Genomic DNA, 57,671 nt, shown 5'->3' with positions numbered 1-57,671 from the left:
TGGGAGGACGGGCGGTTCCCGGCCCGGCCCGCCGACTGGGCCGTCGACCTGGTCCGGGACGTGCCCGGCCGGGACCGTATCGGAACCCGGATCGCGTTGCTGGCGGCGTTCGCGCCCAGCGCGATCAGCGTGGGGGACGTCGCCCTCTGGCGGCTGTCGCACCCCGCCGACGCCGACCTCGTCCGGCTGGTCGCGTACGGGGCGATCACGGCCACCGACCATGTCGCCCAGGCCCTGGCCTCGGCGCACCTCTAGGAGATCACCATGCGTAAGGCATTCGTCGTCAGCGCCGCCCTGCTGCTCATCGCGTTCGCCGTCCAGTTCGTCTTCGCCGCCGTCGGCGCGTTCACGAAACCCGGGGGCGACGGCGCGTACGCCCTGCACAGTGTCAACGGCATGGCCGTCATCCCCGTCCTCACCCTGCTCACCGCCCTGTTCGCCGCGCTGGCGAAGGCGCCGGGCCGACTCGTCGGACTGGCGATCCTGCCGGTCGGCCTCGTCGTCGTGCAGGCGCTTCTCGCCATGCTCGCCAACGCCTCCACCGACGCCGCCGGAGTCAGCACCGCGTTCGGCCTGACCCTCGGCGGGTTGCACGCGCTCAACGGCATCGTCGCGGTGCACGTCGTGGTCGGCGTCCTTCGGGCAGCGCGGAGGCTGGGTGGTCCGGCGCCGGTGGGCGACATCCGCGCGGCCGTCCGGGAGGGGGAGCCGGCATGACCACCGGCTCGCTGCTCGTGGCGGACCTCGTGCTCGCGGTCCTCACCGCCGCCGGATGGTTGGGTGGCGGCGCCGCGGCGGCCGCCCGGCGCCGTCCGCTCGCACTCGGGCTGGCCGCCGTCGCGCTGCTCGCCACGCTCGGCCGCGCGCTCACGGTGATCGCGCTCGCCCGCGCCGGCTGGTGGTTCGCCGCGGAGAAGGTCCTCATCGCCGCGCCCCTGTCGCTCGCCGCGGTGGTCGTCGCCGGGCCGCGGCTGCTGCGGGCCGCGGGCGACCTCCGGTCCGTCGCGGTCCCGCTCCTCTTCGCCGGGTACGCCGTGAGCGGCGCCCTGCTCGTGACGATCCTGCACGGGTATCCGGCGTCGGCCTCGGTGGGGCTGCTCGCGGTCGCCGGGGTCGGCACGGCGGCGGCGGTCTCGTGGCGCTTCCTCGACGCGCGCCCGTCCCGGACGGTGTCCCGGGCGGCCACCGTGGTGACGGTCGCGGCCCTGCTGGCCGGAACCGGGCTGGCCGTCGCCCCGGACGCCGCGCCCGCCGTACCGCATGATCATGGCTATTCGCAGATCCGGACCACCGACGAACCCACTCGGCGGTTCACCCTGACGGCCGGGACGGCCAGGGTGAACGTGGGCGGCCGCGACGTCGCGGCGTGGGCGTTCAACGCGCAGGTACCCGGGCCGGAGTTGACCGCCACCGTCGGCGACGTCGTGGAGGTGACGCTGCACAACCGGGACATCGGGCGGGGCGTCACCCTGCACTGGCACGGGTACGACGTGCCGAACAGCCAGGACGGGGTGCCCGGGGTGACGCAGGCAGCGGTGCTGCCCGGCCAGGAGTTCGTCTACCGGTTCCGTGCCGATCAGGCCGGGACGTACTGGTACCACACCCACGCGGTGTCCGACGTCGGTGTGCGGATGGGCCTCTACGGCGTCCTGGTGGTGCGCCCGGGGCCGACGACCGGCCTCGACGTCACCGTGCCGGTGCACACCCTGGCGGGTCGTCCGCTGCCCCCGGCGCGAGTGGAACGGGTCGAGGCCGGCGTGCCGGTGCGGCTGCGCCTGATCAACACCGACAACACGACGCACCGGTACGCCCTGGCCGGGGCCGCCTTCCGGGTCGCCGCGATCGACGGCTCTGATCTGCGGGGTCCGACGCCGCTCGCGGACACCGCCATGCTGATCCCGGCCGGGGGCCGCTACGACCTGGTGTTCACCGCGCCGGCCACCCCGGTGGCGCTGTTCGTCGACGGACGGGTGGTCTACTCCACCGGGGAGGTGTCGACGGCGACCGGCGGGTGGCCCGTCCTGGACCCGCTCACCTACGGCGTGCCGGCTCCGATGCCGTGGGCCCGGTTCGACCGGAAGTTCACCCTCGTCCTCGGCCGTGGTCTCGACCTGCACGGACTGCTCCCGCGATACGCCCACACCGTGAACGGCGCGGCCGATCCGGACATCCCGCCGCAGGTCGTCCGCCGCGGCGACGTCGTCCGCTTCACGATCGTCAACCGGTCGCAGACCGTGCACCCGTGGCATCTGCACGGCCACCACGTTCTCGTGCTGTCCCGCACCCGGAAGGCGGCGATCGGAAGTCCGTTGTGGCTGGACTCGTTCGACGTCCGGCCGGGTGAGGTGTGGGAGGTGGCGTTCCGAGCCGACAACCCGGGGATCTGGGCCAACCACTGCCACAACCTGGGGCACGCCGACGCCGGGATGACGCTGCACCTGATGTACTCGTGATCTCCCGCGCCGTTCCCGGTTTCGGCCCGACCCTGGCGGGAACCCCGTCGCCGCCCGTGCAGCGGAGGCAGGCGACGAAGAGGTGGCTATGACCCTGGCCAACCCGGCTCCCGACTATTTCGAGCCCGAAGACGGCATGTTCCTGGCGACGCTGCTCATCGTCCGCGACATCGATCGGTCGCGGGAATACTACGAGCGGGTGTTCGGGGCGACGTGCGTCCATGACGCGAACCCGTTGATCATGAGGTTCTTCAACAGCTACATCATCATCAACGTCGAGGGCGGCCCGACGGACGACAAGCCGACGGTCCAGGCCAAGGCCCCGGTCGACTCCAACACCCTGAGCTGCGCGATGAATGTCCGGGTCCGGGACATCCACGCGCTCTACACCGAGTGGAAGGCCCGCGGCGCGGATTTCCTCACCGAGCCGAAGGACCACGGCACGGAGATCCGTTGTTACCTCCGCGACCCCGACGGCTATCTGGTGGAGATCGGGCAGGGCCTCTAGCCGCGGAGTCCCATCGCGGGCCGCCGGATCGGGCAGGCGCAGCACCCGGCCCCGTCGCGTGGCGGCGGGGCCGGGTGTCGGTGCGCGGAGTCGGTCGTGATCAGCTGGTTCCGCAGCTGACCGTCGGCCAGTTCCAGTTGCCGTTGGCCATGATCGTTATGCCGAAGTTGTTGCCGTTGCCGTTCGGCCTGGCGGTGACGGTTCCGCTGGTGCCGCTGACGGAGGCGTTCCAGCTGTTCTGAATGCTCTGGCCGCCGCCGAGTCCGAGTCTGACGACCCAGTTGCTGGTGCCGCTGACCGCGACGTTCAGATTGAAGCGGTCGCCCCACTGCTGACCGGCGGAGAGCGTCGCGTTGCAGGTGCCGGTCCCCGGGTTACCGGTGGTGGGCCCGGAGGTGGGTCCGGAGGTCGGGTTGCCGCCGCCGCCCTCCTGGACGGTGACGTCGGAGCTGCCGCTGCTCTGGTAGCCCTCGGTGGCCATGATCTGGTAGCTGTGATTGGTGCCGAGGTTCAGGCCGGCGCGGGCCCAGGCGTCGAAGTGGTTGGCGGTGGTGATGGTGCCACTCGAGCGCTTGTTCTGACGGACGCTCCAGTACTGGTAGAACGTCTGGTTGCCGTCGATCGACGGGGCGTTGACCCGCTGGCTGCGCAGGATGTCGTAGGTGCCGCCGTCAGTGGTCACCGTGCCCAGCCGCTGGGCGCCGCTGCTCGGGTTGTAGCTGCCGAAGTTCTCCACCACGTAGTACTCGATGAGCGGGTTGCGCGTCCATCCGTACAGGGCGAGGTAGGTGTTGTTGTTCCCCGGGTTGTAGTTGGCCGAGTAGCTGACCGTCCGCCGCGAGCCGGTGGCCCAGCCCTTGCCGCCGACCCAGTTGTTGGTGCTGCGGTCCCAACTGCTGGAGTACCGGCCGTCGGCGCGCAGCGTCATGCTGGCGTTGCCGCCGTCCTTCCAGAAGGAGAAGTAGTAGCCGTTGTGCGTGCCGGTCAGGCTCGAGGTGAGCGTCCGGTCGGCCTCGGCGTACGCGTTGGTCGCCGTCACCGTGCCGGCGACGGCCAGGACGGCGGCGCAGGCGGCGCCCAGGAGCAACCGGATTCGGCCGCGCCTCCCTGGCCTGGTGGGGGTGTGGCTGGTGTCGGTCATGTGGGTGGTTCCTCCTCGTAACGGCCACGGCGTCGTGCCGCGTGGTGGTGGTTGGCCGGTCGTCCTGCACGACGACCGGAGGAGTGGGCCGTGGTGGCTGGTGCTGACGGTGATTGAGCGTCGTCGATGGGGACCGTATTAACCCGGTCGTCGACTTGTCAACAATTTCCGGAAACGCCGTGGCAACATCGCTCTCGGCTCCCCCTGCGGGAGGGACGCGTGTCGAGCCAGGTCAGTAGTCAATCAGAGTTCGGTATCGTCATACGACTGTCGGCGCCGACGGACCTCACTTCGGCCGGAAGCCGCCGAAATTTCCGAAGACTTTCCGGACCTTGACCACCAGGTGCGGGAAGTGGGTCCGGGAGGGGGCACCGCCACTCCGGCGTGCCGGATGGGTTAAAACTTGATCCGTTCCAAAATAGTGAGCTAGTGTTCCTCGGGTGATGCCCGACTTCGAGGCGCAACTGCGAGCCGCCTCGCTGCGCGTGACCCGGCCCCGGCTGGCGGTGCTCGCGGCCCTGCGCGACCACCCCCACGTCGGCACCGACGCGGTGATCGCGCTGGTGCGGGCGGAGCATCCCACCGTGTCCCACCAGGCCGTGTACGACGTGCTGCGGGTGCTCACCGACGCCGGTCTGGTACGCCGGATCCAGCCTGCCGGCGCCACCGCCCGCTACGAGTCCCGGGTGGCGGACAATCACCACCATGTCGTGTGCCGCTCCTGCGGCGCCATCGCCGACGTCGAGTGCGCCGTCGGCCACGCCCCCTGTCTGACCGCCTCCAATGACCACGGGTTCGTGGTCGACGAGGCGGAGGTCGTCTACTGGGGCACCTGCCCCGGTTGCGCGGCCGCTCGCACCTCCCAGTGATCCGCCAGTTCGGAAGGAAGTACATGAGCGACACCCAGGACAACGGCCCCATCAGCGCGCAGGGCGTGGACGAGAAGGCCGCGGCCGGCTGCCCGGTCGCGCACGACTCGGTGACCGCGCACGGCAGCGAGAGCGAGAACCCGGCGATCGACTCGCCGACCCCGAAGACCGGTGGTCGTCCGCGCACCAACCGGGACTGGTGGCCCAACCAGCTCGACCTCTCGGTGTTGCACGCCCACTCGTCGAAGGGCAACCCGCTGGGTGCGGACTTCAGCTACGCCAAGGAGTTCGCCAAGCTCGACGTCGAGGCCCTCAAGCGCGACATCGTCGAGGTCCTCACCACCTCGCAGGACTGGTGGCCGGCCGACTTCGGCCACTACGGCGGCCTGATGATCCGGATGAGCTGGCACGCCTCCGGCACGTACCGCATCGAGGACGGTCGGGGCGGCGCCGGCGACGGTGGGCAGCGGTTCGCGCCGCTCAACAGCTGGCCGGACAACGCCAACCTGGACAAGGCCCGCCGGCTGCTCTGGCCGGTCAAGCAGAAGTACGGCCAGAAGATCTCCTGGGCCGACCTGCTGGTGCTCGCCGGCAACGTGGCCCTGGAGTCGATGGGCTTCAAGACCTTCGGCTTCGGCTTCGGTCGCGAGGACGTGTGGGAGCCCGAGGAGATCTTCTGGGGCCCCGAGGACACCTGGCTCGGCGACGAGCGGTACGCCTCCGAGAAGGAGATGGCGGTCGGCGTCGGTTCGACGGAGATGGGTCTCATCTACGTCAACCCGGAGGGCCCCCGCGGCAACGCGGACCCGGCGGCGGCGGCGCACTTCATCCGCGAGACCTTCCGCCGGATGGCGATGAACGACGAGGAGACCGTCGCCCTCATCGCCGGCGGTCACACCTTCGGCAAGACCCACGGCGCCGGCGTCGCCGACGGCCACGTCGGCGCGGAGCCCGAGGGCGCCCCGCTGGAGGCGCAGGGCCTCGGCTGGCTGAGCACCCACGGCAGCGGCAAGGGCCGTGACACGATCACCAGCGGCCTCGAGGTGACCTGGACCGACCAGCCGACGCGGTGGAGCAACCGGTTCTTCGAGATCCTCTTCGGCTACGAGTGGGAGCTCACCACGAGCCCTGGTGGCGCGAAGCAGTGGGTCGCCAAGGATGCCGAGGCGATCGTCCCGGACGCCTTCGACCCGTCGAAGAAGCACCGGCCGACGATGCTCACGACCGACCTGTCGCTGCGCGTCGACCCGGCGTACGAGAAGATCTCGCGCCGCTTCCTGGAGAACCCCGACCAGTTCGCGCTGGCCTTCGCCAAGGCGTGGTACAAGCTGCTGCACCGCGACATGGGCCCGATCGAGCGCTTCCTCGGGCCGTGGGTGGCCGAGCCGCAGCTCTGGCAGGACCCGGTGCCGGCCGTTGACCACGAGCTGGTGGGCGACGCCGACATCGCCGCCCTCAAGGCCAAGGTTCTGGATTCTGGTCTCACCATCGACCAGCTGGTCTCCACCGCCTGGGCCTCTGCCGCGAGCTTCCGGTACACCGACAAGCGCGGTGGCGCCAACGGCGCGCGGATCCGCCTCGAGCCGCAGCGCAACTGGGAGGTCAACCAGCCCGAGCAGCTCGCGTCGGTACTGAGCACCCTGGAGGGCATCCAGCAGGAGTTCAACGCCGCCGGTGGGGCGAGGATCTCGCTCGCCGACCTGATCGTGCTGGCCGGCTCGGCAGCGGTCGAGAAGGCGGCGCGCGACGCGGGTGTCGAGGTGACCGTGCCGTTCCGGCCGGGCCGCACCGACGCCACCCAGGAGCAGACCGACGTCGAGTCCTTCCGGGTCATGGAGCCGCGCGCCGACGGGTTCCGCAACTACCTGCGCCCGGGTGAGAAGACCCAGCCGGAGGTGCTGCTCGTCGACCGTGCCTACATGCTGAACCTGACCGCGCCCGAGATGACCGTCCTCGTCGGCGGTCTGCGGTCGCTCGGCGCCAACACCGGCGGCAGCCAGCACGGCGTCCTCACCGACCGGCCCGGTGTGCTCACCAACGACTTCTTCGCCAACCTGCTCTCCCCGGGCACCCGGTGGAGCGCGTCGAAGTCCGACGAGCACGTGTACGAGATCCGGGACCTGGCCACCGACGAGGTGAAGTGGACCGCCACCGCGGTCGACCTCATCTTCGGCTCCAACTCCCAGCTGCGGGCCCTCGCCGAGGTCTACGCCAGCCAGGACGCGCGCGACAAGTTCGTGCAGGACTTCGTCGCGGCCTGGACGAAGGTCATGGAGCTCGACCGGTTCGATCTCGCCTGATCCTGCGCTCACCGACGAGCCCCGGCCGATCCGTCAGCGATCGACCGGGGCTCGCCCGCGTCCTGCCGCCGCCGAAGACGCAAGGCCCGTCAGCCCAGCCCGGACAGGTACTCTCTGCGTCGCTGCGGCTCGAACTTCTCGATCGCGTACCGCAGCATGACGCGCGGCATGACCCGGTGATGCCGGGCCAGGAACTCCTCCTCGGCCGCCCGGTCGCGGTTGCCCACCTCGCGCAGCATCCAGCCCACCGCCTTGCGGACCAGGTCGTGCGGGTCGTGCAGGAGCCGTTCACCCAGGCGGAACGTCCAGTCGAAGTCACCGATCCTGATGAAGGCGAAGGTCGCCATGATGGCGATGCGCCGGTCCCACACCAGGTCCGACGCGGCCAGGCGATCCAGGACGCTCCGGTCCTTGTCGATCAGCCACGGCCCGAGGATGTACGGGGCGGACGAGTCCACCAGGTCCCAGTTGTTGATGTGGTCGGTGTTGTCCAGCAGGAGGCGGACGACGCGGCCCCGTTCCTCCTCGTCGCCCCGGGCGAACTTGCGGACCAGGACGAACAGTGCCGTCAACCTCTCCTCGTGCACGTCGCTGGTCAGCAGCTCCGCCGTGCTGGTCAGGGAGAGTTCGCGCCAGTACCGGGCGGCCACCCGCCGCTGTTCGGGTACGGAAACCCCGATCGCCCGGTCATCCTCGCCGTAGCCGCCCGGGCCCAGTTGGAGGAACCGGCTCGATCCGGCCGCCCGGGCCGGGTCGGCGAGGCTCGCGAGTTCGCGTCGGACGTCGGCGGGCGTGGCCATGTCCGTGCAACCTACCGGCCGCATCCGACGGTTCCGCCGTTCTCGGCGGATTCGGTCGGCGGCGCGCGGTTCGAGGGACGGTAGGTGGCCGACGAGTTTGGGATGCTGTGCCCGTCTATCTGCCGACAGCACCTGACGTGAAGGAGCACCGCGATGGCGAAGGTCATCTCCACGCTGTTCATCTCGGCCGACGGCGTGGCCGAGATCGACCCCGACTGGCACTTCCCGTACTTCGACGACAACATGGGCCGCGCCGTCACCGAGGACTACGACACGTCCGACGTGCTGCTCATCGGCCGGGTGACCTACGACAGCTTCGCCGGAGCCTGGCCCGACCGGGAGGCGGCGGGTGGCGAGGACGCCGGGTTCGCCAAGCAGCTCGGGGACGTGCGCAAGGTGGTCGTCTCCCGCCAGCCGCTGGAATTCTCCTGGCGCAACTCGGAGGTCATCGACGGCGATCTCCCGGCGGCCGTCGCCGCGCTCAAGGCCGACGCCGGGATCAAGGGCATCCTCATTCCCGGGTCGATCTCCGTGGTGCAGCAGCTCCTCGCCGCCGGGCTGGTCGACGAGCTGCGTCTGCTGGTGCACCCGGTGGCGGCGCGCAAGGGCCGCAGGCTGTTCGACGACGGCGACACGCCGTACCACCTGCGGGTGATGGCGACCGAGGTGTTCCCGACGGGCGTGCTCCGCGTGATCTACGCGCCGACCGACGCGCCCGGCGCGGTCGGCTACGACGACGTCAAGGACCAGGTGCCCGCGGGAAACTAGGCGACTCGGCCGCCCATCTCGCCGGCCGCCCGACGCCTGGTCCGAGCCGGCCCCGTCGCTTGCCGCGACGGGGCCGGCTCGATCTCGTACGGGCTCGGACAGCTCGGCCCGGGTGGACGTCGGGGATCGCCCGCGGTCAGGCGATCGTGCAGGTCGCGCCGTTGAGAGTGAACGAACTCGGTCGGGCGGTGTTGCCGGTGTGGGTGGCCTGGAAGCCGATGGTGACCGATCCGCTCGGCGGGATGCTGGCGTTGTAGGCGACATTCCGGGCCGTCACCTGGCCGGACGCGGGGGAGTAGGTCGCGTTCCAGCCCGAGGTGACGCTCTGCCCGCCGGGCAGGGTGAAGACGAGCGACCAGCCGTTGACGGCGCTGGCGCCGGTGTTGGTGATGGTGAGGTTCTCGGTCAGGCCGGTGTTCCAGGCGTTGATGGCCACGCTCACGCGGCACGCGCCGGAACTCGGCGGCGGCGTGGTGGGGTTCGGCGGCGGCGTGGTCGGGTTGGGCGGCGGCGTGGTCGGGTTCGGCGGGGCGGTCAGGCCGAAGAAGGCGACGGCGGCAGCGGCCATGCCGCCGGCGGGCAGGCTGTGCCCGGCGCCCTGGATGCTGTACGCCTCGACCTGGACGGTCCCGCTCGCGTCGGCGTACCGACGCCGGTTCCAGTTGGTCTGCGGCGTGTCGGTCGAGGTGGGTGTCTGGCTGAGCCCGAACACGTTGGTCCACTGCTCGATGGTCTCCTGCAGCAGCGAGTACGGCACGAGGGTGTCGCTGGTGCCGTGCCACAACTGCACGCGCGGGCGGGGGCCGGAGTAGCCGGGGTAGGCCTGCCGGACCGCGTCACCCCACTGTTGCGGCGTGCGGTTCATGTTCCCGCCGGTGCACTGGCTGCTCCCGGGCGGATAGTCCGCCGCGTTGGCGAAGCAGTTGTAGGGGACCCCCATGAACGCCGCGCCGGCCTTGAACACGTCGGGGTACAACGCCAGCATGTGGTTGGTCATCATGCCGCCGGACGAGCTGCCGGTGGCGTACACCCGGTCGGGGTCGCCGCCGTACTGCTGCTGTGCGTAGCGGATCATCGAGATGATCGACACGGGGTCGCTGCCGCCGCCGCGGCGCTTGGCGGCATCCGACCAGGTGTCGAAGCAGTTGCCGAAACCGGCCTGCTGGGTGGCCGTCGGGTAGATCACGATGAACCCGTACCGGTCGGCCTGGGCGGCGAATTCGCTGCCGGAGTAGAAGCCGGGGCCCGACCCTCCGCAGCCGTGCATGGCGACCACGATCGCGGGTCTGGTCGGGCGGGTGTCGGGCACGTAGACGTGCATGCGCATCCGGCCCGGATTGTCGCCGAAGCTGGTCACCTCGGTGAGCGACGCGGCGTACGCGGGCTGGAGCGCGGGTGCCACCAGGCCGGCCGCCGCCAGCGACGTGACCAGGGCGAGCAGCAGTTTCCTTCGGATTTTCACGGGGACGACTCCTTCGATCACCTGTGCGGGTTGCGTGTGGTCGCGGGGCGGTCACGGGTGCGCCCGACTGCCCGTGGTGATCGCGCCTCGCCCACTACGTGTGCTTGCCCGGTGCCCGGCTCCGTGCGGCGTCGCGTAGCAGATAGTGTTCCTCGCGGTCGCCGAAGTGTCAATCGACGTACCTCAATTGCATGCGTGGTCGTGCCCGCCGCGACGGGCCCGGCGGCACGGGCCCTCCGTCTACAGTCGGTGCACCGTCCCTGAGCCGAGCCGGGAGCGCCTGTGGCAAGCCCCTTCACCATCGAGGAGATCTATCCCGACGACGGGGACGACCCGCCGCGGCTGCCCCGGCGGCAGGCCGGCAGCTCGCCGCAGGATCTCGCGGTGACCCTGCTGGCCGACTACACCCTGCGGTACCGCGCGCGGATCCCGTCCGCCGCCCTCGTCGCGCTGCTCGCCGAGGCCGGGGTGAGCACGGCCGGAGCCCGCGCCGCGATCAGCCGCCTGGCCCGTCGGGGTGTGCTGGAGGGCAGCAGGGAGGGACGGCGCAGCTCCTACCGGATCAGCCGCGCCGCCGCCGCGAACCTGTCCAGCGGAGGCAGGTGGATCCTGGCCGCCACCACCGAGGTCACGGCGTGGGACGGATGCTGGACCCTCGTCGCCTTCTCCCTGCCGCAGGATCACAGCACCCAGCGGCGGGCCCTGCGTGGCCAGCTCCGCTGGCTCGGGTTCGCGCCGTTGTACGACGGGCTGTGGATCTCGCCGTACGAACTGGGCGCGCAGGGCAGGGCGAAGCTCGCCCGGTTCACCCTCGGCGCCGTCACGGTGTTTCGCGGGCGACAGGCGGCGCTCGACGTGATCGGCCAGCGCGCTCCCATCGACGCCTGGGACATCGAGGCGATCGCTCGGCACTACGAGGAGTTCCTGCGACGGTGGACGCCCCTGGTGCCCATGCTGCGATCCGGAGCCGTCGACGGCGCGGCGGCGGTGCGGGCGCGTACCGAGGTCATGGACACCTTCCGCCGGTTTCCCACCCTCGACCCCCGGTTGCCGCTGGACCTGCTGCCGGCGGGATGGCTCCGACGGCCGGCCCGGGAGCTGTTCGAAGCCGTCTACGACGGCCTCGCCGAACCCGCCGCGCGCCACGTCCGGTCGGTCGTCGCGCGGTTCGTCGACGGCACGCAGCCCGGCATCCAGGCGCACACCACCGCCGACCTCCTCGCCGGAGTACTCCGTGCGGACCCGGCTCCGGACCCGGGCGGTGCATCGGCGACGGTCGAGAGCTGCGCGACCTGAACGGGAACTGACGGGGTCTCCCCACCGGCGACGAGGTGTGTACCTTGTGGAGAACGCGCAGCGCTGGGGAGGCCGGATGACGTCACGCGGTGCAGACCTTTCGGCGGCCGACCGGATCGACACCTCCGTCGCGCACCCTGCCCGTCGGTACAACTACCTGTTGGGTGGCAAGGACAACTTCGCCGCCGACCGGGAGTCCGGCGACGCGCTCGCGGCCGCGATGCCCACCATCCGGCTCGCCGCCGTGGAGAACCGGATGTTCCTGCAACGCACGGTGCGCTTCCTGGCGCAGCACGGCGTCCGGCAGTTCCTGGACATCGGGACCGGCATCCCGACCGCCGACAACACCCACGAGGTCGCCCAGGCCATCGAACCGTCGGCACGGGTGGTCTACGTCGACAACGACCCGATCGTCCTGGCCCACGCCCGCGCGCTGTTGTCCAGCACGCCCGAGGGGCGGACGGCCTACCTCGACGCCGACCTGCGGGAACCGGACAAGATCCTCGCCCATCCCGACCTGCGCACGACACTGGACCTGACCGAACCCGTCGCGCTGATGTTGGTGGCCATCCTGCACTTCATCCGCGACGACGAGGACCCCAAGGGCATCCTCGATCGGCTCATCGCGGCGCTGCCGTCCGGCAGCTACGTGGTCGCCTCGCACGTGACCTGGGAATACCTGCCGCCCGCCGCCATCGCTCAGCTCGAAGCCAACAACCGCGACGGCCGGTTCCAGGCCCGGACGACCGAGCAGTTCGCGGCCCTTCTCGACGGGCTGGAGCTCGTCGAGCCCGGCGTCGTGTCCGTGGCGCGGTGGCACGCCGACGACGCGCCGCAGCCGCGTCCGTCCGTGCAGGACGTGTCGTTCAACGGCGCCGTCGCCCGGGTCCGGTGACGACGACCGCCACCGAAGCCGGTGCCGCGGTCGCTCAGCGGGTCTTCTTCGTCGGCCGTTTGCGGGGCGGCGTCAACAGGTCGGCGATCGCCGCGATCGCCGACGGCACGATGCGGTAATACGCCCAGACGCCGCGCTTCTCGCGCTCGATCAGACCGGCCTCGGTGAGAATCCGCAGGTGATGGCTCACGGTCGGCTGAGAGAGGTTGAGCGGCGCGGTGAGGTCGGTGACCGAGGCCTCGCCCTCCGGGGCGGCCTGGATCAGGCTGAGCAGTCGCAGGCGGGCCGGATCGGCGAACGCCTTCAGCACCCCCGCGAGCCGCTCGGCATCCGCGCGTTTGATCGGCTCACCGGCAAGCGGCGAGATGGCAGGCATGGCAGTATCGGCAGTTCCCACGACAGCCATCGTTCCACCAACCTGGGGAACAAAGCGGCGGAACCGGACAAATCCCCGAGCCGATGCTGTGCTCATCACAACACCATCGACGCGTGTCGTGGCCGGGTGGGCCAGCTGTCAGGGCAGGCTGATCGTGTACTCGGCGGTCTGGACCTTCCCGTCGACCTGGAAGTCGAAGAAGGCCCGGTACCGGCCGGAGCTGGGGACGGTCAGCCAGAACGCGACCGCGCCGTCGACGAGCTCCTGCTCCGGGTGGACGTGCACGTACCCGAGGTCACCCTCGCGAACGACGACCAGGTGCCCGTACGCGCCGAGGTACCGCTGCGGCTGGACCGGCCCGGCGGCGTCGGTGCGCGTGAGCTGGAATCGCACCGGCGCCGTCACCCCGGCGGTGGGCGTCCCGGTCATCGACACCGTGAACGGTCCGGCCGTCGCCTGCGCCTGGGCCGGTGGCAACGCGGCCGGGGCGTACGCGCCCGGCACGTGGTGGTCGACGCCCAGCACGAGGGGCACCTGTCGACCGTCGGGGGCGCTGACGGAGAAGTCGGCGAAGACGCGGTAGCCGCCCGGCCGGGCCAGTGTCAGGGGGACGCTCCAGGTGCCGTCGGGCGCCATCGTCGGGTGCAGGTGCTGGTAGCCGCCCAGGTCGCGACCCACCACGATCAGGTGCAACGGCTTCTCGTGCACGACGGCGAAACGCGTCGCCGGCTGCCGGTCGGTCCCGACGATCCGGAACCGGTAGTCCGCGCGTACGCCGGGCGGCTGGGTCCGCTCCAGGGGCTGCAACGTGTAACCGCCCGCGCTTACCGTCGTCCCGGTCGCCAGCGTCTCACCCGCGCTGACGTCCCCCGGATGGGAGTGCGGCCCGGTCCCGGGCGCGTGGTCGTGCCCGTTCCCGGCCGACAGGGCCTCCCCGGAGCCGGTCGGCACTCCGCCGGCGGCCGCGGGCCGACGCGCGTCACCGGCCGGCGACGCGTCGCCGGTGCCGATGCGAGCGAGCCCGAAGCCGGCCAGCAGAGCCACCACCAAGCCGCCGACGAGCAGCGCCAGGTGGGTGTTGGTCAGCCGTGACGCGCCTACCACGCTGCTGTCCTGCGCCTCGGGCCGCGGCCGGTCGGCGGGCGACGTGTCCTCCGGTGTGGCCAGGGCCCGCGCGGACGGCGCCGGCCGTCCCGCCGGCGCGGACTCAACGACGACCGGACTCCGCGCGCTGGCGAGCGCGCCGCTCCTGCTCGCCGCGGGTACGGCGGCACTTCGCTGTCGGCCACCGGCCGCGCGACCGCCGCCGGCGGTCGCCGCGCTCGTGCCGGCGGTCGCCGCGTTCTTGGCGACGCTTGCCGCACTCCTGCTCGCGGTTGCCGCGCTCCTGCGGGCGACGGGCTTGCGTGCCGAGGGTGCGACGCGACCACCCCGGCCGGTCGGAGCCTTCGACGGGCGGGCCCGGCCAGGCGGTCCACCCGCCGTCGACGAGCGACGACGCCACGCGACGAAGCCCGCCACCGCCGCCAGGACCGCGACCGCCCCGCCGACCCAGAGCAGCGCGCCCGGGCCGCTTCGCCCATCCGAGGGTACGGCGGGAGCCGCCTGCGCTGTGCTCGGCGATCCGGCGGGCGCCGCCGAGGCCACCGGCTGCTGCCCCGTGGACGCGTGCTGGTCGATGGCGGCCAGAAGCGCGGGGTCGGGCTGCTGGGTCGGCGGTTGCCAACCCTGCGGCGCCGTGGTCGCCCGGCCGGTGTAGCGGAACGTCATCGTGCCGCGCACCGCGTCACCGTCGGAGGCCACCGACAGGTAGCTCACCGAATACTGGCCGGCCGCCGGAAGGTGCGCGACCGACACCACCGCCGGAAAGCCCGTCGTGTACTCGCGTGGCTGGAACTGGCCGTCGACCAGGAAGTACTCCCGCACCGGCTTGGTCAGCGCCTTCGGCTCCCCGTACGTCCAGCCGTTGTCGACACGAACGCCGTTCGGCGCGGTGACCGTGAAGTACGCGTTGGCGCCGACCTTCTCCGTGAAGTACAGCGCCACCGACGTCAACGGCCCCTGCACCGTGGCGCCGCTCTCGGGAGTGGACATCGCGAGCGTCCCGTGAGCTGCGGCGGGCTGAGCGGACGCGAGGAGGGTGACCGCCGTGGCGAGGGCGAGCGCGAGCAGGCTTGCGATCAGCCGGCCGAGACTCTGGGGGAGACGACGCATCTGAATATCCTCACCGGGGTGAGGCTTTTTTCACAAGGAGCTGATCTTTTTTCACGGAAGGCAAAAGTTGGCGCCGCTCCGCTCGCTCCGGCTGGCCGACGCCGCGAGAAGCCACGACCGTCGCCGAGCGGACGCGGCCCCGGACCACGCCCACGCGTGGCCCGGGACCGTCGCTTCAGCAGGTCGCGGGTGGAATGCTCTGCTCGTACTGGAAGACGTTGTGCGGGTCGTACTTCGCCTTGACCTTGCGCAGTCGGTAGAAGTTGGACCCCCAGTAGGCCGACTCCCACTCCGCCATCCCGATGTTCGGCACGTTGACGTAGGCGCCGTCGACGTACGGCCGCAGGGCCTGGCTGAACTCCGCGATCCAGGTCTGGGCGATCGGGGTGAGGGCCTCGCCGCTGTCCGGCTCCCCGCGGGTGCCCCAGCCGGTGCCCGGCTCGGAGTAGAAGAGCGCGTCGCGGTGCGGGAACGCGGAGCCGCCACGGGGTTCGTGCGCCTGGGCCCCGCGACCGAACGCCTGGAGGAAGAAGTTGCTGTCGTCCGTGGGCGCCTCCTCCATGAAGGCGCGGACCACGCTGATCGCCTTCTTCGGGAACGGCCTGTTGGAGAACTGCGAGAAGAACTTCCAGTTGGCGGGCTCGTCCTCGGTCGGGATCTGGAAGCCCGTGTAGATCTCGCCCCAGCCCCCGGTCTGTACGGTGACCTCGGGATTGCCGATCGAGAGGATCGGCTCCAGCAGCTCCCGCGCCTCCGCCTCCGGACCGTCAGCGAGCACCGCGAACAGCAGGATCTCGGACTTGTGGATCTCGACCTGGGTCCCCAGGCGGTAGTCGGTGAACGGAGCGACGCGCTGCCAGGTCTCGAAGATCTCCTCCAGGTCGCCGAGGCCGTCCCAGGTCGCCTGGAGGTAGGCGACGCTGCGCAGCGGCGTCACCCGGTAGGTGAGCGAGGTGACGATCCCGAAGTTGCCGTTGCCTGCGCCGCGCAGGGCCCAGAGCAGGTCCTCGTGGTTGTGCAGGTCCACCTCGATCGCCTTGGCGCCGTTGGTGCCCCACGCGACGACGATCTCCGCCCCGATCAGGCTGTCGCAGGCCATCCCGAGGTAGCGGGTGAGGAACCCGAGACCGCCGCCGAGGGTCGCGCCGGACAGGCCCACGCTTCCCTCCGTGCCGGTCGTCACCGCGAGGTCGTGCTCGCCGAGCGCGGTGACCGCCTCCAGCTGGTTGAGCCCGGCGCCCACCCGTGCGATGCGGCTCGCGTAGTCGATGTGGGTCGACTTGAGCTCGCTCACGTCGATCACGATGCCGTTGTCGACGTTCGACCAGCCCTCAAGGCTGTGCCGGCCGCTGCGTACCCGCAGCGCGACGTCGTTCTGCCGCGCCCAGGTCAGGGCGTTGACCACGTCCTGGGTGTTCTGCGCGAAGACGATGACCAGCGGGTAGCGGACGAACAGCTCGTCCCAGCCGAGGCTCGCGTTCGCGTACCCGGGATCCTGAGGGCGGACGATGCGGCCGGTCAGCTCCGCCGGCGGATACTCCGCGGTGGAAGACGGCCCCGGGCCGCCGTCGGCCGCGAATCCCGGGGCGCCGGCGGCCACGATGCCGGGGAAAACCGCGGCCCCCGCGCCGACGGCCGCCGTCGCCTTGAGTACTTCGCGACGACGTAGGTCGCGCATGGTCCGATCCTCTCGATGTGGGTTACGCCAGCGATCGACCAGAGCGACTCTGGTTCAGTGGCACGCAACTCACGGTATTACGGGAGAGTTATTCGGAGATGAGCCTTTTTGTCCGAAAACCCAGTCGAGTGATCGGGGTGGGCCGGCTTGGGGCGGCCCGCACGGCTGGGCCGTCACGCCACGGCGTGCAAGTCGTGCGGGGACGAGTGCACTGGCGGCCAGCGGAAATCCTCATTACGGTGTGACTGGGTCAAGTCACGCGCCCATCCTGTCCAGGATCTCCAACGGGAGGCGGGTGCCCATGATCGACCGCGTAGAGATGGCGATCCAGCCTCCGCGGGCGACATCGACCCGATTCGCTCGTCACTACCGGAGTGGGTTCTGGGGCCCGGCTGTCCCGGAACGGCCCTTCTCCGTGGCCCGTTACACCGAGCCCATCAACTCGTCTGCCCCGTTCTCCGCCGACCGGTTGATCGTCGCCCCGGCGGCCTATGTCGACATGGACACCGCCCCGCTGCTGGGGGCGGCGCTGACCAACGCCCTGGACCGCCACCCCGACGTCTGTTGCGATCTCGCGGCTGTCGACTTCTTCAGCGCCGCAGGGGTCCACGTCCTGCTCCTGGCCGCCGACCGGGCGAAGCGGGGCGGCTCCCGCTTCTCGATCAGGGGTGCCGGCGGTATCACCCAGCGTGTACTGCGCATCACCCAGGTGGAGCACCTGTTCGAGCGAATCGCCTCCTGCTGCGAGGCAGTGAAGACGGGCTCTGGTCCTGCGTGGCATCCGGCTGACGCCACGCAGGACCGTCGCGGTGTCAGCCGGCCGTACAGGAGCGGATCTGCGGTCGGGCGCTGCTGTTGCCGTTGAACATCGTGGTGAAGCCGAACGTGTTGCCGCCGCCGTTGGGTCGTACGGTCATGACGTTGCCGCTGCTGTCCCAGGTGGCGCTGCCGTTCCAGATGGTGGAGACCTTCTGCGGCGAGGTGAGGGCGACCACCACGGTCCAGGTGTTGGTGCCGCTGACGGTGACCGAGGTGTTGTACCGGTCACCCCAGACGTTCGTCGTCGTCGCCGTCGCGGTGCAGCTGCCGCCGGACGGCGGCGGGGTCGTGCTGCTGGGCGGGGGAGTCGTGCTGCCCGGTGGCGGGGTCGCGCCGTCGGGTGCGACCGCGCGACCGGTGGACGGCGAGATCATGCCGGGGCAGAGGTTGCGGCTGGTCAGGTTGGCCACGATCTGGCCGATGGCGTCCCGGGTGTTCTGGATCCCGTCGTGCATGAGGATGACCTGGCCGGCCTGGAGGCGGCTGGCGTTCGACACGATCTGGCTGACGCTCGCGCCGTTCCAGTCCTGTGAGTCGACATCCCAGATCACCTGCCGCATCCCGAGCGACGAGGCGACCGACTGGAGGGTCGAGTTGGTTTCCCCGTACGGCGGCCGGAACAGCTGGGGCCGGATGCCGGTCGCGGACTGGATCGCCGAACTCGTCTGGGACAGGTCGGACTGCATCTGGGACTGACTCATCGACGTCATGTGGGCGTGGCTCCAGCTGTGGTTGCCGACCCACATGCCGGCGGCCACCTGTGCCTGCGCCGCCGACCTGTTGTTCTGCACGTTCTGCCCGATGTTGAACATGGTGGCCCGTACGCCGTTGGCGCGCAGCACGTTCAGCAGTGCGCTGGTGCTGCCGGTCGGACCGTCGTCGAAGGTGAGGCCGACGTAGCCGTTGCAGGTGGCGGCGCTCGACGGGGTGGCGGTGGCCACGACGACGATGCCGCACGTCGCGACGGCGGTGGCGAGGATGGACAGCGCCGCACGTAGTCGCCTCGACCGTACGAGCGTGCCAGCGGAGACAGTGCTCATCTGTGCCCCTTCTACCGGTCCGAACGTGCCCCGGTGTGCGGGCGGCATGGTCCGGTCCGGACGTGTGGGTGGTGGGTGGGGAGATCGACCGAAACCCGCCGGAAGCGGGATCGCATCGACCAGAATGGATCGAAGTATTACAGCGAGAATTCCGACGCGTCAACAATTTCCGGAACCCGCGCCGATAGCCACCCGGAGCTGTCCTCGCGTCACCGGACCGATCCGGAGCAGCCGGGATGTCGCCGCAATGGCGATCCGGTGGCTGCGGCGGTGGGGCTGATCGCCTCGGTATTCAGGGCGGCCGGACGGTCGTGATCCGGAAACCTCCCGGAATTCCCGACGGAGATCCGACCAATCAACGAACGGCTTCGCCGAAGCATCCGTTGTGGAGAGATTGATCAGGGCCGTGGCCAGGCTCGACAGTTCGTCAAGTGCGCGGGGGTCGCCAGGCGGCTCCGCAATCTTTCCGGTAAACGTTGACAGTCCGCCGACGTACTACCAATACTTCCGCCATCGACAGACCTTGACGGGTGTCGATTCGGGTCGCTCGCGGCGACCTGGTCTGCCGGGCGGCGACGGCAGGCGGCCGCACCTTGGCCAACGGTCTCACGCAGGGCGAGCTGACCGCCGGCCGGATCGCCCCGCACGGCGGGCTGGGCGGTCCGGCCGCCGGATCGGATCACCGTGGGCGCCCGCGGTGGTGCCGCGCGTACCGCCCGACTTCGACGACGACCTCGTTGATCGGGTTTGTCCTCGATCGAACGAGATCGTTGACATGTGTCGCGAATCCATCTTTGATGGTCGATGTTGTTTCCTCGTCGGTCCGGTCGGGCGCTGGGTCGTCCGGCGTGGGGTCGGGCCGTTCGATGCCCCGACCTTGGAGGACGGATGCGAACCTTCGCCCGAGTCAGACCACGACGGCTGGCGCCGGCGTTTGCCGCGGCGATGCTGCTGGCCGTGGCGGTCGGCGTGCCGGCGTCGGCCGCGGGCCCGTCAACCGTCGTCGGTGTGGCGTCCGGTCGGTGTCTGGACGTGGTGGGCAACTCACGCACACCCGGCGCCGGCATCAACATCTACGACTGCGTCGGCCAGGCCAACCAGGCGTGGACGTTCACCGCCGCCGGCGAGTTGCGGGTGTACGACGCGACGATGTGCCTGGACGTGGTCGGCCAGGACACGAGCGCGCCCGCCGCGCTGCAGATCTACGGCTGCACCGGCGGCGCCAACCAGCGCTGGCGGATCAACGCCGACGGGAGCATCTTCGGTGTCCAGTCCGGACTCTGCCTGGACGTGACCGGCGGGGGCACCGCCAACGGCACGACTGTCGGCCTCTGGACGTGCAACGGGCAGGCCAACCAGCGCTGGACGTCGTCGCTCGGCAGCACCGACAGTCAGCCACCCACACCGCCCGGCAACCCTCGGGTGAGCGGGCTGACCTGCAACTCGGTGACCTTCGCGTGGAACGCCTCGACGGACAACGTCGCTGTGGCGTTCTACGACATCTATCACGATGGCCAGCTCATGACCTCGGTGAACGGCGGCACCCTGTCGGCCAGCCTCACCGTCGTCCCCGGAGCGAGTTGGGGCCTGTACGTCAACGCGCGTGACGCCGCCGGGAACGTGTCGCAGGCCAGCGCCACCGTGACGATCACGCCGCCGCCCTGCCAGGCCGACACCGTGCCGCCGAGCACGCCGACGCAGCTCACCGGCACCGCGTCGGGGACCACGGTGACCCTGCGCTGGGCCGCGTCGAGCGACAACGTCGGGGTCCGGGCGTACGACGTCTACCGCGGTGGCGTGAAGATCGGCACTGTCACGGGCGCCCCGCCGGCCACCACCTTCACCGACAGCGGCCTGGCGGCGAACACCACGTACCAGTACCAGGTCCTCGCCCGCGACGGGCAGGACAACGCCTCGGCGCGCAGCGCCTCTGTCTCGGTGAGCACCGGCGCCACCTGCGCCAACCCGGTGTGCACGGTGCGGCAGGTCACCACCGACACCGACATCCCGTGGGGGCTGGTGACGCTGCCGGACGGCACCGTCCTCTACAACCGCCGCGACGCGCACGACATCATCCATCTCAACCCCACCACGGGGGCGAAGACCACAGTGGGCACCGTGCCGAACGTGCAGAGCACCGACGGTGAGGGTGGCCTGCTGGGTCTCGCGATCTCGTCGACCTTCGCCAGCGACCGGTGGCTCTACATCATGCACACCTCGCCCAGCGACAACCGGATCGTCCGGATCAAGATGGAGAACGACCGGCTCACCACCGCCAGCGAGCAGGTCCTGCTCAGCGGGATTCGGCGCAACAAGTTCCACGACGGCGGTCGCCTGCGGTTCGGCCCGGACGGCAAGCTGTACGCCAGCACCGGCGACGCGCAGAACGGCGCCTACGCCCAGGACCGCTCCACCCTTGAGGGCAAGATCCTGCGCCTCAACCCGGACGGCAGCGTCCCGGCGGACAACCCGTTCGGCAACTACGTGTGGAGCTACGGGCACCGCAATCCGCAGGGGCTCGCGTTCGACTCGCAGGGCCGCCTGTGGGAGCAGGAGTTCGGCAACTCGATCATGGATGAGACCAACCTGATCACGCGAGGCGGCAACTACGGCTGGCCGGCCTGCGAGGGCACCAGCGGCACCTGCGGCACCGCCGGCTACATCGCGCCGGCCCGCACCTACCCGACCGCCGAGGGCTCCTGCTCCGGCATCGCGATCGTGCGCGACGCGCTCTACGTCGCCTGCGCCCGCGGTACGCGGATGTACCGCGCCGTGATCAGCGGCAGCAGCCTGACGAACGTGCAGACGTACTTCAGTGGCACCTATGGCCGGCTGCGGACGGTGGAGCCGGCGCCCGACGGGGGACTGTGGCTCACCACCACCAACACCGGTGACAAGGACAGCACCCCGAACAACAGCAACGAACGCGTCCTGCACGTCACCCTCGGCAACTAGCGCCCACGTTCGCCGACGGCCACCGCGACGATCCGGTGGCCGTCGGTGCACTTTCGGCGCTGTGTCGCGGCCACGGCCGTCGAGGGTTCGGCGAGCGTTCACACCCCGCTTGTGGCGAGGTCATCGCGCCGGATCGCCTCCCACCTAGCCTCACCAGGGCATCTGCACCTGAAAGAGCTGAGGTTTGCACCATGTCCCTACGTCACGTTCTGGCGGGCCTTGCCGTTCTGCCCGCGCTCGCCGTTCCGGTGGCCGCGCACGCGTCAACCGTCGACAGCGCCAGCGCGCCGCACCCCCGGAAGACCCATTTCGACCTCCAAGCCCACCGCGGCGGCATCGGCATGACCACCGAGGAGTCGCTGGAAGGCTTCGGCAAGGCGATGCGTCTCGGTGTCACCACACTGGAGCTGGACACCCAGATCACCAAGGACCAGAAGGTGGTCGTCAACCACGACCGCCAGATCAGCGCTCAGAAGTGCGCCGACACCGCACCGGTCACGGCCGGTGAGACGATGTACCCGTACGTCGGCAAGTACATCAAGGACCGGGCGCGCCCGAGCAGACCGCGCCTCGCGAGCTGTTCGTCCGGCGGGTCTTCGAGGAGATCCACTCCTCCGGCATCGAGAAGCAGGTCACCATCCAGTCGTTCGACTGGGGTGCGCTGAGCCAGATGCACCGGCTCGCGCCGAAGTGGCCGCTGGTGGCCCTCACGAACTACGACTTCCTCCAGGTCGGCCAGCCGGGCGCGTCCCCCTGGCTGGGCGGGATCGACGCTGACGACTACGACGGTGACTTCGTGAAGGCCGCCGCCGCCATTTCAGGCGTCACCGCCCTGTCGCCCAACTACGGATTCCCGCAGAACGGGACCATCAGCGACCCGAACTTCCGCTTCTACCCGGACGCGACCATGGTGGCCGAGGCGCACGCCCGGGGCCTGAAGATCATTCCGTGGACCTGCGACGACCCGGCCACCGTGTCCGCGCTGATGGACATGGGCGTCGACGGGATCATCACCAACTACCCCAACCGGGTCCGGGCGATCATGGCCGAGCGTGGCATGCGGCTGCCGAAGAGCTACCAGCCCCGCCACTGACCGGCACGCCCGATCCGGGGCCGGTCCCGTGAGCCGCCTGGCGCGCTCGCGGGGCCGGTCCCGTGCGGCGGGCCTGCCCCGGCGCGGCCGGCGACGGTCGGGCGGCCCGGTCAGGCCGGATGCTCAATGAGCCTCCTCGGATTCCCCGTCCGCTGCGCGGGGACGCCGGTCGGGCGGTGGGCGCCGCCCAACTCCGTCGTCCACGGCCGGGTCTGCGCGGCCGGCGCCCGCCACCGGGTCAGTGCCCCGGCCGACGGCTCGGCGTGCTGCCCGCCGCCGGCCCCGGCGGGCCCCGCGTCGGGGTCGGTCGCCTCGCCGCCGGCCGGCGCGATGCCCAACTCCCGCATCCGCTCGACGTACGTGCGATAACGCCGCTGCGCCTCGCCGTGCCGCCCGGCCGCGCGCAGCACCTGCACCAACTCCAGGTGGGCGTCCTCGTCGTAGGGGTCCCGGTGCACCAGCCGCATCAGGTAGACCAGCTTCTGGTCCGTGTCCGAGGCGTGCTGGGCCAGAGCCCGCAGCACGCTGGTGTGCGCGACCTGCGCCTCCTCCCGCAGCGGCTGCGCCCAGTCCTCGTACGGGTCGTCGGCGAGGAAGTCCCCGCCGTACAGCTCGTCGGCGCGGACCAGCGCACGGGCCGTGTCCGGGTGTCCGCCCCGCAGGGCGACCTGCGCCTCCTCGGCGGCGGTCAGGAACGTCTCGACGTCCACGTCGATCACGTCCAGGTCGATCGCCACCGAACCCCGGTCGGCCAGCACCGCGCCCCGGCCGCTGGTGCGGCGTCCGGTGCCGAGCACCCGGCGCAACGTGGACAGCAGCACCGACAGCCGGTTCGCGGTCCGCGACGGCGACTCGTCCGGCCAGAGCAGCTCCATCAGCCTGGCCCGGGGCACGGCGCGTCCCCGGTGCGCGACGAGGATCTTCAGCAGGTCCCGTGCCTTCTTGGACTGCCACTCGCCGTACGGGACGACGGCGCCGGCCCGGAACACCCGGAAGTCGCCAAGCGTGTGGATGACCACCGCCGGTACGCGCAGCGTGATCGCGGTGAGCCCGTCGGCGACGCCCGGGTCCAGGCGTACCCCGCAGCGGCGCAGCTTCTGCTCGGCGCCCTCGGCGCCGCGGCGGGCCTGCCGTCCCTGTAGCCGGGCGGCGATCAGCTGGACGGTGGCCTCCTCGGCCGGGTCGCCCAGTTCCCGGCAGAGCGCGGCGGCGTCGTCGAGCAGCCCGGCGGACGCGCGCGGGTCGTCCGCCGCGAGCACGGTGAGCTGGAGCGCCTCGACGAGGGTGGCGCGTCGCCGCCCGACGGTCGCGCCGGTGCGGGCCTCGGCGGCGTCGAAGTGGGCGGCGACGGTGTCACCGCGCAGCAACGCCACCCAGCCGCGGGCCAGCAGGGCGTACGGCCGTTCGGGCTCCCGGGCCATGGTGACCGCCCGTTCGGCGAGATCCTGCGCGGCGCACAGGTCGTCGGCCGCGCGGATCCGCGCCAGCTCGGCCAGGACCCAGGCGGTCGAGACGATGCGCGGCTGACCGCTGCCCACCGCGGCCAGAGCGCTCTCCAACGCCTGCCGGGCCTGCCGCGGCTCCCGCCGGCGGCGGTGCACCATCCCGAGGGCGGCCAGCGAGATCGCCTCGTCGGCGGCGACTCCCGCCAGCTCCCGCAGGCGAAGCCCTGCGGCGCCGTCGGCGAGCGCCTCCTCCAACCGGCCGAGCTGACACTTCGCCACTGCGGTGAGGGTCAGCGCGTACGGCTCGAAACCGGTGTCGCCCGCCACCTCGGTCAGTCGGACGGCAGCCTCGGCGTGCCGCAGCGCGTCGGCGGCGTCGCCGGCCCACAGCAGGTGGCCGGCCAGGTCCAGGTGGACCATCAACCGGAACAGGCCGGCGTCCGCGCGGCGCAGCCCGTCGGTCGCCTCCACACGCCCGCGGGTCGCCGCCGCGTCGCCGGTGGCGGCGGCGAGCAGCACGACCACCCGGGCGTACGCCTGGTGGGCGGTCGGGACGCCGCACGCGTGGGCGGCACGCGCCGCCTCCTCGACGTCGGTGCTGGCGCGCTCGATGTCGTCGTCGAGCAGGTGGTGCACCGCCGCGTGGCAGTACAGCTGCACGGCGTGTGGGCCGGTCGCGCCGATCGGCGCGGTCGCCAGGCGGGCCGTCGCCAGGTGTGGTTCCCCGGCGAGGTGGTGCCGCAGCGCCGCGCGCCAGATCTCCGCGACCGGTGCGTCGGCCGGGTCGGGTGTCGCGGCCAGCAGGTCGGGCTGGGTGGCGAGCCACAGGTGCGCGGCCGCGCGGTCACCGGCGGAGGCGAGGCGGCGCAGCGCCCGACCCGGGTCACCACCCGTAGGGTGTCGTTCTGCGGTCGATGCCTCGTCCCCACCTTCGCTGCGAGCCGGCGTCGACGGGCGCCAGGCATGGTTGACATTGTCTCCGGACATTCACCGCTCCTGTGTTCTCTCGTGGAGGCTCAGGCGAGCGAAGAGACAACCGGGCACTACGAGTCGTCGCCCCCGGCGTGGCTTCCCCCCGGGCCCGATCATTGTCTTCATCGAGCGGCATCGCCATAACCAAAAGAGTCGGTGTACTTACTGACTGCAATGCGCTATCGGCATAAACGCGCACTCAGGTTTCCCTCAGACCGCCGCAACGGCACCCGAACGGCCCCTACAAGCAACTGGCACGGGCGCGGTCCAGACTTCCCGGCATTGCGTGTCGCCCGCCGATCGGAGCTGAGATCCGATGACCGAACAGACAGTTTTCCCTGGCCTTTCCGCCTTTTGGGAACGGCAGCTCACGGACCTCCCGGAGCCGCCGGACCTGCCCTTCGCGCCACCGACCGCCCCTGCCGGGGAAGCCCGTGCGGATCTGCCATGCGACTCGGTCGAGCCGCAGGTCAGCTCGTTGGCCGGCCTGTTCGCGCTGCTGCACCGTTGGGTCGGCGGCCGGGACCTGCTCGCCGAGACGCCGGCCGCGCCGACCGGCCCGGGACGCTGGCTGCCCGTGCGGGTCCGGTTGCCCGAGGATCCCACGTGGACCGAGCTGCGGGACCTGGTCCGAACGGCTCTGCGCGAGGCCCGGGAGCACGACGCGGAATTGCCCGAAACGGTTCCCGACTATCGGCCGGTGGTATCGATTAGCTCCGATCAGGCGCCCCCCGGTTATCGGGGTGCGGTGCGGCTGCTGATCGACGACACCGACGAACGCCCGGCGGCCACGGTGAGCCACCACCCACACGCGACGTCGATCGGGGCGGCGTTGGCCGTGCTGCTCGCCCGGGCGCAGGAGCGGCCCGGAGCGCGCCTGTCCGACCTCCCGCTGCTCGACCCGGCGACGGAACGGCAGGTGGTGATCGACTGGAACGCCACCGACAGCGCCTACCCCCGAGAAAGGTCGGTGCCCGACCTGTTCGCCCAGTGGGTCCGGCAGACCCCGGACGCGCCCGCGCTGCGCGACGGCGAGAGGGTCCTCGCCTACCGGGAGGTGGACCGGCGTGCCAACCACCTGGCGGAGCGTCTGCGCCGGCTGGGGATCGGCGCCGAGACGCTGGTCGGCATCTGCCTCGCCGACACCACCGCCTGGGTGATCGCCGCGCTGGCGACGCTCAAGGTCGGCGCCGCGTACCTGCCGCTGGACCCCGGATACCCGCCGGAGCGGCTGGCGTTGATGTGCCGCGACGCCACACCGGGAGCGATCCTGCACACCGCCGCGCTGGCCGACCGGCTCCCGGACGACGACACGCCCCGGATCGTCGTGGACCGGCTGCCGGCCGACGACGGCCCGGCGGACCCGCCGGCGGTGACCATCCATCCCGACCAGCTCGCGTACGTGATGTACACGTCGGGCTCCACCGGCCACCCCAAGGGCACCGGGGTCAGCCACCGCAACATCGTCCGGCTGGTCCGCGACACCAACTTCGTCGACGTACGCCCGGACGACGTGATGGGACAGGCCGCCACGATGTCGTTCGACGCGGCGACCCTGGAGGTGTGGGGCGCCCTGCTCAACGGCGCCTGCCTGGCGGACCTGGACATCAACGACGTGATCGTGCCGGACCGGTTGCGCGCCCGGCTGCGCGACACCGGCGTGACGATGATGTTCCTGGCCACGTCCGTGGCCCGGCAGGTGGCGACCGAGGCGCCGGACGCCCTGGCCGCGCTGCGCTACCTGACGTTCGGCGGCGAGCAGGCCGACCGGACGGCAGTTGACCGGCTCCGGGCGGCCTGCCCGGACACGACGCTGGTCAACGGGTACGGCCCGACCGAGGCCACCACCTACACCACGACGTACGACTGCGCCCGGCTCACCGCCGCGGACCCGATCGTGCCGATCGGCGGCCCGGTCGCCAACACCCGGGTGTACGTGCTGGACCGGCTCCTGCAACCGGTGCCGCCGGGCGTGCTCGGTGAGCTGTTCATCGGCGGGGACGGGGTGGCCCGCGGCTACCTCGGCCGCCCCGACGCGACCGCCGAGAAGTTCGTGCCCGACCCGTTCGGGCCGCGCACCGGGGGCCGGCTCTACCGCACCGGCGACGTGGTCCGGCAACGCCCGGACGGGTTGATCGAGTTCGTCGGCCGCTCGGACCACCAGGTCAAGATCCGCGGGTACCGGGTCGAGCCGGGCGAGGTGACCGAGGCGCTACGCGCTGGCGGGCTGCTGCGGGACGCGATCGTGCGCGCCGACCGCGACGCCGCCGGGGACGCCCGACTGGTCGCGTACGTCGTGCCCGACGACGGGGTGCGCGTCGAGGCGGTCCGGGAGCGGGCCCGCGAGCAACTGCCCGACCACCTGGTGCCGGCCCTGTTCGTGGTGGTGCCGCGGCTGCCGCTGAACCGCAACGGCAAGGTGGACGTCGCGGCGCTGCCCGCGCCCGACACGGCCGCGACGGGCGACGGTGACGCATCTCCGCGGACACCCACCGAGCGGGCGGTGGCCGAGATCTGGCAGGACGTCCTCGGCGTGCCGGTGCGCCGCCGCGACGACGACTTCTTCGACCTCGGCGGGCGGTCCCTGAAGGCGACCCGGGTCCGCTCCCGGCTCGCCGCCGCGATCGGCGCGGAGGTGCCGCTGCGGCTGATCTTCGACCACCCGACCGTGGCCGGGCTGGCCGCCGCGGCCGACGAGATCAGCGGGGTGCCGGTCGAGCCCACCGAAGCGGCACTGCCGGTCGCGTCGGACGGGCCGCCACCCGCCGACCTCGCCGGCCTGCTCGACCAGCTCGAACAGGGGATCGCCCGATGATCGGAGCCCTCACGCCCGAGCAGTTGCGCCAGCGCGTGGACGCCCTGCCGCCCGAACGGCGGCGGGCGCTCCTCGCCGCGATCCGCGCCGACGGCGACCGGTACGGCATCCACCCGCTCACCGCCGCCCAGGAGTGGATGCTGCTGCTGGCGCAGCTCCGCCCGGACAGCCCGGCCTACCACGTGCCGTACCGGGTGGACCTGCGTGGCGACCTGGACGTGGCCGCGTTGCGCGGCGCGCTCGACGAGGTCGTGGCGCGGCACGAGGCGCTGCGCACGGTGTTCGTGCCGCTGGACGGGCAGTCGTACCAGCTGGTCCTGCCGCCGACCGGTCTGCCGCTGGTGGTCGAGGACGTCGCGCCGGAGCGGATCGACGAGTACGCCGCCGCCGAGGCGGTACGTCCCTTCGACCTGGCCCGGGGGCCGCTGGTGCGGGCCACCCTGTGCCGCACCGGCCCCACCGACTTCGCGCTGCTGCTCTCCCTGCACCACGTGGTGTGTGACGGCTGGAGCATGGGTCTGCTCTTCGAGGAGCTGTCGACGGCGTACGCGGCCCTGCGGGAGGGGCGGCGTCCGGCGCTGCCGCCGGTGCCCCGGGACGTACCGGCCGCGCTGGCCCAGGACCGACTGCTCGGCCCGACCGAGCTGGCCCGGCGGCTGGACTGGTGGCGCGACGCGCTGACCGGTGCGCCGCCGGGGCTCGACCTGCCGACCGACCGGCCCCGCCCGGCCGAGCTGGAGGACGCCGGCCACGAGATCGAGTTCTCCTGGCCACCGGAGCTGGCCGACCGGGTCGCCGAGGCGGGCCGCCGCACCGGCGCGACGCCGTACATGATCTTCGCGGCGGCCTGGGCGGCGTTGCTGCACCGCCGAAGCCAGCAGCCGGACCTGCTGATCGCCACCCCGGTGGCGAACCGGCAGACGCTCGACAGCGAGACCGCGGTCGGCTTCTTCGTCAACACCCTGGTGCTGCGCAGCCGGGTCGACGGTGGACTGACCTTCGCCGCGCTGCTGGATCGGCTGCGGGACTCCGCGCTGACCGCGCTGACCGACCCGGTGCCGTTCGACGCCCTGGTACAGGAGCTGCGCCCGGTCCGCGACGCCGGCCGGCACCCGCTCGCCCAGGTGATGTTCGCCGTCGAGGACGGCTGGGAGCAGCGGCTGACCCTGCCCGGGGTGAGCGTGCTGGCCAGCGGTGAGACGCACACCGGCACGTCCATGTTCGACCTGACGCTGACCGTCATCCCGTACGAGGGCCGCATCGACGGGCGGATCGAGTACCGGACGCGCCTCTTCGACGAGTCCACCGCCCGGGCGCTCGCCGACCAGCTCGACACCCTGCTCACCGCCGCGCTCGCCGCCCCGGACACCCCCGTGGACCGGCTGCCGCTGCTCGACGCGCCCGCCGGACGGGAGCTGGTCGACCGCTGGGCCGCCACCGCGCCCGCGCCGCAGGGCCAGCCGAGCCTGGGCGAGCTGGTCGCCCGCCGGGCCGCGGCGGCACCGGAGACGGTCGCCCTGGCGTACCGCGATCAGGCCCTGACCTACCGGGAGCTGGACGCGCGGGCCGACCGCCTGGCCCGGACCCTCGCCGCCCGGGGCGTGCGGGCCGAGACGACCGTCGGGGTCTGCCTGCCCGCGGGCCCGGACTGGGTGGTCACGTTCCTCGCCGTACTCCGGGCGGGTGGGGTCTACCTGCCCCTGGACCCGCAGTTGCCGGCGGCCCGGCTGGCGCACCTGCTCGCCGACTCCGCCGCCGCGCTGGTGGTCACCACTGCCGACGCGGAGTTGGCGCTGCCCACCACCGGCGTGCCGTTGCTGCGCCTCGACGAGCAGCCGACGGCCGTCGACGCCGCGCTCCCGACGGCAGTCCACCCCGACGCCGCCGCCTACCTGATCTACACGTCCGGCTCGACCGGGCTGCCCAAGGGCGTCCTCGGCACCCACCGGGGGCTGAGCAACCTCGCCGCCGCGCAGGCCCGGCTGGTCGGCGTCCGGGCCGGCGACCGGGTCCTGCAGTTCCACTCGATCAGCTTCGACGTGGCGCTGTCCGATGTGGTCACCGCGCTCACGGCGGGCGCCACGCTGCGCCTGCTCGGCCCGGACGAGCGCACCCCTGGCCCCGACCTGGCCGCCGCGCTCACCCGGCACCGCGTCACGGCGGCCGACCTGCCGCCGGTGGTCCTCGACGCGCTGGACCCCGCCGCAGTGCCCGACCTGCGGATACTCACCGTCGGCGGCGAACCCTGCGCCCCGGACGTCGCCGCCGCCTGGTCGCGCGACCGGCTCCTGATCAACGGGTACGGCCCCACCGAGGCCACCGTCACCGCCACGGCCGCCCACTGCGCGGCCACCGACACCGAGCTGCCGATCGGCCGGCCGCTGACCGGGGTACGTGCCTACGTGCTCGACACCGAGCTGCGGCCGGTGCCACCGGGGGTGCCCGGCGAGCTGCACCTCGGCGGGGCCGGGGTGGCCCGCGGCTACCACGGCGACCCCGCGCTCACCGCCGGGCGCTTCCTGCCCGACCCGTACGCGCCGACACCGGGGGAGCGGATGTACGCCACCGGCGACCTGGTCCGCTGGCGTGCCGACGGGCAGTTGGTCTTCCTCGGCCGGGCGGACAACCAGGTCAAAATCAACGGCTATCGGATCGAGCTGGGTGAGGTGGAGGCCCAACTGCGGCAGTGCCCGGGGGTGCGCCGGGCCGCCGCCGTGGTGCGGACCGACGTGCCCGGCGGTCGACGACTGGTCGGCTACCTCGTCGGCGACGGGTTGGCGATCGACGAGCTGCGCCAGAGCCTGCTCCGGCGGTTGCCCCGCTATCTCGTGCCGAGCGCCTTCGTGGTGGTCCCCGACCTGCCGGTGACGTCCAGCGGCAAGCTCGACCCGTCCCGGTTGCCCGCCCCCACCGTGGCCCGCGCCGACCTCGGCGCCGCGTACGTGGCACCCGACGGCGCTGTCGAACGGGCCATCGCCGACACCTGGCGGCAGGTGCTCGGGCTCGACGACGTCGGCGCGGACGACAACTTCTTCGACCTGGGCGGCACGTCGCTGCTGCTGGCGCGGGTGCAGACCCGGCTCACCGAACGGCTGGGCCGACCGGTGCCCGCCGTCGAGCTGTTCCGCTATCCGACCATCGCGCTGCTGGCCCGGTTCCTCGACGGCACGGCCGCCCCGACGACCGCACCGGCCGGTGGCCGGCGACGAGACGAACGCAAGCAGGCGCTGGCCGACCGGGCCCGCCGGGCCCGCCCGGTGCCGGCGGGGGAGGGACGAGCGTGACCGACCAGGAGACCGGACTGGAGATCGCCATCGTCGGGATGGCCGGCCGCTTTCCCGGCGCCGCCGACATCGACGAGCTGTGGCAGCGGATCCTCGCCGGGGAGGAGACCATCACCCGGTTCACCGACGCGGAGCTGGCTGCCGCCGGCCTCACCGAGGAGGAGCGGCGGCACCCCGACCACGTGCCGGCGCACGGCGCGCTGGCCGACATCGACCGGTTCGACGCCGGCTTCTTCGGCTACTCGCCCCGCGACGCCCGGCTGCTCGACCCGCAACAGCGGCTCTTCCTGCAGACCGCCTGGACCGCCCTGGAACGCGCCGGTCACCTCGCCGGGAACCCCGACCGGCTGGTCGGCGTGTACGCCGCCGCCGCGGCCAGCGGCTACCTCCTGCACCACCTGTTCCGCAACCCGCGGCTCGACTCGGTCTCCGAGTACGAGCTGATGCTCGCCAACGACAAGGACTCGCTGCCCACCCGGGTGGCGTACCACCTGGACCTGCGCGGACCCGCGGTGGCGGTGCAGACGGCCTGCTCGTCGTCGCTGGTCGCCGTGCACCTCGCCGCGCAGGCGCTGCTCGCCCGCGAGTGCGACGTCGCGCTCGCCGGCGCCGCGCACGTCCTGCTGCCCACCGGCACCGGCTACCGGCACGAGGCCGGCGGCATCATGTCCCGCGACGGGCACTGCCGCCCGTTCGACGTGCGCGCCACCGGAACCGTGGGAGGCGACGGCGCCGCCGTGGTCGTCCTGCGCCGGCTGGCGGACGCCCGCGACGACGGCGACACGGTGTACGCGGTCATCCGCGGCTCCGCGATCAACAACGACGGCCGGATGAAGGTCGGCTTCACCGCGCCCGGTGTCGACGGTCAGGTCGCCGCGATCCGGGCCGCCCAGGAGGTGGCCGAGGTCGACCCCGCCACGATCGGCTACGTCGAGGCGCACGGCACCGGCACCGAGCTGGGCGACCAGATCGAGCTGCGCGCCCTGGCCGAGGCGTTCCGGGGCGCAGATGCGAGCCCGGGCGCGGACGGCGGTCGGGGCACCGACGGAGGCCGGTGCGCGCTCGGCTCGGTCAAGTCGATCCTCGGTCACCTCGACGTCGCCGCCGGGGTGACCGGGCTGATCAAGGCCGCGCTGGCGCTGCACCACCGGGTGGTGCCGCCCAGCCCGTACTGCACCGAGCCGCACCCCGAGCTGGCCGGCGGGCCGTTCCACGTGCCCACCACCGCGCAGCCCTGGCCCGACCTGGGCACGCCGTCCCGTGCGGCGGTCAGCTCCTTCGGCATCGGCGGCACCAACGCGCACGTCGTGCTCCAGGCCGCCGAACCGGCAGAGCCGAGCGCCGGCGACGGCCCGTCCGCGCATCTGCTGGTGCTCTCCGCCCGGGACGCCGACGCGCTCGACCGGGCCCGCGACCAGCTCGCCACCCACCTGAGCGAGCACCCCGACGTGCCGCTGGCCGACGTCGCGTACACCCTCGCGGGCACCCGACGGGAGTTCGGCCACCGGCTCGTCACCGTCGCCCGTGACGCCACGACCGCCGCCGCCCAGCTCGCCGACCGTGACTCGACGCTGGTCCGCACCGGCGTCGCCACCGGCACGCCGGCCGGCGTGGCGCTGCTCTTTCCCGGCCAGGGCGCGCAGTACGCGGGAATGGGCCGCACCCTCTACCGCACCGAACCGGTCTACCGGGCGGCCTTCGACCGCTGCGCCGACCTGCTGCGCCCGCACCTCGACGTGGACCTGCGCGCGCTGCTCTGCCCAGCCGGCGACGCGGTCCCGGCCGCACCCGAGCTGGACGAGACCCGGCTCACCCAGCCGGCCCTGTTCGCCGTCGAGTACGCCCTCGCCGAACTGCTGCGCCACCACGGCGTACGTCCGGCCGCGATGGCGGGGCACAGCCTCGGCGAGTACGTGGCCGCCTGCCTGGCCGGTGTCTTCACCCTGCCCGACGCGCTCGCCACCGTCGCCGTCCGCGGCCGGCTCATGCAGGCCCAGGCGCCGGGCTCGATGCTCTCGGTGGCCCTCGGCGTCGACGAGGTGACGGCGCTGCTGCCCGCCGGAGTGGAGGTGGCCGCCGCCAACGCGCCGCGCCTCACCACCGTCTCCGGCGAGACCGCCGCCGTCGCCGCGCTCGCCGCCGACCTGCGCGGGCGCGGGGTGGCCTGTCGGGAGGTACGCACCTCCCACGCGTTCCACTCGGCCCTGATGGACCCGGCCCTGGCCGGCTTCGCCGCGCACCTGCGGGAGGTCCCGCTGCGTCCGCCCACAGTGCCGGTCGTGTCGAACGTGACCGGCGGCTGGCTCACCGACGACGAGGCCACCGACCCCGACTACTGGGTGCGGCAGCTGCGCCGTCCGGTCAACTTCACCGCCGCGGCCACCCTGCTGCTCGGCGAGGGGTACGCGGTGCTGGAGGTCGGCCCCGGTCGCACGCTGGCCACCCTCGTCCGGCAGCACGTTGCCGCACGTGGGGTGCCGGTGGTGACCAGCCTGCCCGCCGAGCGCACGCCGACCGGCGAGGACGACGCCGTCGCCCGGGCCGTCGGCCGGCTCTGGCTCGCCGGGGCCCCGGTGCGCTGGCCCGACGGCCGCGCCGCCGGACGACGTCGGGTACCCCTGCCCACGTACCCGTTCGCGCGTGACCGGCACTGGGTTGACGCGTACCGGCCGGGAACCGTTGCCCCCGACGAGGTCACGCCGGTCACCGCGCCGCCGCCACCGGCCCCGGCCGGATCGGTGACGGCGGGATCGGTGGCGGCGACGGCCTCGACGGGGGACGAGCCGTACGAGGTGGTGCGGCGGATCTGGGTGGACCTGCTCGGCGTCGACGAGATCGGCCCCGACGACGACTTCTTCGAGCTGGGCGGGCACTCGCTGCTCGGCACCCGGGTGGTGGCGCGACTGCGCGACGCGCTCGGCGTCGATCTGCCGCCCGCCGCGATCTTCGAGTCACCCACGCCCGCCGCGCTGGCCCGTACCGTCGCCGCGCTGGCGGGGCCCGCTCCCGCCGTACCTCCGGCGATTTCCCCACCCACGGACGGCGACCTCACCGACCTGCTCGCGGAGATCCGGGCGCTGTCCCCGGAGAGTCTCGCTCGCGAGCTGCACCTGGCCCGACACGAGGAAGGCAACCCCGATGGCTGACGAACACCGCGTGGTGGTCAACGACGAGGAGCAGTACGCCCTGTGGCCGCGGCACAAGGAGGTGCCGGACGGTTGGCGGGACGCCGGCTGCGCCGGCAGCCGCCAGGAGTGCCTGGACTTCGTGACGCGCACCTGGACCGACATGCGTCCTCGCAGCGTCCGCGAACACCTGGCCGCCGGCTGAGCGACCGGTCACCGGCCCGCCGCGCGGCGTCGGTGACCCGGCGATGACGTGCCCGCGCCGGGCTCAGCGACGGCGCAGGGCCGGGTCGAGCAGGGCGGGCGGGGTGTCGAACTTCTCGTGTGCGGCGAGGTCGACGCCCGGCGCGACGATCGCGTCGATCGCGTCCAGCACGTCGGCGGAGAGCACGGTGTCCGCGGCGGCGAGCTGGGAGTGCAGGTGGTCGATCGTGCGGGGACCGATGATCGCGCTGGTCACGGCCGGGTGCGCGGTGACGAACCCGAGCGCGAGCTGGATCATGGTGAGGCCGGCCTCGTCGGCGACCTTGGCCAGTTGCTCGACGGCGTCCATCCTGGCCTGGTTGGCCGCGAGTGCGGTGTCGAAGCGCTCCGGCAGAAGCGTCGACCGGCTGGTGGTGATCTCCCGGCCCGCCCGGACCGCGCCGGAGAGCCAGCCCGAGGCGAGCGGGCTCCACGCCAGCACGCCGAGGCCGTACTGCTCGGTCACGGGCAGGACGTGGGTCTCGATCCCGCGTTGCAGGATCGAGTAGCTGGGCTGTTCGGTGACGTAGCGGCTCAGGTGGTGCTCCCGCGCGGCCCACTCGGCCTGCACGATGCGGTACGCGGGGAAGGTCGACGAGCCGAAGTAGCGGATCTTTCCGGCCCGCTGCAGGTCGGTCAGCGCCGACAGCGTCTCCTCGTCGCTGGTGGTCGGGTCCCACCGGTGGATCTGGTAGAGGTCGACATGGTCGACGCCGAGGCGGCGCAGGCTGTTGTCCAACTCGGTGACGAGCCAGCGGCGTGAGCTGCCCCGGTGGTCGCGCCTGTCGCCCATCGGCATGCCGGCCTTCGTGGCCAGCACGATGTCGTCGCGGCGGCCGGTGATCGCCCGGCCGACCATCTCCTCCGACTCGCCCTGGCTGTACATGTCGGCGGTGTCGATCAGGTTGACCCCGCCCTCCAGGGCGGCGTCGACGATCGCGGTGACCTCGTCCTGGCTGGTGCGTCCCAGCTTGCCGAAGTTCATGGCGCCCAGCACGAGTGTGCTGACCTGGACGCCGGTGCGACCCAAGGTGCGGTACTGCATGGTTGTTCCTCCGTGCTCAAGGGGCGTGGTTGGCCGTGGCCCACCTGCTCTGGCATCCTGAACAAGTGGAACCATGTTCCGCTAACCAATATACGGAACACTGTTCCGTTTGCCAACAGTGATCATGGGAGGTCGGGCGCAGTGGCCGACATCGATAGCGGATCGACGTCACCGCGACCGCGGAAGCGGGCGGATGCGCGGCGCAACGAGGCGACGCTCCTGGACGCCGCCGCCGCGGCCTTCGTCGCGTCCGGCGTCGACGTGCCCGTTCGCGAGATCGCCGCCACGGCGGGCGTCGGCGTCGGCACGATCTACCGGCACTTCCCGACGCGGGCGGACCTGATCGTGGCCGTCTATCGACACCAGGTCGAGGCCTGTGCCGAGGCCGGGCCGACGCTGCTGGCCGCCAGCGGCACCCGGTACGCCGCCCTCGCGCGGTGGATCGACCTCTTCGTCGACTTCCTGGTCACCAAGCACGGTCTCGCCCAGGCGTTGCAGTCCGACAACGTCGCCTTCCAGGCTCTGCACGGCTACTTCCTCGACCGGTTGGTGCCGGTGTGCGCCCAACTGCTCGACGCGGCCGCGGCGGCGGGCGAGATCCGCACCGACCTGAGCCCCGTCGAGCTGCTGCGCGGCGTCGGCAACCTCTGCATCGGCGCGGGCGACCCCCGCTACGACGCGCGCCGGATGGTGGAGATCCTCATCGCAGGGCTGGGCGTCCGGTAGCCACCGTCGGCACCGTCTCGACGCCGCTGGCAGGCCCCCCTCTGCTGCCTGTAGAGCTGCCCCATGCCTGGGGCGGCTCGCGTCGCCCGGAGATTGGGCGCGCCCCCGCTCGGGGGTCCGCCGCACCGAACTGTCAATGTAATGTTGACGGATGACGACGACGCCGTTGGCCGGCCTGGCTGAGGTGCGCGCTGCTCGTGCCCACCTGGACGAGCGGGAGGCGGAGCTGATCGACCGGGCGCGCCACGACGGCGCGACCTGGGCGCAGGTGGCGACGGCGCTGGGGCTCGGCAGCCGGCAGGCCGCCGAGCAGCGCCGTCAGCGCCTGGCGGCCGCGCGACGTGCTCGGCGACACGACCTCGACCGTGGCTACCCGTCGCAGATCGCGGCGTTGCGGGGCGCGGTGGCCGACCTCGGGCGCTGGATCGCGGCGGACCGGCGGTGGGACTCCCGCTTTCCTCGGGCGGCACTCGTTCGGAGCACAGTGGACGCCGCCCTGGACGCCGCCCCGGGCTCGCTCTACGCGCTGGCCCTGCACCTCCGCGCCGACCTCGAAGCCGCAGGCGACCGGCTGCCGCCACCGGTGCGAGTCATGGCGTCGACGGTGGACACCGTGCTGTCAACGAGCCATTGACATCACCCGACGCCATTGCCTGAGCCTGGCTCAAGAATCAGGATGTGAGTCAACTCGGCTCAACCTGGAGGGCTCATGCGGCGCAACGCGGGTCTGTTCGTGGCGATCTCGCTGCTGTCCGGCTTCGGCAGCAGCGCCATGTCCCTGGTGGCCGGCATCTGGATCCTGGACCTCACCGGCTCCACCGGTCTGGCCGCACTGGCCGGGCTCTGCGTGTACGCCCCGGTGCTCGCCGGCCCGTGGCTGGGCGGCCTGCTCGACCGGGCGCCCCGACGGGCGCTGGTGATCGCCGTCAACCTCCTGCTGGCAGCCGCGCTGCTGGCGCTCCTCGCCGTCCGCGGCCCGGGGCAGACGTGGGTCATCTTCGCCGTGTCGTGCGCCTACGGTGTCAGCTATGTGCTGATCGACGCGGGCGAGACGGCGCTGCTGCCGTCCGCGCTGTCGCCGACGGACCTCGGCGACGTCAACGGGTGGCGGTCGAGCGCGCAGGAGGGCATGAAGCTCGTCGCCCCGCTGGCCGGCGCGGGCCTGTACGCCTGGCACGGCGGCCACGCGGTCGCCGTGCTGAGCGCGGCCATGCCGCTCCTGGTCGCCGTTCTGTACCTGGCGGTGCGCCTGAACCGGACGCCGCCCGAACGGCCGACGCGGCGGCATCGCGGCCTGCGCGCCGGGCTTGCGGTCCTGCTCGGACAGCGGACGATCCGCGTACCGGTCGTGCTCGCGGCCGTGTCGATCGCCATGTCGGGCTTCACGACCGCGGCCGTCTACGCGGTCGTCGTCACGGAACTACGCCTTCCGACCACGTTTCTGGGTGTGCTGGCGAGCGCGCAGGGCGCCGGCTCGATCCTCGGTGGCCTGGTCGTCGGCCGGCTCCTCACCCGACGGGGTCCCGCCGCTGTCGGCGTGGCCGGGGCCGTGCTGTTCGCCGTGGGCTGTCTGGCGCGCTGCCTGCCCTGGTGGCCGGCCACGGTCGCGGGTGCCGTCGTCGCCGGCATCGGGCTGCCGTGGACCCTGGTCGCGGCGGTGACCGCCGTGCAGACGCACAGCCCGGCGGCGCTGCTCGGCCGGGTCGCCGCGACGGCCAACACCGCGATGTTCGGCCCGCTCGTCCTGGCGATCCCGCTCGGCTCCGCCGCCGTCCACTTCGGCGGTCGTCCGCCACTGATCGCCGCCGCCGTGCTCTGCCTGACCGCCGCGGCCACCCTGCGCCCGCCCAAGCCACGACAACCCGAAGCGAGCGCCCCGCTCGTGATCGTTGGCAGCTGAGCGGTGCGACACGCCGGCCCCACCACTGCTCAGCCGCCAACGATCACTACCGACAGATGGCGCCAAGGGTGCGACGGGCTGCGAGGGACCGAGATCGATCCGTGGCCGTACCGCCGCTCGGGAGGTATCGGCGGTCGTTAACGTTCCGCCATGCGTCCAGCCCTGTCGCCCCACCCTCCGTCGGTTGACCCACCTTCGAAGGCCCAGCGCACCACGTGGATCGTCGTGGCCGCTCTCGTCGTCGCGTGCCTGGGCGCACTGGCCCTGCCGGTTGGCGGCTTCCTGCTGTGGATGTACACCGGGCCGGACGTGGACGAGCCGCGCGCGGCGGCCGACCAGTTCGTCCGTCGACTGGAGAGCAACGACGACGCCGCAGCGCACGAATCCCTGTGCCGGAGAATCAGGGAACGGACCGATGTGGCGGCGTTCACCGCGGCGGTGGAGCGCCTCGGCCGGCCCGTGTCGCACACCATGGGTCGGGCCGTCTTCACCAACGAGGCCGGAAACAACGCCTCGGTGACCGTCGAGCTGACCGGCCGGACGGGCCAGACCACGACGCTCGACCTGCGCGTGGAGTCGGAGGTCGGCTGGCAGGTGTGCGACGAGTCCTTCGGCTGAGCGCCGTGTCACTCCTCGGCGAGGTGGTCGGGGGACTCCAGCGCGGCCTTCACGGCCTGGAGGAAGGCGACCGCCTCCCGGCCGTTGACCACCCGGTGGTCGTAGACGGCGCTCAGGTTGACGTAGCGGCGCGTCACGACCTGGCCGTCCGCGTCCAGCGCCAGCTCGTCCTGGGTGCCGCCGATCGCCACCACGCAGGTCTGACCGGGAAAGACGATCGGCCCGGCGAGCACCACGTCGGGGTCGGTGTGCAGGGAGACGACGATGGTGCCGCCGGCCAGCTCGCCGGCCCGGAAACCCTCACCGCCGGCCCGGGAGCGGAAGTCCATCAGCGTCTCGGCGATCTCCGCGCAGGTCAGCTCCTCCACGTCGCGGACCACCGGGATGAACAGCCCCGTGCCGACGTCGATGGTGACGCCGACGTGGGCCGCCTCGGCCAGTCGTACGCTGCTGCCGTCGCCGGGTGCGGCGAAGAGCAACGGGTGGTCCTCGCGCAACCCACCGATGGCCTTGACCAGCAGCTCCGGCAGGCCGACCAGGGTGCGGGTGGCGCGGGTGAGCTGCCGGGCCACCGCGAGGGCGGCGTCGGCGCGGACCTTGATGACGGCGAGCGCCGCCGGCACCTCGCGGTGGGACTCGGTGACCACGGCGGCCACGGCGCGCTGCGCGCGGGAGAGCGCGTGCACCGGGCGCGGGTCGTCCGGCTCCGGGCCGTCGCCGGCCGCCAGCGCGGCGGCCGCGGCCACCACCACCGGCTCGGTCGCGGCCGCGGGCGCCGCCGACCGGTCGGCCAGCAGGCGTTCCACGTCGGTACGCCGCACGACCGCCTTGCCGAGGCCGCGCAGCTCGTCGTCGCTGAGACCGTGCGCTGCCGCGAGTTCCCGGGCCGAGTCGGTGAGCACCGGCCCGCCGGGGGAGACGTTCGGCAGGGGTACGACAGCCGGGGCGACCGCCTCGGCGAGGAAGCGTTGCCGGGCCTCTTCGCTGTCGAAGACGTGACCGATGACGTCGCCCGGGGCGCACTCCCGGTTCACCTCGACGAGCCGGTGCAGGACGCCGTCGCCGTCGCTGAGCAGCTCCTCGGCCGCCTTGGAGGTCTCCACTTCGGCGATCGGCTCGCCGGCGCGCACCTGCTCGCCGTTCTCGGCCAGCCAGTCGAGCAGGACGTACGTCGTGTCGTTGTTGTTGAGCTTGGGGACGACCAGGTCAGTCACCACTGACGACCTCCTTCACGGCCTGGCGGATGTCGGTGTCCTGCACCAGCACGGTGCGTTCGAGATGCGCGGCGGTCGGGATGACGCTGTCGGCGGAGTGCACGAGGCGTACCGGCGCGCGCAGCGATCCCCAGAGCCGCCGGTGCACGACCTGCGCCAGCTCGGCGCCCCAGGTGCCGCCGGCGGTGCTCTCCTCGGCCACCACCACCCGGCCGGCCCGCGCGATCGGCGGCAGCAGGGTGTCGGTGTCCAGCGGCCAGAGCCGCGACGGCACCAGCACCTGGCAGACGATGTCGTCGCGCAGCAGCAGCTCCCGGGCCACCGACACCGCCCGGGCGGCCAACCCGCCGGGTACGACCAGCACGCAGTCGACCTGCTCCTCCTCGTCCACCCGGACCCGGGCGACGTCGGCGTCCGGGCCGATCAGGTCGTAGCGGAACAGCTCGTCCACCACGCCGTCGGCGTACATGCGGGTGGTGTAGAGGACCTTGTCCTCGAAGAGCAGACCCGGCCGGCCGGTGGCGAGCATGCCCGCGAGCACCGCCCGGTTGTCGTGGAACGGCGACACCTCGTGCAGGCTCAGGCCGGGGATGCCGATGAAGTGCTTCAGCGGGCTCTGGCTGTGCGTCGGGCCGTACCCCCGGTTGCCGCCGGTGGGGCAGCGCACCACCAGCCGCATCGGCACCCGCCTGCCGTACATGGCGGTGGACTTGCTGGCGAAGTTGAGGATCTGGTCGAACGCCAGCGCCACGAAGTCACTGAACATGATCTCGACGATCGCGCTCTGCCCGGCCAGGGCCAGACCGCCGGCCACGCCGACGATGCCGCCCTCGCTCAACGGGGTGGACAGCACCCGCTCCGGCCAGCGCGTCGACAGTCCCCGGGTCACCTTGAACGCCCCGCCGTACGGGTCGACGAGGTCCTCCCCGAGCACGGTCAGCGCGGGGTCGTCGGCCAGCAGCGCGTGCAACGCCTGGTTGAGGTTCTCCACCACCCGCTCAGCCACGGTCGGCCTCCGCCCAGCGGCTCGCCGGTCGGCCGGCGACGTCGGCGACCACCTGCGCCACGTACGCCCGTTGTCGCTCGTCGTGCGCGCCGAACTGCTCCGGGTACGCCTGGGCGTAGCGGGCGTACCAGTCGTGCGCCCGCGCGTGCGCGATCTCCTCCGGGCGGCGGCTGTCGTCGCCCTTGCTGTGCGGTCCCACCCGGTGCGTGAGCAGCTCCACCACGTACGGCGTGGACCGCTCGCGGACCCGGCGCAGCACCGGCGTCAGCGCGGCCCGGACCACCTCGGTGTCGGTGGAGGTCACCCGCAGGTGGTCCACCCCGAACGCCCGCGCCCGCCCGCCGATGCTGCCGGCGAGCTGCGCGTCGGTGGGCGTGGACTGGGCGATGCCGTTGTTCTCGACCACCAGCAGCAGCGGTAGCCCCCACAGCGCGGCCATGTTCAGGGCCTCGTAGACGGCGCCCTCGCCCCAGGTGCCGTCACCCAGGTAGACAAGCGCCAGTCGGCTCGGCTCGGTGCGCTTGAGGTGCAGCGCCACTCCGGCGGCCACCGGCACGCTCTCGCCCTGCACCCCGGTCGACAGGTAGCGGTCCCGCAGGATGTGCTGGCTGCCGCCGACGCCCTGGCACACCGCGCCCTCGCGGCCCATCACCTCGGCCAGCAGGCCGTGCGGGTCGGCGAACCGGGCCAGGTAGTGCCCGTGGCCCCGATGGTTGCTGAACACGAAGTCGCCGTCGGTGAGCAGCGGGCGCAGCGCCACCGGCACGTACTCCTGGCCCAGGCAGGTGTGGGTGGTGCCGTGCAGCTCGCCCCGGCCGAACATGTCCAGCAGGGCCAGCTCGAAGTGCCGGATCAGCAGCAACAGGTCCAGGTCGGCGTCGGCGAGCCGGGTCGGCGCGATCGGCGGCGCCTCGGTGCGGGTGGCGGTCACCGGGATGCCCCGTCCAGCTCGCCGGCAACGAGGTCGACCAGTTCGCCGACCGCGGTCACCGCCAGGTACGCCCGCAGGTCCAGGCGTACGCCGAGGTCGTCCTCCAGCGCGGAGAGCAGACGCAGCGCCTCCAGGCTGGTCCAGTTGGCCAGCGACGCGAACCGGACGTCGGGCGAGATCTCCTCGGCCGGTACGTCCGCGACCTGCTCGATGAGGTCCGCGACGGTGGTGAACAGGTCAGGCACGGATGTCTCCCTCCTCCAGGGCGATCCACGCCGGCAGCAGCCGGGGCGGGGGATGCAGCGGCAACACGTGCCGGGTGGTGCCGTCGTCGACGGATGCCACGGTGAAGCCCGCGGCGGGCCAGACGGCGCCGCCGGGCTTGTTGCGGGCGGTGGGCCGGAACAGGGCCTCCAGCCGGGTCGCGCCGGCGGCTCGGGCCAGCTCCGCCACCCGGTGCAGCGCCGCCTGCTCGACACCCCGGGAGAAGACCCGGCAGCTGAGCACGAAGTTCTCGATCACCCAGGCGTCCGGGTCGTTCCGGTCCAGCCACAGGCCGCCCACCAGCCCCTCGGCGCCGAACCGGTCGGTCACCTCGACGGTGAGCACCAGGTGGTCGGGGGAGTCGGCGCGCGCCCGGGTCTGCGCCTCGGTGTGCGCGCGCTCGGTCATGGTGAACTGGTTGGTGCGCAGCCCGAGCTGCGCGAGCCGGGGCAGGCTGTGCTCGTCGACCTCCCGGACGGTGACGCGCAACGTCAGCTGGTGCAGGTAGTCGGCCGCCGAGTCGAACGTGGCGGCGAAGCGCTCCCGCCCGGCGCGGGCCCGGTACAGCTCGGTGCGTTCCCGGTCGGTGGCGCCGGTGGCCAGCACGGTGAAGTGCCCCTCGGTGAGCAGCCGGGTGGGGAAGCCCGCCGGGTCGCCGGCCAACTCCACCACCCGTACGGTCGGCAGTTCGCGGCGTACCAGCTCGCACTCGAACGGGCTGTCGTCGGCGAACACGACGGCGTCCAGGCCCAGGTTGAGGGTGGTGGCGAGCTGGCGCAGGTTCTCGTCCTTGCGTCCCCAGTTCACCGCCTGGGCGACGAAGTCGTCGGAGCGCAGCAGCAGGTCCGGATGCTGCGTGAACGCCTCCGCCACCAGCTCGGGGTCGTTCTTGCTGCACACCGCGAGCAGCACGCCCTGCCGGCGCAGCGCCAACGCGCGACGCTGCACGTCCCGGTGGCAGTTGCCCGGATAGTCGGTGCCCAGCCGGATGCCGGTGAGCCCGTCGTCGCCGAGCACGCCCGCCCAGAGGGTGTTGTCCAGGTCCAGCGCGAGCACCTTCGCCGTCCGGCCGAGGACCGCGCGGCAGAAGGTGGCGGCCTCGTGCGCGTACCGGCGCTCCACCGTGGGCGTCCACGCCATGCTGGCGAACCGGTACAGGCGCTCGTCGCGCACCGGGCCGTCGTGGTCCACCAGCAGCGTCTCCAGATCCAGGGTGTACGTCGTGTCCCGCCCGCCCAGCTCCAACAGCTGGGAGTTCAGCTCCCGCCAGATCCGGCCCAGCTCGGCCCGGCCCCGGAAGCTGACCAGGCCGCGGTGCTCCAACGGCGACAGCGGCACGGTGTGCAGCAGCACCGCGCCCTCGTTGCGCGCCGCGTACCCGCGCAGCGCGGCGGCGAGCACGCCGGCCCGTTCGCCCAGCACGTCGGCGAGGCCGGCCAGGTCGCCGGGGTCCCACTCGGCGGGCAGGAACCAGCCGTCATGCAGCAGGCAGAGCGTGACGTCCGGCCGGAACTCGGCGAGCGCCGAGCGCGGGTCGCTGAGGTCGAGCACGAGCTGGTCGAAGCCGGAGACGTGGATCTCGGCGGCGATGCCGATCCGCAGCAGCGCCACCCGCAGCAGCGGTTCCAGCGTGCCCGGCGTGAACGTGCCGGTGACCGCGACCCGCAGCGGGCGAAGCGGGAAGTCGGGGCTGGCCAGCTTCTCGACGGGCACGTCGGCGAGCAGCCGACCGGCGGACGCGACGGTGGTGACCGCCGCGTCGTCCAGGTGGACCAGGCCGGGCGCCAGCTCCGGGTCGGCGGCCGCGTCGGGTCGGCGCAGCCGGCGGATCCGGTGCAGGACCTCCTCGACTCTCATGTTCGGTGTTCCTTCCCGTCGGTGTGGTGCGGCCGGTCAGACCCGCAGCAGGGTGCAGACCCAGTGCATGCCGCTGCCGGTGCTGGTCAGCGCGACCAGGTCGCCGTCGGTCAGCTCGCCGCTGTCGAGGTGGCGTTCCAGGCCGATGAGCTGGTCGGCGCAGCCGATGTGACCGTGGGCGAGGGCCAGCTCGACGTTCGTCCGCTCCAGCTCGACGCCGAGGTCCTTGGCCAGCTCCGCGAACTGCCGGGCGTTGTCGTGGAAGTGCACGAACCGGTGGACGTCGGCCAGCGTCACGCCCGCCCGGGCGCACGCCGTCTCCACCACCTGCCGGTTGCGCTCCCGGATCGTCGCGACGAACCGGAACATCCGGCGTACGTCCCCGGCGAAGAACTCGTTGAGCCGGTCGGCCGGGTCACCGACGCGGGGGGTGCCGCCGTCCGGGGTGAACGGCTGCGCCGCGCCGCCGACGGGCATGCGCATGAAGCCCGCGTACCGGCCGTCGGTGATGGTCTCGGTGGCCAGCCAGCGGCACCGGTCGTGGTCGCGCACCAGCACGGCCGCCGCCGCTCCGTCGGAGAAGACGCTTGTGTTCACCTCCATCCGGTTCCAGTACGGCTCGCACACCCGGTTCGCGCCGATCAGCAGCGCCGTCCGGTACTCGGGGTGGGTGGCGAACCGCCCGGCCACCGTGTCGAACGCGGCCACCCCACCGCCGCACGCCTGGTTGAGCAGCACCGCCTCGGCCCGGTGCGCGCCGAGGCGGGCCTGGGTGTGCGCGGCCGGGTCCCAGTAGAGGTACTCGGCCAGGTCGGGGATGGCCAGCACCACCAGGTCCACGTCGGCGGCGCTCAGCCCGGCCCGGTCCAGGGCCGTGCCGCCGGCCACGACCGCCAGGTCGGTCACCCCGACGCCGGGGCCGGCCCGGTGGAACGCGCGGTACTCCCAGGACCGCAACCGGTCCAGATCCTGGGTGTACGCGGCCGCGGCAGCCGCCACGTCGACCGGCTCGCCGAGGACGTGGGCCAGCGCGGCCACCCCGACGCCGACCGGCGGCGCGCTCATCGCCGTACCGCCGTGGCTGTCGGCGGTGTCGATGCGGCCGCTGTCGGCGGTGTCGATGCCGTCGCCGACGGTGGCGTCGAATTGTCGTCGGACGTGTGGGCGGCGCGCAGCCGGACCCGGGGGTCGGCGGGCGCGACACCGTCCAACTCGGACAGGAAGCGCCGAGCGGTGCCGTTGCGGCCCGTGTCGGTCCAGCGGACCAGCACCTCGCCAGCGCCGGCCGCGCCCGCCCGCCGGGTCACCTCCCGCAGCACGGCCGCCTCGACGCCCTTACCGAGCACCGGGCAGGAGAGGGAGAAGACGTCGACGGTCCAGCGGTCGACGGTCCGGTCCAGCGCGACGAGGCCCGAGGTGCCGTAGTCGCCGAGCCGGTCGCGTACCCGGATCGCCAGCAGGTCGGCGGCCCGCTCGGCCAGCGCGGCGGCCGGTGGGGCGGGGGCGAGGGCGAAGTCGTGCGCCCGTGCGGCGACCTCGGCGACCTCGGCGACGCTGTCGGCGGCCACCGGCCGGTAGTCGACGTGGACGTCCAGGCCGGCCACGAAGTCGTCCAGGGACAGCTCGGTGGGCGCGACGGCAGGCCGGGACGTGCCGCCGGTCCACCGTCGGGCCGGGAGCCGGTCGGTCAGTCCCGCCGCCCGCAGCTCGTCCGACCAGAGCGCGGGATCGGACCCGAGCGGGACGTGTCGCGGCGGCGCCTGCGTCGGGCCGGTACCCGCCAGCACGAGCTGGGCCAGCGCGACGTCCAGCTCGTCGGCGATCTCGGCGAGCTGGTCGGCCAGCGGCCGCTCGTCGGTGACCCAGCCGTCCAGCACCGCCAACAGGTCCGTCGCGTCGGCGCTCGACCACCAGTCGGCGCCGGTGGCCCGCAGCGCCACGCGTACGCCGGCGGCGCGCAGCTCGCGCAGCGCCGGCAGCAGGTGCGCCGCCCCGGTCAGCCCGTCGCCGTCGAGCACCAGCGCTCGGCAGCCCGCGCCGAACCCGGCGGCCACCAGCGCGGCGGCGGTGGCGCCGAGCCGCGCGAAGACCTCCTCGGTGTACGGCACCTTCGCGAAGCGGAACAGCGCCGGGTGATACGCCCGCTCGTCACCGACGGCCCGGACCGCCTCGTCGGCGTCGACGAGCAGCACCCACGGGTCGCCGGCCAGCCGGTCGCGCAGCCGTTGCCGGACGGCGGTGGCGCTGGCGGTCACCCCGTCGGCGTGCATCGCGTCGGCCGGCCCGTACGGGCGGGAGGCGGGGACGGCCGGCAGGACGTACACCAGCAGGGCCCGGTGCCGGCGCGCGGCGGTGACTGCCGCCTCGGCCCCGGCCAGCAGCTCCGCCGCCCACGCGTCGCCGCTCGGACCGGGGTCGCCGGCCTCTTCCAGGCGCTGCGCCACCACCAGCACGTCGGGTCGCGCCTCGGCGAGGAAGCCGTCGGTGGCGAGACACTGCTGCACGACCTGCTGGAACGGGCCGACGGCGAGCGTGGCCGGCAGCCCGGTGTCGTGCAGGGCCAGCCCCAGGTACGGCACCAGCGGATCCACCGTGTAGCTGGTCAGCAGCGCGACGCGCAGCGCCGGTGCCGGCCGCTGGCGGGTGAGCGCCTGCCAGCGGGTGCGTCGGGAGAACAGGTCGGCGCTCATCGGGTCTCCGTGCCCTTGGCGCGCAGCACGGTGCGCAGCTCGCCGACGCTGCGCACGTCGCGGATCTCCTCGAAGGCGAAGGACAGCCCGTAGACCTCCTCCAGGGTCACCACCAGTTGCAGGTGCCGCAGGCTGGTCCAGGTGCCGATGGTCTGCGGCCCGGACTCGTCGGTCACCTCGGCCGGGTCGACCTCCAGGACCCCGGCCACCACCTCGGTCAGCGTCACTTCGCCACCACCGCGCGGTCGTCGGTCAGCTCGTCGGTGCCGCTCGGCGATGGCAGCGGGGCCGGCGGGTCGGTCGGCTCGTCGTAGTCGGGCAGGTCGACCTCCATCCGGCGGATGCTCGGCGAGGCGAACCCGGCCGCCGCGACGCCGATGCCGAACAGGCCGACGATCACGAAGATCAGGCCCATCCCCGCGCCGGGTCCGCTGCCGACCAGCCACCCGAAGTACGGGACCCCGGGCCCGCCGTCGCGCATCATCGGCTCGAACCAGCGGTCCGCGGCGATACCGGCCAGGGCGGTGCCGCCGGGGTACGCGAGGTCCTCGATGAACTGGCGGGCGGCGAAGACGCGGCCCTGGTGCGACGGCTCGACCTTCTCCTGCCACACCGACTGGGCGTACCCGTCGATGAACGGGATGGACAGGTGCAGGAAGAGCAGGGCGACCGACCAGACGATGATGCTGTCCCCGACGCCGTAGACGATCCGGCCGAGGACGCTGAAGACCAGGATGGCGATGAGCATCCGGCGGATCTTGTGGCGGGTGTTGGGCAGCAGCCCGAGCAGGAGCGCGCCGGCCACACCGCCCACCGCGCCGATGGTCTGCACCAGGCCGACCGCGTTGGTGCTGCTGTCGGTGCGGGCCAGGATCTGCGGCACCAGCAGGGCGAAGCCGACCGCGGCGAGCACGTTGATGGCGAACATGATCGCTTCCAGCCCGGTGAACGCCCGACTGGCCAGGATGTAGCGGAAGCCGTAGATCGTGTCGTACCAGAAGCCGCCCTCGTTCTGCTGCGTCGAGCGGGGCCTGGGTGGGAGCTGCACCAGCAGCACCGCGCCGATCGCCACCAGGTAGGACAGCGCGTCGATGAGCAGGATGACCTTGATGTCCATCAGGCCGAGCAGCGCGGCGGCGAAGCCGGGGGCGAAGATCACCGGGATGGTCCGGACCGCGAACATCATCGCGTTGGCCCTCGGGTACTGGCCCTTCTCCATCATCACGGTGATGGTCGCCTGGTACGCCGGCAGCTGGAACGCGAGGAACGCGCCGGTGACCAGGTTGACCAGGTACAGGTGCCACACCTCGACCGAGCCGCTGAGGAACAGCAGCAGCACGACGGCGGTGGTGATCGCCGAGCCGACGTCACTGAGCACGATGGTCAGTCGTCGTCCCCACCGGTCGACCAGCGCGCCGGCGATCGGGCTGAAGATCACTGTCGCGCCGAACGCGAACGCCATCAGCATGGTCAGGTCGAAGGCCCGGCCGGTGGCGTCCCACACCCAGATGCTCAGGGCGAAGTTCGTCATCCGGGTGCCGAGCGCCGACAGCAGCTGGCCGAACCAGATCGTGGTGAACCCGGCGAACCGGGACGGGCGTCGGAACGCCATGGGGTCTCCTCCTACTGCCGTGGCGGTTGCCCGTGGTTCCCGACCAGGCGCAGGAGGCTGGTCCGGATGCCGTCGAGCAGGTTCTCAGCGGTCTCCGGCCGGAAGGCCGGAGTGGCGTAGCTCAGATCGACGCGCAGTGCGGGGCCGGTGAGCGACCCCGTCACGTCGAAGGGGAAGGGCCAGTGCCCGTCGGGGTCCTCGGTCGGCCCGAACGGCGCCGTGCAGACATCGAGGAGCTGGTTGGCCGGGGCGACGTCGTCGAAGCCGAAGCCGCCCATGTAGTTGACCGCGACCGGCGGCGGTGGCGTCGCGGCCAACCGGTCCCGTACGTCGTCGTCGGGGCAGAGGTGGCGCAGCAGCGAGTACCCGATGCCGTTGTCCGGGACCCGGCCGAGCTGGCGGATCACGGAGCGGACCGAGCGCGCCGCGTCGGTGGTGGCGGGCAGTTCCAGCCGTAGGGGATAGAGCACCTGGAACCATCCCGTGGTGCGACTGACGTCGACGTCGTCGAAGAGCGGTTCCCGGCCGTGGCCGGTCGTGGCGACGGTGACCGCGCCCCCGGTACGCCCCGCGACGGTGGCCACCACGGCCCACACGAGCAGGTCCCGCACGCTGGCGCGCAGCCGGCGGGCGGCGGCGTGCAGTCCCCGGGTCGCCGCCTCGTCCAGCGTCACGGTGGCCAGGCCCAGGTCACCGAGGCGGAACGGCGCGGCCCTCGGCTCGTCGGCCAGCTGGGCCAGCACACCCTCGTCGGCCTGCGCCAGCCAGAACGGCAACTGCTCGCGCAGCTGCGGCGAGCCCGCGTACTCGGCCAGCCGCCGCGCCCAGGCCCGGTACGACGTGGTCTTCGCGGGCAACGCCGGCTCGACCCCGCGTTCGAGCTGGTCGCAGAGCGTCTCCAGGTCGGCCAGGAGCACGCCCCGGGAGACCGCGTCGACGACGAGGTGGTGGTTGACGAGCAGCAGCCGATCGGGCAGCTCCGGGCCGAGCCGGAAATGCGCCACCCGGGCCAGCGGGCCGGCCGTGAGGTCCAGACCGGTCTGCGCCTCGGCGCAGCGGGCCTCGACGGCCGCCTCCCGCTCGTCGACGCCGAGCCCGGTCAGGTCGTGGCTGACGAACGGGACCGCGTCGGCGGGGTCGGCGTGGTGCTGACGCCAGCTCCCGTCCGGCTGGCGGGTCAGGCGAAGCCGCAGGGCGTCGTGCTGGGCCACCAGCCGGCGGACCGCCTCGCGGAGCAGGTCGGCCGGGAGCGGGCGGGCCAGCTGGAGGTAGTAGGGGTGGTTGAACAGGGCGGGCCGGCCCATGGTGGGGGCGACCAGGTCGGTGAACCAGCGCTGCGCGCCGGTCAGCGGGGCGTCGCCGTGCACCGCGCCCTGTTCGGCGTCCAGCGCCACAGTCGTCTCCCCGAGGCTGGCGGCCAGCTCGGCGACGGTGGGGTGGCGGACGAGCTGTCGCGGGGTGATGTGGATGCCGGCCGCCGCGCAGCGGGCGACGAGCTGCATCGCGAGCAGCGAGTCACCGCCGACGGCGAAGAAGTCGTCGTTGATGCCGAGCTGGTTGGTGCGCAGCAGCTCCGACCAGATCGCCACGAGCTGACGTTCCCGGTCGGTGCGCGGCGCGGCGGCGGCCCGGTCGGCCGAGCGCCGGTACCCGTCGGTGACCGCGCCGCGCAGCGCCGCCGCGTCGCTCAGCTCGGTGGCCACCTCGGCGAGCAGGCCGGCGGGAATCCGGTCGACCGGCGCGTCGGCGGCCCGGGAGACGTCCGCGTCGAGCGACCAGAGGCCACGCAGCACGTCCACCGGCCCGTTCGCCGGGTCGAAGGGCAGCGCCGGGGCGTCCGGCGGCGCGGGTTCGGTGGCCGGGTGCAGGACCAGCGTGGCCGCGTCGGTGGGCGGGGTCGGGGCGTACCCGATGATCCCGGCGGTGACCAGCGCGGACAGCTCCGCGCCCTGCGGCGTGGTGGTGAGCAGCACCTCGCGCCCGGACCGGGCCTGGGCCGCGAGCAGCCGGGCCAGCTCCGCCTGCCGGTGCGCCGGCCCGGCCGGTACGACCAGCCGGCTCAGGGCCGGGTGCCGGACCGCCCGCCGCACCACCAGGGTCGCGGCGACCGCCGCCAGCTCCGGCGACCAGGCGTCGCCGGCGAACAGCTCCGGCACCCGGTAGCGTCGCGCCCACGCCTCGACCGCGACGACGTCGACGTCGGGCCGGGCCTCGGCCAGCCGCGCGGTCAGCTCCGCGAAGACCGCGCTCCACGGCGACGTCCGGTACGGCGGCGACGGCGGGCACACCACGAGCGTCAGCGCCGCCGCGCTGTGCCCCCGGTGGACGTCCAGTGCCGCCAGCAGCTCGGTGTGGAAGTCGCGCAGCCCGACGATGCCCGCCCCCAGCGGACCGGGTGTCCGCCGGTCCTCCCAGCGCAGCACCAGCACGTTGTGGTCCCGTTGCCCGGTCGCCAGGCCGGCGGCCGGATCGCGCAGCAGCCGCAGCAGCGCGCCGGACGGCAGGTGTTCGAGGGCGTGCGGCAGGCCGAGCAGCCCCGTCCAGAAGCGGACGGTCGCCGCCAGCCCCGGCACCTCGACGGTGCCGCCGACGACCAGCCGGGGCGCCGGCGGCGCGAGGCGGCGGGGCGCCGACACGCGCCGTCCCCCGCCGAGCGGGGCGTCCGGCCGACGAACCCCCTCGTCGAGCACCTTCGCGAGCCCGGTCAGCAGCCGGACCATCCGCTCCGGCCCGAACAGGTCGGCCCGGTACGCCAGGTCGGCGTGCAGGTCGTCGCCCTGCCAGGTGACGCTGAGGAAGAGGTCGAAGTCGACACCGACGCTCGGCACCTCGACCGGCGTGGCGGCCAGCCCGGCGAACTCCGGCAGCTCGTCGGCGCCGTCGAGGACGTTGAGCACGCACTGGAACAGCGGGTGGTACGCGGCCTGCCGGGGCAGCCGCAGCGCCTCCACGATGGTCGCGAACGGCAGCCCCTGGTGCCGGTACGCCTCCCGTGCCGTCCGGTACGCCCGGGTCACGAGCTGCCGGAAGGTGGGCCGGCCGCCCACGTCCACGCGCAGCGGCAGCAGGTCGGCGAAGCAGCCGATCAGCGGGGCGAGTTCGGCGCGTTCCCGGCCGGCGGTGGGTACGCCGAACACCAGGTCCGGTTGCCCGCTCTCGGTGTGCAGGAGGGCGGCGAAGCCGGCCAGCAGCACAGCGAACGGGGTGACCCCCTCGGCCCGGGCCAGCTCCCGCACCGCCGCACCGAGCCCGGTGCCCAACCGCTGGGCCTGATAGCCGGCGACGTCCGAGCGCTCCGCGGGGCGGGGGTGGTCGGTGGGCAGGTCCAGCAGCGGCGGCGCGTCGGCCAGCCGCTCCCGCCAGTACGCCAGGTGCGGCTCGACGGCGGTGGACGCCAACCAGTCGCGTTGGTGTCGGGCGTAGTCGGCGAACTGCACCGGCAGCGGGGGAAGCGGCCGGTCGACGCCGGTGGCGTGGTGGGCGTACCGGGCGGCGAGGTCGTCGAGCAGGATGCTCCACGAGGTGTTGTCGCAGACGATGTGGTGCATGCCGAGCAGCAGGTGCCAGCGCTGCTCGGGCAGCCGCAGCAGGCGGGCCCGCACCAGCGGGCCGGCGGCCAGGTCGTACCGGTGCGCGGCCAGCTCGGCGGCCGCCCGGCGCAGCGCCCGGGCCTGCTTCGCCGCCGGCAGCCCGGTCAGGTCCAGCGTCTCCAGCCACGGGTCGACGTGCGGGCGTACCACGGGTTCCGGTTCGCCGCCCCGGTCGGAGAAGGTCGTCCGCAGCACCTCGTGCCGGGCCAGCACGTCGTCGAACGCCCGGCGTAGCGACGTCTTGTCGAGGTCGCCGCGCAGCTCGACGGCGGCGGTGGTGTTGTGCCGGACGACGTCGTCGCCGAGCTGGTCAAGGGCCCACAGCCGTACCTGCGCCGAGGAGGCCACCGCGGGCGTACCCGGCGGGGCGGGGGTGAGCGGGGCGAGCGCGGTGGCGTCCGGGTCGGCGTCCAGCACGGCGGCGAGCCCGGCCACGGTCGGGTTGGTGAACAGGGTGTAGAGCGACACCTCGCGACCGAACTCGGCCTGCACCTGCGACAGCAGACCGGTGGCGAGCAGCGAGTGCCCACCGAGGTGGAAGAAGTCGCTTGTCACACCGACCTGCTCGACACCGAGCGCGGCGGCCCACAGGCCGGCGAGCCGCTCCTCGGTCGGGGTGCGCGGCGCGACGATCTCGCCGTCGGCCGCCGCGACAACCGCCGGAGCCGGGCGGCTCCGGTCGGCGACCGCCGCGGCCGTGCTCAACTCCTCGACGACGTACGCGGCCCGCTCCGACCCGATCGCCGTGCGCAGCCCACTCGCCCCGGTGGCCGGCACCGGCGCGGGCGGGTCCAGCGGCCAGACGTGGGCGAGCAGCCGGCGCAGCTCGTCCCACCCGGCGGGCACGGCCAGCGCCAGCACGCCCGGGTGCGCCTCACGCAGCGCCGCGACGGCCTGCGGGTCGGTGTCGAGCACCACAGTGGTCGCCGGGTCCGCGTCGGCGAGCGCGGCGGCCGTGTACGCCCGCACCTCGTGACCGGGCAGCGCGCCGACGAGCCGGTCGACCGGCAGCCGTTCGGCGTCGACGAGCACGAGGCGGCGCGGCTGGCCGACGAGCCGCCGCAGCTCCCGCAGCACGATCGTGCCCAGCGCCGCGAAGTACTCGCCCGTGTACGGCACGTGGCCCAACTCGTCCGCGCGCTCGTCGCTCACCTCGCTCACCGGGTACGCGCCGGCGTGGTCGGCTGCCCAGACCGCGTGCACCCCCGGCGTACGGGCGGCCAACGCGGCCAGCCGGTCGTCGAGGCGGCCGGACCGCTCGCCGAGCCGGTCGGCGACGCGCGGCGACGCGGGGCACACCACCAGCAGCAGCGGGGCGTCGGTCCGCCGTCGGTACGCGGCCACCGCCGCGTCGAGGTCGTCCATCGCCGCGTCGAGGGCCGCCTCCGCGCCGGTGTCGTCCTGCCGGCGCAACCAGTCCTCCCACCGCAGCAGGCAGACCGTGGCGTCGGCCGCCGGCCCGGCCAGCAGGTGGGCCACCAGTTGGCCGTACCCGGCCAGCTCCACCGACGCGGGTACGCGCAAAAAGCGCAGCCAGAACTCCACCGGATCGCGCAGCGGGTCCACGGTGAAGGTGGCCGCCAGGGCGATGCGGTGGCGGCGCAGCCCGGTCACCTCCGACAGCGGCCGGCCCGGCGCGTCCGCCATGACGCGCAGCAGCTCCGGCAGCCGACCCACAGTCGCGGCGATCGTCTCGTCGAGGTACAGGTCGGCGTTGAAGTCGACCGCGCCGTCGATCCGGTCACCGTGCGCGGTCAGGCTGACGAACAGGTCGAAGTCGGTGAGGCCACTCTCGGCGGGCACCGGCCGGAAGGTGACCCCGGCGGCCTGCCGCTGCTCCACGCCGCCGTCGGTCATGGTCGCCAGCACCTGGAACAGCGGGTTCACGCTCGGATCGCGGACCGGGCGGACCTCCTCCACCACCCGCGCGTACGGGGCCTCCTGATGGGCGTACGCCTCGCTGACCGTGCGGTGCACCCGGCGGACGAGGTCGCGCACGCTCGGGTCGCCGCCGGTGTCCACCCGCAGCACCAGCATGGTGGCGAAGCAGCCGATCAGCGGTTCCAGGTCGGTGCTCGCCCGGCCGGCGGTGGGCATGCCGAGCAGCAGGTCGTCCTGGCCGGTGGCCTGTCGCAGCAGGGCGGTCAGCCCGGCGAGGACCACGGCGTTGACGGTGGCGCCCGCGCTGCGGGCCAGTCCGGCGAGGGCGGCGGCCACCTCGGCGTCGACGGTGAACGGCAGGCTCCGGCCCCGGTGGGTCTGCACCGGCGGCCGGGGGCGGTCCGGTGGCAGCGTCGAGCGGGCCGGCGCCGAGGCGAGCCGCTCCCGCCAGTGCGCCAGGTGACCGGCCAGCTCCCGCTCCGCCTCCGGCCGGCGGCGGGCGGCGACGTGCGCGACGAACCGGGTGGGCAGCGCGGGCAGCCCGGCCGGTACGCCGGCGGCGAACTCGCCGTACCAGCTCACCAACTCCTCGACGAACACGCCGGCCGACCAGGCGTCGAAGACGATGTGGTGCGCGGTCACCAGCAGCAGGTGCTCGTCGGCGGCGAGGGCGAGCAGCCGTACCGCGAGCAGCGGCCCGCTGGTGAGGTCGAAGGTGACGGCCGCGTGCGCGGCCACCTCCCGGTCGACCGCCGCCTGCCGATCCGACTCCGGCAACGCCGTCAGGTCGAGGACCGGAAGCGGCACCTCCAGGGCGTCCGACACCCGCTGGGTGACGACGCCGTCGACGGACGCGAACACGATCCGCAGCGCGTCGTGCCGGGCCACCACCGCGTCGACCGCCCGGTGCAGCGCCGTGACGTCGAGAGGGCCCGTGATCCGCTCGGCGAAGGGCACGTTGTAGACCGGCGTGCCGGGCTCCAGCCGGTCCAGGAACCAGAGCTGCTCCTGGGTGAAGGAGAGCGGATAGCTGGCCGGTACGCCGCCCGATCGGGGCGTCGGGTCGGCGGTGTCGGGGCGGCCGGCGCGGGCCTCGCTGGCGCGGGCCTGGCTGGCGCGGGCCTGGCTGGCACGGCTCTGGCGCAGCCGCAGGGCCAGCAGCTCCCGCTGCTCGGGGGTGAGGTCGGCGAGGTCCGGGTGCAGGTCCTGGGTCATCGGGTGGCCCCTTCGACGTACGCGCGGTCGGCGGCCGGCCCGCCGCCGAGCAGGCGGGACAGCGGGGGAGGGGAGTCGTGCAGGTAGAGGTGACCCCCGGGCACGACGGTCAGCGAGAAACCGGAGTCGGTGCAGGCCGCCCAGCCGGCGACCTCGTCCGGGCTGACCAGGGGGTCGTCGGCCGCCGCCACCGCGTCCACGGGCAGCGGCAGCGGCGTCACGGTCGCCGGCCGGTACGACGCGACGACTGTCAGGTCGGCCCGCACGGTGGGCAGGATCAGCTCCAGCAGGCCGGGGTCGTCGAGCACCTCGTCCGGGATCCCGCCCAGGTCGTGCAGCCACCGGGTCAGCGCCGCGTCGTCGAGGCGGTGCGCCGCGCCCAGGGGTGCCGCGTTGCGCGGCGGACGGGCCGCCGAGACCACCAGACGCTGGGGTACGTGGTCTCGCGCGACCAGGCGGGCGGCCACCTCGTACCCGATCAGGCCGCCCATGCTGTGGCCGAAGATCGCGAACGGCGCCGGCACCCGCTCGACGATCGCCTCGACCAGCGGGGGCACCAGTTCGTCCATCGTGCTCAGTGGCGGGTCGGCCAGCCGGCGCTCACGGCCGGGCAGCTGCGCGGTCCACACCTCCACGTCGTCGCCGAGCAGGGTGGTCCATGGCCGGTACGCGGCAGCTCCGGCACCGGCGTACGGCAGGCACACCAGCCGCAGCCGGGCGGCCGGGCGCGGCGCGACGCAGCTCAACCAGGCTGCGGCGCCGGCCGCTCGGGTGGCGGTCGTCGGCATGGATACGGGTGGTGTCGCCATGCCCGCACACGCTAGGAACGGGCCGTGACAGCGGTCTTAGCGTCGGCTGAGGGTTCGTCGCGGTGTCCGCTGCGCGCGGCCCGAGCGAGCGGTCCGCGCTCTCGGCGAGGACGGCCTCATCCAGCTCGAGCCCGCCGAGGCGACGAGCGGTGGGGATCCTAGAGTGGCCGGCGTGCCGATGAAAACCGCTGCCCTGACGACGACGCTGACGTTGCTCTTCGTCGCTGCGGTCGCCTGTGCGCCCTCGGCCCCTTCGCCGCAGCCCACGAGCGCTGATCTGACGGGAATGTGGTGCGGCTCCTCGGGCGACCGGATTGATCTGCGCGAGGACGGGTCGGCGCGGCTGGACGCGATCTCGGACGCCTACCTCTTTCACGTCGTCAGGGATCTCCGGGTCACGTGGAGCGACGAGTACATCTGGCGCACCTACTTCGACGGCCGCCGGCCTGCTTCGGCTCAGGGCACGTGGACCTTCAGCGAATACGAGGACGAATACGACGAGGACCACGACGACGGCGACCAGTGGGTGCGACTTGACCTCGGGGAACGCAAGGCCGCGCCCACGCGTGACCAGCAATCCCCGGAGCGCTACACATTCGGCGACGGGCTGCTGGTCAGCCATGACGGCAAGGGGTTCGAGCTGTTGGCCCTCGATGGGATGCCGGACGAGGGATGGTCGAGCCGCTTCACCCCCTGCGCCGAGCGGCCGGTCGGACGATGAAGCCGCCCGGCAGTGGCTGTCGCGGTGGCTCGTCGCCCTACTGCTCGGTGGCGACCGCCGCGATGGCGTAGTGCGGCCGATGGACGCCACTGTCGGGCCGCTCCAGGCGCTCGACCTCGGTGAAGCCGGCGCGCGCCAGCCGCTCGGAGATCTCGTCGACGGGCCACCGGTAGGCGGTCATGACCTTGTGGTCGAAGGCGTCGATCTCGTCGCCGGCGAAGAGGCCCAGCACCAACCTCCCGGACGGGGCCAGGGCACGCCGGAACGTGGTGAGCACGCCGTCGAGGCGCTGCGGCGGCAGGTGGATCAGCGAGTACCAGGCCAGGATGCCGGCGACCGAGTGGTCGGCGACGTCGAGGTCGTCCAGCGACCCGAGGCGGTAGCTGCCGCCGGGGTGGGTCGCCCGCGCGTGGGCGATGAACTCGGGCACCACGTCCACGCCCGTGGCGTCGACGCCCAGCGAACGAAGGTGGTCGGTGAGGTGACCCGGGCCGCAGCCCAGGTCGAGCACCGGACCGGGTCGGCCCCCCAGGTGCCGGCCGATGAGGGCGAGGTCGTCGGGGTCCACCCGCTCACGCGTGCCGAACAGTTCGATGTAGAGATCCGCGACCGCGGCGTACGCCTGCCGTACCTGTTCCGTGCCCACCGCCCGACTATAGGAGCGCCGGACCGGGTCGGCCCACCGCACGCAACCCCCCGTCCAAAAGATCGTTAATGCCCGGGGGTGTGTCCGGGATGTCGCACGCGTGGACGGGACGGCTGCTGCGGGATCCGGTGGCGGGCGCCGCCGAGGCGCTGTTCTTCTTCCTGCTGCTCTGGTTGATCTGGATGTTGGCGGCCTGGGTCACCAGCCTCTACGATCCGGCGCTGCCGTTCGTCCAGGCGCTGGTCATCGTGGTCATGTTCGGCGCGCTGGTGCTGGCCATCGGGATGCCCCACGTGTTCGGCGGCCGAGCCGTGGTGTTCGCGGGCACCTACGTCACCATCCAGCTCGGCCGGCCGCTCGCGCTCACCCTGGCGTTGCGCCGCCAACCACGACGG

44 protein-coding genes (2 of these 44 cut by a window edge) are annotated in these 57,671 nt (G+C 72.9%); 23 read left to right on the top strand and 21 right to left on the bottom strand.

The features are described from left to right. The 4 genes from ABZU53_RS15330 to ABZU53_RS15315 all read left to right on the top strand — a co-directional run. On the top strand, nt 1-255 hold the final stretch of the coding sequence (locus ABZU53_RS15330) for a carboxymuconolactone decarboxylase family protein (protein ID WP_355066427.1). 735 nt of this gene lie to the left of the window's left edge; the window shows 255 of its 990 coding nt (coding positions 736-990); the start codon falls outside the window, past its left edge; it ends in the stop codon at nt 253-255. A gap of 9 nt (nt 256-264) precedes the next feature. After that, a complete protein-coding gene (locus ABZU53_RS15325; RefSeq protein ID WP_355066426.1) occupies nt 265-717 on the top strand; it encodes a DUF6220 domain-containing protein in 453 nt (150 codons plus the stop codon). Continuing rightward, nucleotides 714-2,453 carry a multicopper oxidase family protein gene (locus ABZU53_RS15320; protein WP_355066425.1) on the top strand — a complete coding sequence of 580 codons (1,740 nt, stop codon included), beginning with the start codon at nt 714-716 and terminating at the stop codon, nt 2,451-2,453. The genes ABZU53_RS15325 and ABZU53_RS15320 overlap by 4 nt, the downstream gene beginning before the upstream one ends. Nucleotides 2,454-2,541: 88 nt before the next feature. Next, entirely contained in the window at nt 2,542-2,961 is a 420-nt protein-coding gene (locus ABZU53_RS15315; protein WP_355066424.1) for a VOC family protein, read from the top strand. 100 nt (nt 2,962-3,061) lie between these two features. On the opposite strand, the gene ABZU53_RS15310 is transcribed toward ABZU53_RS15315, so the two are convergent. After that, a complete protein-coding gene (locus ABZU53_RS15310; protein ID WP_355066423.1) occupies nt 3,062-4,102 on the bottom strand; it encodes a glycoside hydrolase family 11 protein in 1,041 nt (346 codons plus the stop codon). Between the two features lie 440 nt (nt 4,103-4,542). Here ABZU53_RS15310 and ABZU53_RS15305 point away from each other — a divergent pair, with 440 nt between their 5' ends. Both ABZU53_RS15305 and katG read left to right on the top strand, forming a co-directional pair. Further along, nucleotides 4,543-4,971, top strand: coding sequence for a Fur family transcriptional regulator (locus tag ABZU53_RS15305; protein ID WP_354855464.1), 429 nt, complete (start codon nt 4,543-4,545; stop codon nt 4,969-4,971). A 23-nt stretch (nt 4,972-4,994) separates the two neighbouring features. Next, nucleotides 4,995-7,271 (top strand): catalase/peroxidase HPI, encoded by a 2,277-nt coding sequence (gene katG / locus ABZU53_RS15300; protein ID WP_355066422.1) that lies wholly within the window; start codon nt 4,995-4,997, stop codon nt 7,269-7,271. 89 nt (nt 7,272-7,360) lie between these two features. Here katG and ABZU53_RS15295 read toward each other — a convergent pair whose 3' ends face one another. Beyond that, a complete protein-coding gene (locus tag ABZU53_RS15295; RefSeq protein ID WP_355066421.1) occupies nt 7,361-8,071 on the bottom strand; it encodes a DNA alkylation repair protein in 711 nt (236 codons plus the stop codon). A 153-nt stretch (nt 8,072-8,224) separates the two neighbouring features. On the opposite strand from ABZU53_RS15295, the gene ABZU53_RS15290 reads away from it, so the two are divergent. Beyond that, the gene (locus ABZU53_RS15290) at nt 8,225-8,839 is read left to right on the top strand and encodes a dihydrofolate reductase family protein (RefSeq protein ID WP_354855461.1); all 615 of its coding nucleotides are present in this window, start codon (nt 8,225-8,227) and stop codon (nt 8,837-8,839) included. A gap of 136 nt (nt 8,840-8,975) precedes the next feature. Here ABZU53_RS15290 and ABZU53_RS15285 read toward each other — a convergent pair whose 3' ends face one another. Further along, a complete protein-coding gene (locus ABZU53_RS15285; protein WP_355066420.1) occupies nt 8,976-10,301 on the bottom strand; it encodes a PHB depolymerase family esterase in 1,326 nt (441 codons plus the stop codon). A gap of 282 nt (nt 10,302-10,583) precedes the next feature. Between ABZU53_RS15285 and ABZU53_RS15280 the strand changes: the two genes are divergently transcribed. Continuing rightward, the gene (locus ABZU53_RS15280; RefSeq protein WP_355066419.1) at nt 10,584-11,597 is read left to right on the top strand and encodes a PaaX family transcriptional regulator C-terminal domain-containing protein; all 1,014 of its coding nucleotides are present in this window, start codon (nt 10,584-10,586) and stop codon (nt 11,595-11,597) included. 76 nt (nt 11,598-11,673) lie between these two features. After that, complete coding sequence (locus tag ABZU53_RS15275) at nt 11,674-12,492, top strand: SAM-dependent methyltransferase (RefSeq protein WP_355066418.1); 819 nt, start codon at nt 11,674-11,676, stop codon at nt 12,490-12,492. 34 nt (nt 12,493-12,526) lie between these two features. Here ABZU53_RS15275 and ABZU53_RS15270 read toward each other — a convergent pair whose 3' ends face one another. The 3 genes from ABZU53_RS15270 to ABZU53_RS15260 all read right to left on the bottom strand — a co-directional run bounded on the left by ABZU53_RS15270 (nt 12,527) and on the right by ABZU53_RS15260 (nt 16,760). Continuing rightward, nucleotides 12,527-12,898, bottom strand: coding sequence for a metalloregulator ArsR/SmtB family transcription factor (locus tag ABZU53_RS15270; protein ID WP_354855751.1), 372 nt, complete (start codon nt 12,896-12,898; stop codon nt 12,527-12,529). A 108-nt stretch (nt 12,899-13,006) separates the two neighbouring features. After that, nucleotides 13,007-15,082 (bottom strand): copper resistance protein CopC, encoded by a 2,076-nt coding sequence (locus ABZU53_RS15265; protein ID WP_355066417.1) that lies wholly within the window; start codon nt 15,080-15,082, stop codon nt 13,007-13,009. Nucleotides 15,083-15,257: 175 nt separating this feature from the next. Further along, nucleotides 15,258-16,760: an FAD-binding oxidoreductase gene (locus tag ABZU53_RS15260; RefSeq protein WP_355066416.1), complete on the bottom strand. Its 1,503-nt coding sequence runs from the start codon at nt 16,758-16,760 to the stop codon at nt 15,258-15,260. Between the two features lie 301 nt (nt 16,761-17,061). Between ABZU53_RS15260 and ABZU53_RS15255 the strand changes: the two genes are divergently transcribed. Next, nucleotides 17,062-17,625: an STAS domain-containing protein gene (locus ABZU53_RS15255; protein WP_355066435.1), complete on the top strand. Its 564-nt coding sequence runs from the start codon at nt 17,062-17,064 to the stop codon at nt 17,623-17,625. On the opposite strand, the gene ABZU53_RS15250 is transcribed toward ABZU53_RS15255, so the two are convergent. After that, entirely contained in the window at nt 17,573-18,619 is a 1,047-nt protein-coding gene (locus tag ABZU53_RS15250; protein ID WP_354855747.1) for a polysaccharide deacetylase family protein, read from the bottom strand. The genes ABZU53_RS15255 and ABZU53_RS15250 overlap by 53 nt on opposite strands. A gap of 888 nt (nt 18,620-19,507) precedes the next feature. Here ABZU53_RS15250 and ABZU53_RS15245 point away from each other — a divergent pair. The 3 genes from ABZU53_RS15245 to ABZU53_RS15235 all read left to right on the top strand — a co-directional run bounded on the left by ABZU53_RS15245 (nt 19,508) and on the right by ABZU53_RS15235 (nt 22,667). Then, nucleotides 19,508-21,574 (top strand): PQQ-dependent sugar dehydrogenase, encoded by a 2,067-nt coding sequence (locus tag ABZU53_RS15245; RefSeq protein WP_355066415.1) that lies wholly within the window; start codon nt 19,508-19,510, stop codon nt 21,572-21,574. Between the two features lie 191 nt (nt 21,575-21,765). After that, nucleotides 21,766-22,239: a glycerophosphodiester phosphodiesterase family protein gene (locus ABZU53_RS15240; protein ID WP_355066414.1), complete on the top strand. Its 474-nt coding sequence runs from the start codon at nt 21,766-21,768 to the stop codon at nt 22,237-22,239. Continuing rightward, nucleotides 22,152-22,667, top strand: coding sequence for a glycerophosphodiester phosphodiesterase family protein (locus tag ABZU53_RS15235; RefSeq protein ID WP_354855756.1), 516 nt, complete (start codon nt 22,152-22,154; stop codon nt 22,665-22,667). The genes ABZU53_RS15240 and ABZU53_RS15235 overlap by 88 nt, the downstream gene beginning before the upstream one ends. Before the next feature lie 110 nt (nt 22,668-22,777). Here the strand turns inward: ABZU53_RS15235 and ABZU53_RS15230 are convergent, their stop codons facing one another. Further along, nucleotides 22,778-25,099, bottom strand: a complete 2,322-nt coding sequence (locus tag ABZU53_RS15230) for a BTAD domain-containing putative transcriptional regulator (protein WP_354855744.1) — start codon at nt 25,097-25,099, stop codon at nt 22,778-22,780. Nucleotides 25,100-25,400: 301 nt separating this feature from the next. Between ABZU53_RS15230 and ABZU53_RS15225 the strand changes: the two genes are divergently transcribed. The 4 genes from ABZU53_RS15225 to ABZU53_RS15210 are packed head-to-tail and all read left to right on the top strand — an operon-like array spanning nt 25,401 to nt 34,513. Further along, a complete protein-coding gene (locus ABZU53_RS15225; protein ID WP_355066413.1) occupies nt 25,401-27,899 on the top strand; it encodes an amino acid adenylation domain-containing protein in 2,499 nt (832 codons plus the stop codon). Then, the gene (locus tag ABZU53_RS15220; protein WP_355066412.1) at nt 27,896-31,183 is read left to right on the top strand and encodes an amino acid adenylation domain-containing protein; all 3,288 of its coding nucleotides are present in this window, start codon (nt 27,896-27,898) and stop codon (nt 31,181-31,183) included. The genes ABZU53_RS15225 and ABZU53_RS15220 overlap by 4 nt, the downstream gene beginning before the upstream one ends. After that, nucleotides 31,180-34,329, top strand: a complete 3,150-nt coding sequence (locus ABZU53_RS15215) for a beta-ketoacyl synthase N-terminal-like domain-containing protein (protein ID WP_355066411.1) — start codon at nt 31,180-31,182, stop codon at nt 34,327-34,329. Before ABZU53_RS15220 ends, ABZU53_RS15215 begins: the two co-directional genes overlap by 4 nt. Continuing rightward, the gene (locus ABZU53_RS15210; protein ID WP_007461660.1) at nt 34,322-34,513 is read left to right on the top strand and encodes an MbtH family NRPS accessory protein; all 192 of its coding nucleotides are present in this window, start codon (nt 34,322-34,324) and stop codon (nt 34,511-34,513) included. The genes ABZU53_RS15215 and ABZU53_RS15210 overlap by 8 nt, the downstream gene beginning before the upstream one ends. Nucleotides 34,514-34,576: 63 nt before the next feature. Here ABZU53_RS15210 and ABZU53_RS15205 read toward each other — a convergent pair whose 3' ends face one another. Beyond that, nucleotides 34,577-35,596, bottom strand: a complete 1,020-nt coding sequence (locus tag ABZU53_RS15205; protein WP_355066410.1) for an aldo/keto reductase — start codon at nt 35,594-35,596, stop codon at nt 34,577-34,579. A 150-nt stretch (nt 35,597-35,746) separates the two neighbouring features. Here ABZU53_RS15205 and ABZU53_RS15200 point away from each other — a divergent pair, with 150 nt between their 5' ends. The 4 genes from ABZU53_RS15200 to ABZU53_RS15185 all read left to right on the top strand — a co-directional run bounded on the left by ABZU53_RS15200 (nt 35,747) and on the right by ABZU53_RS15185 (nt 38,840). After that, a complete protein-coding gene (locus tag ABZU53_RS15200; protein ID WP_354855755.1) occupies nt 35,747-36,322 on the top strand; it encodes a TetR/AcrR family transcriptional regulator in 576 nt (191 codons plus the stop codon). 151 nt (nt 36,323-36,473) lie between these two features. Continuing rightward, nucleotides 36,474-36,956, top strand: a complete 483-nt coding sequence (locus tag ABZU53_RS15195) for a hypothetical protein (protein WP_355066409.1) — start codon at nt 36,474-36,476, stop codon at nt 36,954-36,956. A gap of 75 nt (nt 36,957-37,031) precedes the next feature. After that, nucleotides 37,032-38,222, top strand: coding sequence for an MFS transporter (locus ABZU53_RS15190; RefSeq protein ID WP_355066408.1), 1,191 nt, complete (start codon nt 37,032-37,034; stop codon nt 38,220-38,222). A 225-nt stretch (nt 38,223-38,447) separates the two neighbouring features. Further along, nucleotides 38,448-38,840, top strand: a complete 393-nt coding sequence (locus ABZU53_RS15185; RefSeq protein WP_355066407.1) for a hypothetical protein — start codon at nt 38,448-38,450, stop codon at nt 38,838-38,840. 8 nt (nt 38,841-38,848) lie between these two features. Here ABZU53_RS15185 and ABZU53_RS15180 read toward each other — a convergent pair whose 3' ends face one another. The 11 genes from ABZU53_RS15180 to ABZU53_RS15130 are packed head-to-tail and all read right to left on the bottom strand — an operon-like array spanning nt 38,849 to nt 55,909. Further along, on the bottom strand, nt 38,849-40,054 hold the full coding sequence (locus ABZU53_RS15180; protein WP_355066406.1) for a 2-oxo acid dehydrogenase subunit E2: 1,206 nt from the start codon (nt 40,052-40,054) through the stop codon (nt 38,849-38,851). Beyond that, the gene (locus ABZU53_RS15175; RefSeq protein ID WP_355066405.1) at nt 40,047-41,060 is read right to left on the bottom strand and encodes a transketolase C-terminal domain-containing protein; all 1,014 of its coding nucleotides are present in this window, start codon (nt 41,058-41,060) and stop codon (nt 40,047-40,049) included. The genes ABZU53_RS15180 and ABZU53_RS15175 overlap by 8 nt, the downstream gene beginning before the upstream one ends. Beyond that, nucleotides 41,053-41,991 carry a thiamine pyrophosphate-dependent dehydrogenase E1 component subunit alpha gene (locus ABZU53_RS15170; protein ID WP_355066404.1) on the bottom strand — a complete coding sequence of 313 codons (939 nt, stop codon included), beginning with the start codon at nt 41,989-41,991 and terminating at the stop codon, nt 41,053-41,055. Before ABZU53_RS15170 ends, ABZU53_RS15175 begins: the two co-directional genes overlap by 8 nt. Then, complete coding sequence (locus ABZU53_RS15165) at nt 41,988-42,236, bottom strand: acyl carrier protein (protein WP_355066403.1); 249 nt, start codon at nt 42,234-42,236, stop codon at nt 41,988-41,990. Before ABZU53_RS15165 ends, ABZU53_RS15170 begins: the two co-directional genes overlap by 4 nt. Beyond that, nucleotides 42,229-44,112, bottom strand: coding sequence for an HAD-IIIC family phosphatase (locus ABZU53_RS15160; RefSeq protein WP_355066402.1), 1,884 nt, complete (start codon nt 44,110-44,112; stop codon nt 42,229-42,231). The genes ABZU53_RS15165 and ABZU53_RS15160 overlap by 8 nt, the downstream gene beginning before the upstream one ends. Before the next feature lie 36 nt (nt 44,113-44,148). After that, complete coding sequence (locus ABZU53_RS15155) at nt 44,149-45,177, bottom strand: 3-oxoacyl-[acyl-carrier-protein] synthase III C-terminal domain-containing protein (protein WP_355066401.1); 1,029 nt, start codon at nt 45,175-45,177, stop codon at nt 44,149-44,151. Further along, nucleotides 45,174-46,802 (bottom strand): hypothetical protein, encoded by a 1,629-nt coding sequence (locus ABZU53_RS15150; protein ID WP_355066400.1) that lies wholly within the window; start codon nt 46,800-46,802, stop codon nt 45,174-45,176. The genes ABZU53_RS15155 and ABZU53_RS15150 overlap by 4 nt, the downstream gene beginning before the upstream one ends. Then, nucleotides 46,799-47,029, bottom strand: a complete 231-nt coding sequence (locus ABZU53_RS15145; protein ID WP_234591281.1) for an acyl carrier protein — start codon at nt 47,027-47,029, stop codon at nt 46,799-46,801. The genes ABZU53_RS15150 and ABZU53_RS15145 overlap by 4 nt, the downstream gene beginning before the upstream one ends. Next, nucleotides 47,026-48,414, bottom strand: a complete 1,389-nt coding sequence (locus tag ABZU53_RS15140) for an MFS transporter (RefSeq protein ID WP_355066399.1) — start codon at nt 48,412-48,414, stop codon at nt 47,026-47,028. Before ABZU53_RS15140 ends, ABZU53_RS15145 begins: the two co-directional genes overlap by 4 nt. An 11-nt stretch (nt 48,415-48,425) precedes the next feature. Continuing rightward, nucleotides 48,426-55,100: a condensation domain-containing protein gene (locus ABZU53_RS15135; RefSeq protein WP_355066397.1), complete on the bottom strand. Its 6,675-nt coding sequence runs from the start codon at nt 55,098-55,100 to the stop codon at nt 48,426-48,428. Beyond that, nucleotides 55,097-55,909, bottom strand: coding sequence for an alpha/beta fold hydrolase (locus ABZU53_RS15130; RefSeq protein ID WP_355066395.1), 813 nt, complete (start codon nt 55,907-55,909; stop codon nt 55,097-55,099). The genes ABZU53_RS15135 and ABZU53_RS15130 overlap by 4 nt, the downstream gene beginning before the upstream one ends. Before the next feature lie 172 nt (nt 55,910-56,081). Here ABZU53_RS15130 and ABZU53_RS15125 point away from each other — a divergent pair, with 172 nt between their 5' ends. After that, nucleotides 56,082-56,630, top strand: coding sequence for a hypothetical protein (locus ABZU53_RS15125; protein ID WP_355066393.1), 549 nt, complete (start codon nt 56,082-56,084; stop codon nt 56,628-56,630). A 37-nt stretch (nt 56,631-56,667) separates the two neighbouring features. Here ABZU53_RS15125 and ABZU53_RS15120 read toward each other — a convergent pair whose 3' ends face one another. Next, on the bottom strand, nt 56,668-57,276 hold the full coding sequence (locus ABZU53_RS15120) for a class I SAM-dependent methyltransferase (RefSeq protein WP_355066391.1): 609 nt from the start codon (nt 57,274-57,276) through the stop codon (nt 56,668-56,670). Between the two features lie 89 nt (nt 57,277-57,365). Here ABZU53_RS15120 and ABZU53_RS15115 point away from each other — a divergent pair, with 89 nt between their 5' ends. Beyond that, nucleotides 57,366-57,671 carry the 5' end (the start) of a low temperature requirement protein A gene (locus tag ABZU53_RS15115; protein ID WP_355066389.1) on the top strand. The gene runs 777 nt beyond the window's last position, so only the first 306 of its 1,083 coding nucleotides appear in the window; it begins with the start codon at nt 57,366-57,368; its stop codon lies off the right edge, out of view.

The sequence above is a fragment of the Micromonospora sp. NPDC005194 genome (assembly GCF_040608335.1).
Lineage (GTDB): Bacteria > Actinomycetota > Actinomycetes > Mycobacteriales > Micromonosporaceae > Micromonospora.
The sequence above is the reverse complement of the archived record's forward strand: the minus strand, read 5'-3'. Positions and strand labels throughout refer to the sequence as shown.

Bases quoted from the DNA above. Each gene is read 5' to 3' on its own strand.
- ABZU53_RS15325 (WP_355066426.1), top strand. From the start codon at position 265: ATGCGTAAGGCATTCGTCGTCAGCGCCGCCCTGCTGCTCATCGCGTTC.
- ABZU53_RS15320 (WP_355066425.1), top strand. From the start codon at position 714: ATGACCACCGGCTCGCTGCTCGTGGCGGACCTCGTGCTCGCGGTCCTC.
- ABZU53_RS15315 (WP_355066424.1), top strand. From the start codon at position 2,542: ATGACCCTGGCCAACCCGGCTCCCGACTATTTCGAGCCCGAAGACGGC.
- ABZU53_RS15310 (WP_355066423.1), bottom strand. From the start codon at position 4,102: ATGACCGACACCAGCCACACCCCCACCAGGCCAGGGAGGCGCGGCCGA.
- katG (WP_355066422.1), top strand. From the start codon at position 4,995: ATGAGCGACACCCAGGACAACGGCCCCATCAGCGCGCAGGGCGTGGAC.
- ABZU53_RS15295 (WP_355066421.1), bottom strand. From the start codon at position 8,071: ATGGCCACGCCCGCCGACGTCCGACGCGAACTCGCGAGCCTCGCCGAC.
- ABZU53_RS15290 (WP_354855461.1), top strand. From the start codon at position 8,225: ATGGCGAAGGTCATCTCCACGCTGTTCATCTCGGCCGACGGCGTGGCC.
- ABZU53_RS15275 (WP_355066418.1), top strand. From the start codon at position 11,674: ATGACGTCACGCGGTGCAGACCTTTCGGCGGCCGACCGGATCGACACC.
- ABZU53_RS15270 (WP_354855751.1), bottom strand. From the start codon at position 12,898: ATGGCTGTCGTGGGAACTGCCGATACTGCCATGCCTGCCATCTCGCCG.
- ABZU53_RS15265 (WP_355066417.1), bottom strand. From the start codon at position 15,082: ATGCGTCGTCTCCCCCAGAGTCTCGGCCGGCTGATCGCAAGCCTGCTC.
- ABZU53_RS15260 (WP_355066416.1), bottom strand. From the start codon at position 16,760: ATGCGCGACCTACGTCGTCGCGAAGTACTCAAGGCGACGGCGGCCGTC.
- ABZU53_RS15255 (WP_355066435.1), top strand. From the start codon at position 17,062: ATGATCGACCGCGTAGAGATGGCGATCCAGCCTCCGCGGGCGACATCG.
- ABZU53_RS15250 (WP_354855747.1), bottom strand. From the start codon at position 18,619: ATGAGCACTGTCTCCGCTGGCACGCTCGTACGGTCGAGGCGACTACGT.
- ABZU53_RS15245 (WP_355066415.1), top strand. From the start codon at position 19,508: ATGCGAACCTTCGCCCGAGTCAGACCACGACGGCTGGCGCCGGCGTTT.
- ABZU53_RS15240 (WP_355066414.1), top strand. From the start codon at position 21,766: ATGTCCCTACGTCACGTTCTGGCGGGCCTTGCCGTTCTGCCCGCGCTC.
- ABZU53_RS15230 (WP_354855744.1), bottom strand. From the start codon at position 25,099: ATGTCCGGAGACAATGTCAACCATGCCTGGCGCCCGTCGACGCCGGCT.
- ABZU53_RS15225 (WP_355066413.1), top strand. From the start codon at position 25,401: ATGACCGAACAGACAGTTTTCCCTGGCCTTTCCGCCTTTTGGGAACGG.
- ABZU53_RS15220 (WP_355066412.1), top strand. From the start codon at position 27,896: ATGATCGGAGCCCTCACGCCCGAGCAGTTGCGCCAGCGCGTGGACGCC.
- ABZU53_RS15210 (WP_007461660.1), top strand. From the start codon at position 34,322: ATGGCTGACGAACACCGCGTGGTGGTCAACGACGAGGAGCAGTACGCC.
- ABZU53_RS15205 (WP_355066410.1), bottom strand. From the start codon at position 35,596: ATGCAGTACCGCACCTTGGGTCGCACCGGCGTCCAGGTCAGCACACTC.
- ABZU53_RS15195 (WP_355066409.1), top strand. From the start codon at position 36,474: ATGACGACGACGCCGTTGGCCGGCCTGGCTGAGGTGCGCGCTGCTCGT.
- ABZU53_RS15190 (WP_355066408.1), top strand. From the start codon at position 37,032: ATGCGGCGCAACGCGGGTCTGTTCGTGGCGATCTCGCTGCTGTCCGGC.
- ABZU53_RS15160 (WP_355066402.1), bottom strand. From the start codon at position 44,112: ATGAGAGTCGAGGAGGTCCTGCACCGGATCCGCCGGCTGCGCCGACCC.
- ABZU53_RS15155 (WP_355066401.1), bottom strand. From the start codon at position 45,177: ATGAGCGCGCCGCCGGTCGGCGTCGGGGTGGCCGCGCTGGCCCACGTC.
- ABZU53_RS15150 (WP_355066400.1), bottom strand. From the start codon at position 46,802: ATGAGCGCCGACCTGTTCTCCCGACGCACCCGCTGGCAGGCGCTCACC.
- ABZU53_RS15140 (WP_355066399.1), bottom strand. From the start codon at position 48,414: ATGGCGTTCCGACGCCCGTCCCGGTTCGCCGGGTTCACCACGATCTGG.
- ABZU53_RS15135 (WP_355066397.1), bottom strand. From the start codon at position 55,100: ATGACCCAGGACCTGCACCCGGACCTCGCCGACCTCACCCCCGAGCAG.
- ABZU53_RS15130 (WP_355066395.1), bottom strand. From the start codon at position 55,909: ATGGCGACACCACCCGTATCCATGCCGACGACCGCCACCCGAGCGGCC.